The organism is Coprococcus hominis (ex Arizal et al. 2022) (assembly GCF_040094675.1).
Taxonomy (GTDB): Bacteria; Bacillota; Clostridia; order Lachnospirales; family Lachnospiraceae; genus Coprococcus_C; species Coprococcus_C hominis.
Map to the genome: position 1 here is coordinate 1 of NZ_JBBNHG010000041.1, position 57,671 is coordinate 57,671.

51 protein-coding genes, 2 tRNA genes and 2 pseudogenes (1 of these 55 running past the window's edge) are annotated in these 57,671 nt (G+C 45.8%); 3 read left to right on the plus strand and 52 right to left on the minus strand.

The features are described 5' to 3' along the window. Nucleotides 1-101 precede the first annotated feature (101 nt). From AAAT93_RS12890 to AAAT93_RS12995, 22 genes are all read right to left on the minus strand, one after another. Nucleotides 102-190 (minus strand) — tRNA-Ser (locus tag AAAT93_RS12890). 49 nt (nt 191-239) lie between these two features. Continuing rightward, a tRNA-Ser gene (locus AAAT93_RS12895) sits at nt 240-325 on the minus strand. 89 nt (nt 326-414) lie between these two features. Then, nucleotides 415-1,134, minus strand: a complete 720-nt coding sequence (gene ispD, locus AAAT93_RS12900; RefSeq protein WP_021986126.1) for a 2-C-methyl-D-erythritol 4-phosphate cytidylyltransferase — start codon at nt 1,132-1,134, stop codon at nt 415-417. Beyond that, on the minus strand, nt 1,134-2,153 hold the full coding sequence (tsaD, locus tag AAAT93_RS12905; protein WP_117780514.1) for a tRNA (adenosine(37)-N6)-threonylcarbamoyltransferase complex transferase subunit TsaD: 1,020 nt from the start codon (nt 2,151-2,153) through the stop codon (nt 1,134-1,136). The genes ispD and tsaD overlap by 1 nt, the downstream gene beginning before the upstream one ends. Nucleotides 2,154-2,246: 93 nt before the next feature. Next, on the minus strand, nt 2,247-2,855 hold the full coding sequence (locus tag AAAT93_RS12910) for a DUF6715 family protein (protein WP_021986124.1): 609 nt from the start codon (nt 2,853-2,855) through the stop codon (nt 2,247-2,249). Between the two features lie 6 nt (nt 2,856-2,861). Then, nucleotides 2,862-3,773: a ribonuclease Z gene (locus AAAT93_RS12915; protein WP_227573167.1), complete on the minus strand. Its 912-nt coding sequence runs from the start codon at nt 3,771-3,773 to the stop codon at nt 2,862-2,864. A 1-nt stretch (nt 3,774) separates the two neighbouring features. Then, complete coding sequence (rimI, locus tag AAAT93_RS12920) at nt 3,775-4,290, minus strand: ribosomal protein S18-alanine N-acetyltransferase (protein ID WP_227573168.1); 516 nt, start codon at nt 4,288-4,290, stop codon at nt 3,775-3,777. A gap of 3 nt (nt 4,291-4,293) precedes the next feature. Beyond that, nucleotides 4,294-5,010 carry a tRNA (adenosine(37)-N6)-threonylcarbamoyltransferase complex dimerization subunit type 1 TsaB gene (gene tsaB, locus AAAT93_RS12925; RefSeq protein WP_227573169.1) on the minus strand — a complete coding sequence of 239 codons (717 nt, stop codon included), beginning with the start codon at nt 5,008-5,010 and terminating at the stop codon, nt 4,294-4,296. Continuing rightward, the gene (tsaE, locus tag AAAT93_RS12930; RefSeq protein WP_331682247.1) at nt 5,007-5,450 is read right to left on the minus strand and encodes a tRNA (adenosine(37)-N6)-threonylcarbamoyltransferase complex ATPase subunit type 1 TsaE; all 444 of its coding nucleotides are present in this window, start codon (nt 5,448-5,450) and stop codon (nt 5,007-5,009) included. Before tsaE ends, tsaB begins: the two co-directional genes overlap by 4 nt. Next, a complete protein-coding gene (locus AAAT93_RS12935; RefSeq protein WP_117780509.1) occupies nt 5,434-5,973 on the minus strand; it encodes a YcxB family protein in 540 nt (179 codons plus the stop codon). The genes tsaE and AAAT93_RS12935 overlap by 17 nt, the downstream gene beginning before the upstream one ends. 20 nt (nt 5,974-5,993) lie before the next feature. After that, nucleotides 5,994-6,476 carry a deoxycytidylate deaminase gene (locus AAAT93_RS12940; RefSeq protein ID WP_118734952.1) on the minus strand — a complete coding sequence of 161 codons (483 nt, stop codon included), beginning with the start codon at nt 6,474-6,476 and terminating at the stop codon, nt 5,994-5,996. Nucleotides 6,477-6,574: 98 nt separating this feature from the next. Next, nucleotides 6,575-7,786, minus strand: coding sequence for a homoserine dehydrogenase (locus AAAT93_RS12945; protein ID WP_227573170.1), 1,212 nt, complete (start codon nt 7,784-7,786; stop codon nt 6,575-6,577). Next, nucleotides 7,783-8,268 carry a chemotaxis protein CheW gene (locus AAAT93_RS12950; protein WP_182432432.1) on the minus strand — a complete coding sequence of 162 codons (486 nt, stop codon included), beginning with the start codon at nt 8,266-8,268 and terminating at the stop codon, nt 7,783-7,785. Before AAAT93_RS12950 ends, AAAT93_RS12945 begins: the two co-directional genes overlap by 4 nt. Before the next feature lie 29 nt (nt 8,269-8,297). After that, nucleotides 8,298-9,417 (minus strand): peptide chain release factor 2 gene (gene prfB / locus AAAT93_RS12955; RefSeq protein ID WP_117780505.1). Its coding sequence is split into 2 segments (ribosomal slippage): nt 8,298-9,341 and nt 9,343-9,417, totalling 1,119 coding nucleotides; the frame shifts between segments, so codons are not numbered across the junction. A 30-nt stretch (nt 9,418-9,447) separates the two neighbouring features. Then, nucleotides 9,448-12,021, minus strand: a complete 2,574-nt coding sequence (gene secA, locus AAAT93_RS12960; RefSeq protein ID WP_118374617.1) for a preprotein translocase subunit SecA — start codon at nt 12,019-12,021, stop codon at nt 9,448-9,450. Between the two features lie 194 nt (nt 12,022-12,215). Next, nucleotides 12,216-12,743, minus strand: coding sequence for a ribosome hibernation-promoting factor, HPF/YfiA family (gene hpf / locus AAAT93_RS12965; RefSeq protein ID WP_021986112.1), 528 nt, complete (start codon nt 12,741-12,743; stop codon nt 12,216-12,218). A gap of 221 nt (nt 12,744-12,964) precedes the next feature. Beyond that, nucleotides 12,965-14,275: an NlpC/P60 family protein gene (locus tag AAAT93_RS12970; protein WP_021986111.1), complete on the minus strand. Its 1,311-nt coding sequence runs from the start codon at nt 14,273-14,275 to the stop codon at nt 12,965-12,967. Between the two features lie 311 nt (nt 14,276-14,586). Continuing rightward, entirely contained in the window at nt 14,587-15,597 is a 1,011-nt protein-coding gene (locus AAAT93_RS12975; RefSeq protein WP_021986110.1) for an Rpn family recombination-promoting nuclease/putative transposase, read from the minus strand. A 179-nt stretch (nt 15,598-15,776) separates the two neighbouring features. Beyond that, on the minus strand, nt 15,777-16,247 hold the full coding sequence (locus AAAT93_RS12980) for a hypothetical protein (protein WP_147354347.1): 471 nt from the start codon (nt 16,245-16,247) through the stop codon (nt 15,777-15,779). Further along, nucleotides 16,240-16,377: a hypothetical protein gene (locus AAAT93_RS12985; protein ID WP_182439258.1), complete on the minus strand. Its 138-nt coding sequence runs from the start codon at nt 16,375-16,377 to the stop codon at nt 16,240-16,242. Before AAAT93_RS12985 ends, AAAT93_RS12980 begins: the two co-directional genes overlap by 8 nt. An 85-nt stretch (nt 16,378-16,462) precedes the next feature. Further along, nucleotides 16,463-17,638 (minus strand): sugar transporter, encoded by a 1,176-nt coding sequence (locus AAAT93_RS12990; RefSeq protein ID WP_021986107.1) that lies wholly within the window; start codon nt 17,636-17,638, stop codon nt 16,463-16,465. A 160-nt stretch (nt 17,639-17,798) separates the two neighbouring features. Next, on the minus strand, nt 17,799-17,990 hold the full coding sequence (locus AAAT93_RS12995; RefSeq protein ID WP_021986106.1) for a YjfB family protein: 192 nt from the start codon (nt 17,988-17,990) through the stop codon (nt 17,799-17,801). 205 nt (nt 17,991-18,195) lie between these two features. Between AAAT93_RS12995 and AAAT93_RS13000 the strand changes: the two genes are divergently transcribed. Beyond that, nucleotides 18,196-18,909 carry a LytR/AlgR family response regulator transcription factor gene (locus AAAT93_RS13000; RefSeq protein WP_182439259.1) on the plus strand — a complete coding sequence of 238 codons (714 nt, stop codon included), beginning with the start codon at nt 18,196-18,198 and terminating at the stop codon, nt 18,907-18,909. 35 nt (nt 18,910-18,944) lie between these two features. Here the strand turns inward: AAAT93_RS13000 and AAAT93_RS13005 are convergent, their stop codons facing one another. The 3 genes from AAAT93_RS13005 to AAAT93_RS13015 all read right to left on the minus strand — a co-directional run bounded on the left by AAAT93_RS13005 (nt 18,945) and on the right by AAAT93_RS13015 (nt 20,700). After that, nucleotides 18,945-19,787 (minus strand): accessory gene regulator B family protein, encoded by an 843-nt coding sequence (locus AAAT93_RS13005; protein WP_227573171.1) that lies wholly within the window; start codon nt 19,785-19,787, stop codon nt 18,945-18,947. A gap of 100 nt (nt 19,788-19,887) precedes the next feature. After that, nucleotides 19,888-20,034, minus strand: coding sequence for a hypothetical protein (locus AAAT93_RS13010; protein WP_195541660.1), 147 nt, complete (start codon nt 20,032-20,034; stop codon nt 19,888-19,890). Between the two features lie 246 nt (nt 20,035-20,280). Next, nucleotides 20,281-20,700: a hypothetical protein gene (locus tag AAAT93_RS13015; protein ID WP_195541659.1), complete on the minus strand. Its 420-nt coding sequence runs from the start codon at nt 20,698-20,700 to the stop codon at nt 20,281-20,283. Nucleotides 20,701-20,827: 127 nt separating this feature from the next. On the opposite strand from AAAT93_RS13015, the gene AAAT93_RS13020 reads away from it, so the two are divergent. After that, nucleotides 20,828-21,559 (plus strand): sensor histidine kinase, encoded by a 732-nt coding sequence (locus AAAT93_RS13020; protein ID WP_227573172.1) that lies wholly within the window; start codon nt 20,828-20,830, stop codon nt 21,557-21,559. Here AAAT93_RS13020 and AAAT93_RS13025 read toward each other — a convergent pair. The 23 genes from AAAT93_RS13025 to mltG all read right to left on the minus strand — a co-directional run bounded on the left by AAAT93_RS13025 (nt 21,554) and on the right by mltG (nt 54,048). After that, complete coding sequence (locus AAAT93_RS13025; protein ID WP_227573173.1) at nt 21,554-22,231, minus strand: N-acetylmuramoyl-L-alanine amidase; 678 nt, start codon at nt 22,229-22,231, stop codon at nt 21,554-21,556. The genes AAAT93_RS13020 and AAAT93_RS13025 overlap by 6 nt on opposite strands. Before the next feature lie 57 nt (nt 22,232-22,288). Further along, entirely contained in the window at nt 22,289-24,091 is a 1,803-nt protein-coding gene (aspS, locus tag AAAT93_RS13030) for an aspartate--tRNA ligase (RefSeq protein WP_227573174.1), read from the minus strand. Between the two features lie 114 nt (nt 24,092-24,205). Beyond that, entirely contained in the window at nt 24,206-25,468 is a 1,263-nt protein-coding gene (gene hisS, locus AAAT93_RS13035) for a histidine--tRNA ligase (protein ID WP_227573175.1), read from the minus strand. Between the two features lie 36 nt (nt 25,469-25,504). Then, complete coding sequence (gene hemZ / locus AAAT93_RS13040) at nt 25,505-27,115, minus strand: coproporphyrinogen dehydrogenase HemZ (protein WP_227573176.1); 1,611 nt, start codon at nt 27,113-27,115, stop codon at nt 25,505-25,507. A 1-nt stretch (nt 27,116) separates the two neighbouring features. Continuing rightward, complete coding sequence (locus tag AAAT93_RS13045; protein WP_227573177.1) at nt 27,117-27,749, minus strand: MBL fold metallo-hydrolase; 633 nt, start codon at nt 27,747-27,749, stop codon at nt 27,117-27,119. 485 nt (nt 27,750-28,234) lie between these two features. Next, entirely contained in the window at nt 28,235-30,511 is a 2,277-nt protein-coding gene (locus AAAT93_RS13050; protein WP_227573178.1) for a RelA/SpoT family protein, read from the minus strand. A gap of 5 nt (nt 30,512-30,516) precedes the next feature. After that, nucleotides 30,517-31,041 (minus strand): adenine phosphoribosyltransferase, encoded by a 525-nt coding sequence (locus AAAT93_RS13055; RefSeq protein ID WP_227573179.1) that lies wholly within the window; start codon nt 31,039-31,041, stop codon nt 30,517-30,519. 28 nt (nt 31,042-31,069) lie between these two features. Further along, entirely contained in the window at nt 31,070-32,917 is a 1,848-nt protein-coding gene (recJ, locus tag AAAT93_RS13060) for a single-stranded-DNA-specific exonuclease RecJ (protein WP_227573180.1), read from the minus strand. Between the two features lie 63 nt (nt 32,918-32,980). Next, nucleotides 32,981-35,191 (minus strand): protein translocase subunit SecDF, encoded by a 2,211-nt coding sequence (locus tag AAAT93_RS13065; protein ID WP_021986093.1) that lies wholly within the window; start codon nt 35,189-35,191, stop codon nt 32,981-32,983. A gap of 24 nt (nt 35,192-35,215) precedes the next feature. Beyond that, nucleotides 35,216-36,607, minus strand: a complete 1,392-nt coding sequence (gene scfB, locus AAAT93_RS13070) for a thioether cross-link-forming SCIFF peptide maturase (RefSeq protein ID WP_021986092.1) — start codon at nt 36,605-36,607, stop codon at nt 35,216-35,218. A 105-nt stretch (nt 36,608-36,712) separates the two neighbouring features. Further along, the gene (gene scfA / locus AAAT93_RS13075; protein WP_021986091.1) at nt 36,713-36,853 is read right to left on the minus strand and encodes a six-cysteine ranthipeptide SCIFF; all 141 of its coding nucleotides are present in this window, start codon (nt 36,851-36,853) and stop codon (nt 36,713-36,715) included. Nucleotides 36,854-36,962: 109 nt separating this feature from the next. Further along, the gene (locus AAAT93_RS13080; RefSeq protein ID WP_227573181.1) at nt 36,963-37,322 is read right to left on the minus strand and encodes a TIGR04086 family membrane protein; all 360 of its coding nucleotides are present in this window, start codon (nt 37,320-37,322) and stop codon (nt 36,963-36,965) included. Between the two features lie 100 nt (nt 37,323-37,422). Beyond that, nucleotides 37,423-38,625, minus strand: coding sequence for a cation:proton antiporter (locus AAAT93_RS13085; RefSeq protein ID WP_227573182.1), 1,203 nt, complete (start codon nt 38,623-38,625; stop codon nt 37,423-37,425). A 2-nt stretch (nt 38,626-38,627) separates the two neighbouring features. Continuing rightward, on the minus strand, nt 38,628-38,975 hold the full coding sequence (locus AAAT93_RS13090) for a hypothetical protein (RefSeq protein WP_021986088.1): 348 nt from the start codon (nt 38,973-38,975) through the stop codon (nt 38,628-38,630). A 213-nt stretch (nt 38,976-39,188) separates the two neighbouring features. Beyond that, entirely contained in the window at nt 39,189-39,842 is a 654-nt protein-coding gene (locus tag AAAT93_RS13095; RefSeq protein ID WP_021986087.1) for an HAD family hydrolase, read from the minus strand. A 5-nt stretch (nt 39,843-39,847) separates the two neighbouring features. Then, nucleotides 39,848-40,579 (minus strand): PP2C family protein-serine/threonine phosphatase, encoded by a 732-nt coding sequence (locus tag AAAT93_RS13100; RefSeq protein WP_021986086.1) that lies wholly within the window; start codon nt 40,577-40,579, stop codon nt 39,848-39,850. 132 nt (nt 40,580-40,711) lie between these two features. Continuing rightward, entirely contained in the window at nt 40,712-45,532 is a 4,821-nt protein-coding gene (locus tag AAAT93_RS13105; RefSeq protein WP_227573183.1) for an Ig-like domain-containing protein, read from the minus strand. A 7-nt stretch (nt 45,533-45,539) separates the two neighbouring features. Continuing rightward, a complete protein-coding gene (locus AAAT93_RS13110; RefSeq protein ID WP_118374635.1) occupies nt 45,540-46,379 on the minus strand; it encodes a hypothetical protein in 840 nt (279 codons plus the stop codon). Between the two features lie 5 nt (nt 46,380-46,384). Continuing rightward, nucleotides 46,385-48,589: a protein kinase domain-containing protein gene (locus tag AAAT93_RS13115; RefSeq protein WP_196021375.1), complete on the minus strand. Its 2,205-nt coding sequence runs from the start codon at nt 48,587-48,589 to the stop codon at nt 46,385-46,387. A 17-nt stretch (nt 48,590-48,606) separates the two neighbouring features. Continuing rightward, nucleotides 48,607-49,377 carry a PP2C family protein-serine/threonine phosphatase gene (locus AAAT93_RS13120; RefSeq protein ID WP_021986082.1) on the minus strand — a complete coding sequence of 257 codons (771 nt, stop codon included), beginning with the start codon at nt 49,375-49,377 and terminating at the stop codon, nt 48,607-48,609. A gap of 1 nt (nt 49,378) precedes the next feature. Next, entirely contained in the window at nt 49,379-51,037 is a 1,659-nt protein-coding gene (locus AAAT93_RS13125; protein ID WP_304503909.1) for an FHA domain-containing protein, read from the minus strand. A 31-nt stretch (nt 51,038-51,068) separates the two neighbouring features. Further along, nucleotides 51,069-52,883, minus strand: coding sequence for an FHA domain-containing protein (locus AAAT93_RS13130; protein ID WP_118671276.1), 1,815 nt, complete (start codon nt 52,881-52,883; stop codon nt 51,069-51,071). A 28-nt stretch (nt 52,884-52,911) separates the two neighbouring features. After that, complete coding sequence (gene mltG, locus AAAT93_RS13135; protein ID WP_021984929.1) at nt 52,912-54,048, minus strand: endolytic transglycosylase MltG; 1,137 nt, start codon at nt 54,046-54,048, stop codon at nt 52,912-52,914. 127 nt (nt 54,049-54,175) lie between these two features. On the opposite strand from mltG, the gene AAAT93_RS13140 reads away from it, so the two are divergent. Next, nucleotides 54,176-54,694 carry a peptidylprolyl isomerase gene (locus AAAT93_RS13140; protein ID WP_021984928.1) on the plus strand — a complete coding sequence of 173 codons (519 nt, stop codon included), beginning with the start codon at nt 54,176-54,178 and terminating at the stop codon, nt 54,692-54,694. Nucleotides 54,695-54,763: 69 nt separating this feature from the next. Here the strand turns inward: AAAT93_RS13140 and AAAT93_RS13145 are convergent, their stop codons facing one another. The 4 genes and pseudogenes from AAAT93_RS13145 to AAAT93_RS13680 all read right to left on the minus strand — a co-directional run. Beyond that, nucleotides 54,764-55,525 (minus strand): amino acid ABC transporter ATP-binding protein, encoded by a 762-nt coding sequence (locus AAAT93_RS13145; protein ID WP_118545623.1) that lies wholly within the window; start codon nt 55,523-55,525, stop codon nt 54,764-54,766. A 10-nt stretch (nt 55,526-55,535) separates the two neighbouring features. Next, nucleotides 55,536-56,171 (minus strand): amino acid ABC transporter permease, encoded by a 636-nt coding sequence (locus AAAT93_RS13150; RefSeq protein WP_227573261.1) that lies wholly within the window; start codon nt 56,169-56,171, stop codon nt 55,536-55,538. A gap of 129 nt (nt 56,172-56,300) precedes the next feature. After that, nucleotides 56,301-56,819, minus strand: a pseudogene (locus tag AAAT93_RS13675) (transporter substrate-binding domain-containing protein); the annotation flags it as partial. A 201-nt stretch (nt 56,820-57,020) separates the two neighbouring features. Further along, a pseudogene (locus AAAT93_RS13680) lies at nt 57,021-57,671 on the minus strand (amino acid ABC transporter substrate-binding protein); its annotated part runs 90 nt beyond the window's last position; the annotation flags it as partial.

A 57,671-nucleotide genomic window follows, 5' to 3' on the forward strand; every position in this document is an offset into this window, starting at 1 on the left:
GATTTGTATCAAATCCTTGAAAATATCTTAAAGAAATTTTCAGGGTTAACATGTTATTAATTTGTCAAAGGTTCGTTTTGATCTAGGCTAGGTAAATCAAACGGAGAAGGAGGGATTTGAACCCTCGCGCCGCTATTAACGACCTACTCCCTTTCCAGGGGAGCCCCTTCAGCCGCTTGGGTACTTCTCCACAAGCGCCTAAATCGACGGGATACGTTCGACCTGTCGAATGTATCGAACGGAGAGGGTGGGATTCGAACCCACGCGCCCTTGCGGACAAACGGTTTTCAAGACCGCCTCGTTATGACCACTTCGATACCTCTCCATATTTTAATTTTTTTCAATTAAAAATCGCTGTTTGTATCAGCGACTTTGTTATCTTATCAAAAAGTCCTATACTTGTCAACAGATTTTTTAAAATTTTTTCAAAGTTTTTTCGACAAAGATTTCTGCGATTGCCAGATCCTCCGGTGTGGTGATTTTGATGTTTTCATACGCACCTTCTACCACCTTGCAGCGCACCCCTGCATATTGTTCTACAAGCATCGTATCATCCGTTATATTGTGGGTGTCTCCATTTCTTTTTGCCTCGTACATTGTCTCATAAGCCCGACGAAGCAATGGTACCTGAAATGTCTGCGGTGTCTGAATCTGGTATACAAATTTTCGTTCCGGCGTCTCTACCCCATAATGATCTGTATCCACAATCTTGATCGTATCCTTTGCAGGAACGCCGACCGTACAGGCTCCGCATTCTCTTGCACACGCAATTGAAGCCGATATCATTTCTGCTGTCACGAACGGACGCGCACCATCATGGATCAGCACAATATCGTTTTCTCCCTCTGCTCCAATCGCAGATAATCCCTGATAAACGGAATCATAGCGTTCTTTTCCACCGATACAGATATCCCGAACCTTTGCAAACTGATACCGTTCCGCCAGTTCTTTCTGGCAATGTTCTACAAATTCTTCCTTTGTCACAAGCACTATCGAATCTACTTCGGGATGCTCATCAAAAGCCCGCAACGAATAATACAGCACTTCATGCCCTGCGACTTCCAGAAATTGCTTTGCCTTTTCACTTTTCATACGGCTGCCAACGCCTGCCGCAAGTACGATTGCTGTTACCATTATCTGCGTTCCCCAATCTTTAAGTTCGGTATTGCATTCAGATCCAGTCCATCCCGGATGCCCGCCATATAATTATGATAGCCCGCCACACCGATCATCGCTGCATTATCTGTACAAAAGATTGGCGATGGATAGTAAAACTGCAAGCCCTGTTCAGATGCCACACGCTGCATATTCTCCCGAAGGGAGCTGTTCGATGCCACGCCTCCGGCTAACGCCAGCTTCTTACAGCCATATGCTTTTGCCGCGCGCACCGAATTGTCGGTCAGAACATCCACAACCGCTTGTTGAAACGAAGCAGCCACATCTGCCCGGTTGATCTCCTGATGTTTCATCTCACAGCCGTTCAGGTAATTCAGCACTGCGGATTTCAAGCCACTGAAAGAAAAATCATACGGTGCATCTTCCATAAATGCACGTGGGAAATGAATTGCCTCTTTATTGCCCTCTTTGGCAAGCTTGTCAATCTTCGGTCCGCCCGGATATCCAAGTCCGATTGCACGTGCGACCTTGTCAAATGCCTCGCCCGCTGCATCATCTCTTGTCCGTCCTACAATCTCAAACGTCGTATAGTCCTTCACATAGACCAGATGGGAATGTCCACCGGAAGCTACCATGCACATAAATGGAGGTTCCAGATCCGGATGCTCAATATAATTCGCCGCAATGTGTCCCTCGATATGATGCACACCAACCAGCGGTTTCTTCTTTGCATAAGCAACCGCCTTTGCCGCACTCACACCAACCAGAAGTGCACCTACCAGTCCTGGTCCATACGTCACTGCCACGGCATCGATATCGTCCCATGTCACATGTGCTTCCTCAATTGCCGCACGAATCACCTGATTGACTTTCTCCACATGCTTCCGCGATGCAATCTCCGGCACTACGCCGCCATACAGCTTGTGAAGTTCAATCTGTGAATAGATAATATTTGATTTTACTTCTCTTCCATCGACAACAATCGCTGCTGCCGTCTCATCGCAGGATGATTCAATTGAAAGTATCGTTGTACTCATAATGTTTCCTCTTTTTCTTGTTGCATCGCTTTCATGCAACCTTTCTTATTCTATCTGGTTATGCAGTTATCTCACGCATACCACTTTCGTTTCTTACTCTGCCGCCTGCGTCGTCGCAGAACCGCTCGGTAACTGGGATTCTGTCCAGCCATAGATCTTCCACTGGTCATTTTCCTTTACCATCGCATACTGACGGTAAAAATAACCTAGATTGTCGCCGGTGTTGATCGTAATACACACTTCCAGCGACGCCATATCTTTTCCATCTTTTGTGAAATACTGCACCTGACTTGCTTCTGGAAGTTCACACATCTTGTATGTATATCCCTGTTCCTTTACTGCCTCGATGTCCTTCTGCAGATTCGCCAGACTGTCACTCTCCGGATTCGCCACGAGCAGATCCATACAATATAACTGCCGCACCTTTTTATTCATGGCATCCAGTTCATCGTCTGCCAGTTTCTGTCCATAAAACGCCTTAAAATAGCGGTTATGCAGCTTCGCCACATCCCGCGGTGTCTTCGGATATTCCGCCGCCATATCATACTCCATCAATGCTTCCACTTCGGTCTTTTGCGACGTGCTTCGCTGAATCGAAGAACGGTTACTCAGATGATTGAAGTACCACAGCACCAGCACGACAAGTAACACCGCTATGATAATGCCTTTGATTGTCACTTCTTTTTTCTTATTTTTTGCCATACAGCATCAATCCTCTTCAAAATTCAAAACCTTTTCTGTGCGATCCTTCGCGATATATCCCTGTGGAAATATCGACTGTACCATCGCCTCGAATTCCTTCGGACGATTCGTCGCCGGACTGTAATGTGTCAGCCACATTTCATGTACCTGTGCTTCCTTCGCAAGCTCCGCAGCCTCCCGCATCATCATGTGCTTATGCTCCTTTGCCTTTGAAAGCTTCTCCTCCTCGCCATACATGCCCTCGCAGATAAATAAGTCCGCATCTTTCGCGCACTCCGCGATTGCATCTACCGGGCGGGTATCAGTACAATACGTGACTTTCAAACCCTTCCGTGGGCTTCCCATAACCATATCGCTTGTATAGACATTTCCTTCATAATCAACTGTCTCGCCTTTTTGCAGCAGACTCCAATACTGTACCGGAAGTCCTAACGCCCTAGCACGTGCAGCATCGAATTTGCCGGCGCGATCAAGCTCGATATTATACCCATAACAGGTCACACGATGATTCACACGGAATGCCTGAATCCGCAAACCGCAGATCTCAATGACTTCCTCCGGCTGCTCCAGCTCAATGAATTTGATTTCAAACGGAAGCTCCGGTGCAATGATCCGAAGTGAATTGACCACGTGCTCCAGTCCCCTCGGTCCGATCATTGTCAAGGGCTCTGTCCGCTCGGCATTTCCCATCGTCAGAAGCATGCCCGGAAGTCCACTGATATGATCCGCATGGAAATGTGTGATGCAGATCACATCGATCGGCTTGAAGCTCCAGCCCTGCAAACGTATTTGATTTTGTGTACCCTCGCCGCAATCGATCAGGATACTGCTTCCATTGTACCGCACCATCAGTGAGGTCAACGCTCTGTACGGAAGCGGCAGCATACCGCCCGTTCCAAGCAAACATAACTCTAACATTCTATTCTCCGTTTTCTGTAAATGCTATCTCATAGATATCTGCATCCTCGTCTGGATGCTTATAATAATTCTTCCGGCAGGCAAGGAGATGATATCCATTTTTCTCATACAAATGCTTTGCCGCACCATTTCCATGCCGTACTTCCAGCAAACCGCGCACAGCATCTATCCGTGCAAATGCAAGATAAGCATCCATCAGTAGCTGTCCAATCCCATCTTTCCGGCATTCCGGGTTGACCGCAATACGCAGCAATTCCGTCTCGTCACCAAGTACATTTGCAAGCAGATACCCACAAGGTATACCTGCGTCATCCTCTGCAAGCCATAAATGATTGTAGCTTTGCGCAAGGGAATCTGCCACCATCGCTTCTGTCCATGCATCGTCAAATGAGTCTTGTTCCATCTGCGCTACGCGCTGTGCATATGCATTCGACGTTCCCGCCGCCAGCACACACGAGTTCTGATTCTCATCGACTGCTTGTTCTGTAATTTCACAGTTATAATAAACAATCTTCAACTTCTACGCCTGTCCTTCTGCCGCAAGCTTTTCCTCGCGTTCCCGCTCTGCCTGCGATTTGCGCAGATAAATCGGAATCAGATCATCTGCAGGTTCCTGTTTTCCCTGCTTGAAATACTCTGCGCCAAGACTTGCAACCGCTGACGCACGCTGACGGTTCAGGTGTGCCGGTGCGAATGCATATGGTACCTGCATGCATTCTGCAAGTACAGACGCGTAAACCGGACAGCCATCTCCAAGGAAGATCACTTCGCGTCCCATCGCATTTAACTTCTCCGCAAGCGCCCGGATATCCATTGCGGATTGATCCAGAAGTACCTGCATGCCATCCTTCGTAAATTCATAAATGCCTGTATAAACCTGACTTCTTCTCGCATCCATGATCGGGCAGATCAGCTTATCGCTGCCCCACAGATTATACGCAAGCCCGTGACAGGTTGGTACCGAGATAACCGGCTTCTCAAGTGCAAGCCCTAGTCCCTTCACCGTCGCCGCACCGATCCGGAGTCCTGTGAAAGAACCCGGTCCCGCTGCAACTGCAATCGCATCAATCGTATTCAAATCTAACTCTGTCATCTTCACGATCTCATCCAACATCGGAAGCAATGTCTGCGAATGTGTCTTTTTATAATTTACTGAATATTCCGCTACCAGCAGGTCATCCTCGACAAGTGCCACACTTGCCACCATGCCGGAGCTGTCAACACCTAAGATTCTCATCTTGTTATCTCCTCAACTAAAACTGTTCGATAGTCGAACCCTTTTTCGACGTCTTTTTTTATCGTCACTTTCTTATATTGCGGCGGCAATATATCGTAAATCAGTTCCGCCCACTCGATCAGGCAGACACCATCACCGTCAATTGCTTCATAATAGCCGATCTCATCCATCTCATCGTCACTGCCAATCCGGTAGACATCGAAATGATAAAACGGCATACGCCCTTCGTCATATTCCTTTAATATCGTAAATGTCGGGCTGCTGATTGGCTCCTTCACGCCAAGTCCTGCACCAAAGCCCTGTGAGAATACAGTCTTGCCGCATCCAAGATCACCATACAGACAATACACCTCGCCCGGCTTTGCCTGTGCCGCAAGCTCTTTGCCGATTGCAAAGGTTTCTTCTGCGCTGAAACTTTCTCTTTTATATACCTTTTCCACTTTGATACCTCTTCAAACTTCTGCTGACTCTTGGCTTGTATCCTGCTGTGAAATTCACAACTGATGCCAGAATCTTACCCTTATCGTCGCCCAACTGATCGAGCGGAATCACAAATGCATGCATCCGGTTTGTATAAACCGCAAGCATATATTTCGTCATAAGCAGGCGGTACACGCCTTTCCATTCCAGATCCATATGTTCTTCGCCCTGCGACACACCGATTCCATCATCGCCAAATGTATAGACAAGCGGTTGCTTATACGAAGGGCTTGTCTTCAACTGCTTAAATGTCTTGAATGCAAGTGAGAGTGGATTGATCACGGTAAACATCAACGCCACGATAATGAAAATCGCTTTCTGTCTGCCCGATGTCGTGTTCCAGCCGATCACAAGCATCACAATCGCGCCAAAGCTCAGCACCAATCCTAAAATTCCACTCATACTTCGATAGTTTGTATTCATTACATAACTGAACAATGCCGGAAATGTCATATTTACACTTTTTGTCTTTGCTTCTGTCATAATTTCCTCCGGTCAGATCTTTATAATTCAAATTCAATCTTCTTGTGCTTATTCTCGTACTCGGTGTATTTGACACCCGCCATCTCAAACATCTTCTTCGATGCCATCGTGCTGTCCGAATCTGCATATTTATCGGACATATAGATCACTTCTTTGATTCCCGACTGGATGATTGCCTTCGCGCATTCATTGCACGGGAACAAGGTTACATAGCAGCGGGAACCGCGCAACGTACCGCCACCACGGTAATTCAAAATCGCATTTAACTCCGCATGGCAGACAAAGAAATATTTGCTCGCCATTCCTTCGCCTTCCCGGTCCCACGGCATCTCATCGTCGTTGCAACCGGACGGCATACCATTATAGCCTACGGTTAAGATTCGATTATCCTGATCCACGATACACGCGCCTACCTGTGTATTCGGATCTTTGCTGCGGTTCGCAGACATAATCGCAATCCCCATAAAATACTGATCCCATGTAATATAATCACTACGTTTCATAAACCGCACCTCACTTTACGAGCACATAAGAAAACAGCTGCATCACCGCATGGCAATGCAACTGTATTCTAACACATTTATTTTTGTTTGTCACTTTATTATAATGCAGTGCGGATGCGCATGATCATATCAACCTGCTTGCTCTTCTCCTCAAATGCACCCTCGGTCAGTTTGTCTGTCAGGAATGCATATTCCCCGCTCACATCTGCAAGTGTCACATACTCAACCTCACCGAAGACCTTCTCGATCGTCTCCTTGGATGTTGTGTCTGCCACGCGGACGAAGAACCGGCATGCGAAGTTTGCTCTGTCGCCAAGCTCCACCTTATCCTGCTCCCAGATTGTCATGATATTTGTACCCTGATGCTTCACGGCATCAACGACATCGGCTACAACTGCACTTGCAGTTGGAAGCTTACCGGCGCCCTTGCCATAGAACATTGTATCGCCAAGCATATTTCCATTCACGAAAATACCGTTGAATACGCCATTGACATGTCCGAGCGGATGATCGCTGTCGATCATAAACGGTGCAACCATCGAATAAATCTTGCCGTCATCTTCCCATTTGCTTGTACCAAGCAGCTTGATGCTTGCATGCAGCGCCTTTGCATACTCGATGTCTGTCTTTGTAATCTTCGTAATACCCTCTGTATAGATATCCCGATAATCCACCTGCTTGCCTAATGCAAGGGATGTCAGAATTGCAATCTTACGGCAGGCGTCATAGCCTTCCACGTCGGCTTCCGGATTACGCTCTGCATAGCCCTTCTCCTGTGCACGCTTCAGCACTTCCTCGAAAGACTTGCCCTCGTCTGTCATCTTCGACAGAATATAGTTTGTTGTACCATTTAAAATACCAGTAATCTCTGTGATCTCATCTGCAGTCAGAGACTGGTTCAACGGACGAATGATTGGAATACCACCGCCAACGCTTGCCTCAAACAGGAAGTTTACATTGTTTGCCTTTGCGATTGCCAGAAGCTCTGCACCGTGTGCTGCAACCAACTCTTTGTTGGAGGTACAAACACTCTTACCTGCCTCTAATGCCTGCTTCGTGAAATCATACGCCGGCTTAATGCCTCCCATTACTTCTACGATAATCTTCACTTCCGGATCGTTTACAATCACGCTGTAATCATGTACAAGCACCTTCTCGACCGGATCTCCGGGGAAATCTCTCAAGTCAAGAACGTACTTGATATTTACCTCCTGTCCGGCACGCTTATTAATACTTGCGTGATTCTTGTTGATTACCTCTACAACTCCGGAACCTACCGTACCGTAGCCAAGCACTGCAATGTTAATCATTTTCCGCTCATCTCCTTTTCTAATGCGTCTTCAATCTGTCCGAATTCGTGATCGGACATCAATGTGTCAACCGCGATACTGATCACGATTTCCTCCTGATTGGATTCCGGCAGCGTCAGTTTTACAACATCCTCTAAATATCCGGTCTCCTCTGTATGTACAACCATCGGAATCTGTTTAATGTCCTCTTCCTCTACATTTACAATTCCGAGCACGGTGTCCACCTCAATCGCAAGCTTCATACCGTGTGTCTCCGTGATCAAAAGCTGCGTGTCTGCTGCCTCCTCCGGCATTCCAAACAGTCGTTTCAGACTGAACACCGGAATCACTTCATTCCTCAGATGAATAATTCCCTTGATGCATGCAGGTCCCATCGGCACGGGTACCACATGATACACATACTCTATGCCATTGATCTTCGTCAGCTTCATGCTGTATTTCTGATCATTTAAGCGAAACACAATGTACTTCGTCACTGCCATGCACATTCCTCCTTATTTCGTAGGACGGATTATTCCGTCTCTTCCTTCGTGTTAATCCATTTCAAATACGCACTGATAAATCCATCAATGCCGCCATCTAATACCGCCTGTGCGTTGCTGCACTCAAAGCCGGTTCGCGCATCCTTCACCATCGTGTACGGCTGCAGAACATAATTTCGAATCTGACTTCCCCAGCCATTGTCAGTCACTTCTCCACGAATGCCCGCGAGCTTGGCTTTGTTTTCTTCTTCTTTCATCATAAAGAGCTTCGCTGTCAGCATCTTCATCGCGGTATCCTTGTTGCTGTGCTGGGATCGCTCATTCTGACATTGTACCACAATTCCAGTCGGGATATGCGTGATACGGATTGCAGAACTTGTCTTGTTGATATGCTGTCCACCGGCACCGCTTGAACGATACGTATCGATTCGCAGATCTTCTGGATTGATCTCTACATGGATGCTATCATCCAGTTCCGGCATCACATCGACCGCCGCAAAGCTGGTCTGCCGTTTGCCTGCCGCATTAAATGGCGAAATACGAACCAGACGGTGCACACCTTTCTCGGATTTCAGATATCCATACGCATGCAACCCATTTACCTGAAATGTTACGGATTTGATACCCGCTTCCTCACCATCCAGATAGTCGAGAACTTCTACCGAGAAACCTTTCTTCTCCGCAAACCGCGTATACATACGATATAACATCTGTGCCCAATCGCACGCTTCCGTGCCACCAACACCCGCGTGAATCGTCACGATCGCGTTATTCGCATCATATTCTTCTGAAAGTAACGTATCAATACGGAACTCTTCGAATTTCTCTTCAAACGACGCAAGCTCATTTCCAATCTCTTCGACAAGGCTCGCATCATTTTCTTCTTCTGCCATCTCAATCAAAGTCCCAATATCTTCATACTGGTTCGAAAGCGTTTCAAATTCCTCGATCGTATCTTTCAGATTCTTTAATTCCTTCATTACCTGCTGACTATGTTCTACATCATCCCAGAACCCCGGCTGTTCCAGCATCGGCTCTAACTGCCTAATGCGTAACTGTTTGCCAGCGATGTCAAAGTGAATCCCTCACTTCCGCAAGTGGAGTTTTATATTCATTCAGAGTAAAGCGAAACTGATCTAACTCTATCACTTCCGTCACCACCTCTCAAAATTAATCAAATTATAAGTTTCTGCCGCAGCACATCTTGTATTTCTTGCCGCTGCCGCAAGGACATGGATCGTTACGGCCAATCTTTGCGCTCTCGCGGCGGACTGGTCCTTTCTTTACGGAATCATCCTTGTTCGTTCCGGTTACCTTCGCAACCTCTTCACGTTCTACCTTCTGCTCGATCTTCACATGGAGCAGCATACGAACCGTATCCTCACGGATGGATGCTGTCATCTCATTGAACATATCGAAACCAGCAAACTTGTACTCAACAACCGGGTCCTTGCTGCCGTATGCCTGCAGGGTAATACCCTGACGAAGCTGTGTCATGTCGTCCAAATGCGCCATCCATTTCTTATCGATGACCTTCAGCAGTACGACACGCTCGATCTCACGGAAATGCTCTGGCTCTGGGAACTCCGCTTCCTTCGCTTCGTATACCTTAGCCGCTTCTTCCTTGATTCTCTGCTTAAACTTATCCAGCTTGCCGGACTTCTTTTCTTCCTCTGTCAGCTCGATTGGCTCCATCGGAATAATCGGAATCAAAAGCTGGTTCAGCTCGCCAATCTGCCACTCACTTGGAGCAAGATCAGCGGAACACGTCTTATCAATATAACTCTCAACCGTATCCTGAATAAACTTGAAGATAACATCACGCATATTCTCGCCATCCAGTACACGGCGACGCTCTGCGTAGATAACTTCACGCTGGTCATTGTTGACCTGATCGTATTCCATCAGATTCTTACGGATTGCAAAGTTGTTACTCTCAATCTTCATCTGCGCTTTCTCTACGAACTTGGAGATTGTCTTATGCTGGATCTCCTCGCCCTCTGGAATCTTCAATGCATCGTAAACTGCCTTTACCTTCTCGGAACCGAACAGACGCATCAGATCGTCGTCCAGAGACAGATAGAACTTGGATTCACCCGGATCGCCCTGACGTCCGGCACGACCACGCAGCTGGTTATCAATTCGACGGGACTCATGACGCTCTGTACCAATGATCTTCAGACCACCGAGTTCTGCCACGCCCTCGCCAAGCTTGATATCGGTACCACGACCAGCCATGTTGGTTGCGATCGTAACTGCACCACGCTGTCCGGCATCGGCAACGATCTCAGCCTCTAACTCATGGAACTTCGCATTCAATACCTTGTGCTGGATGCCGCGCTTTGTGAGCATACGACTCAGTTCCTCGGATGCATCAATCGTGATTGTACCAACCAGTACCGGCTGTCCCTTATCATGCGCTTCCACAACCGCCTGTACGATTGCATTCAGTTTTTCTTTCTTTGTCTTAAAAATAGAATCGTGATGATCAATACGCTGTACCGGCAGGTTTGTCGGAACAACGACAACGTCCATGCCGTAGATCTCACGGAACTCTTCTTCCTCTGTCAAAGCAGTACCTGTCATACCTGCCTTCTTCTTATATTTGTTGAAGAAGTTCTGGAAAGTAATCGTTGCCAGTGTACGACTCTCTCGTTTTACCTTTACGTTTTCCTTTGCCTCAATCGCCTGATGCAGACCGTCTGAGAAGCGACGTCCCGGCATGATACGTCCGGTAAACTCATCGACGATCAAAACCTCGTCATCCTTAACAACGTAATCTTTATCACGGAACATGAGCGCATGTGCACGCAATGCCATGATCATGTTGTGCTGGATATCAATATTATCTGCATCTGAGAAGTTGTCGATATGGAAGAACTGCTCAACTTCCTTGACACCCTGTGCAGTCAGTACAACCTGCTTGTCCTTCTCATCAACTAAGTAATCTCCATCTTCCTCGATCTCTGTACCCATGATGGCATCGAGCTTACTGATTTCCATCGAAGCAGTACCACGCTTCATACGGCGTGCGAGATAATCGCACATCTTGTACAGATCGGTAGACTTTCCACTCTGACCGGAAATAATCAATGGGGTACGTGCCTCATCAATCAATACGGAATCGACCTCATCGACGATCGCATAATGCAGATCACGCTGTACGAGCTGTTCCTTGTAGATTACCATGTTGTCACGCAGGTAATCGAAACCAAGCTCGTTATTTGTAACATATGTAATGTCGCAGTTATAAGCGGCACGTCTTGCATCGTTTTTATCACTGTTTAAGATCACACCTACCGTCAGTCCGAGGAATTCGTGTACCTGTCCCATCCACTCAGCATCACGCTTTGCCAGATAGTCGTTGACAGTTACGATATGAACACCCTTTCCTTCGAGTGCATTCAAATATGCAGGAAGCGTAGAAACCAATGTCTTACCTTCACCAGTACGCATCTCCGGGATACGTCCCTGATGCAGCAGGATACCACCGATCAGCTGCACGCGGTAATGTTTCATATGAAGAACACGGTCTGCTGCCTCACGGACAACAGCAAATGCTTCTGGAAGCAGATCATCCAGTGTCTCGCCCTTTTCAAGACGTTCCTTGAACTCTGGTGTCTTTGCCTTCAGCTCTTCATCACTTAACGCCTGCATGGTTGAATCCAGCGCTTCAATCTTATCTACAATCGGATATATTTTCTTTAGCTCTTTATCGCTATGTGTTCCAAACACTTTTTCAAATAAGCTCATTTCTTACCTCCCTGAGCGTAACTCATTCTAATACCACAACTTGTAATATAACATTAAATGGTAGGTAACGCAAGAAGTTTCCATGTCAGAAATACTATTCCCATATAGAAAATATCCTATAATAACAAATATCCCGGAGACCTTCGTCTCCGGGATACCGTTTTTTCATAACCCTCTATACATAACTGAAACTGTTAAAATTCTGGCTCGATCAATCCGAATGTATTGCCTCTACGCTTGTAGACTACATTTACCTTGTCTGTCTCTGCGTTACGGAATACGAAGAAATTATGTCCAAGCAGATCCATCTGGATGCATGCATCCTCCGGATACATAGGTTCTAACACAACCTTCTTGCTACGGATAATCTGGACATCCTCATCCTCAAGTCCTTCTACATCGAAGAAATCGTTGTTGATATAACCGGAATTCTGTTCCTTGTCCAAAATACGCTTCTTATGGCGTGTTACCTGACGTTCGATAATCTCCACAACCAAATCGATGGATACATACATATTATCGCTCGCCTGTTCTGCACGAATCGTATGTCCCTTCATCGGGATCGTAACCTCAATCTTCTGACGGTCCTTATCTACCGAAAGTGTAACCTGTGCTGCTGTGTCTTCACCGAAGAACTTCTCGATTCTCTCAAGCTTCTCGTAAATCGCCTGCTTCAGTGCGTCTGTAACCTCAATGTTCTTTCCACTTATGATGTAATTCATATGCCCCAGCTCCTTTACGTCGAACTATAGAAAATAAAAAATGTGCGTGAAGCACATGTACTTTCTATGTTTAGTATTATAGCACACCCAACCCCTGTTTGGGAAGTGATTTTTCGTCAAAATATACAAAAATTCACATTTTTTTGATAACGGAAAAGGGCACCCTCGATTCTTACCGAAAATGCCCTTTCAAACACATTATAGAAAGTATTACTAATTTCCTAATTTACAATTCTGCAAGCCTTAAATGGTGTACTGTAATTTACATTTGAGATCTTGATTCCTGTACGGCTGCTGCTTGCATGTACGATCTGTCCATTTCCAATATAGATACCTACGTGCTCGCAGGAACCTGTACCGTGATCGTAGAATACCAGATCACCAGGTGCCAATGCTGCAAGGCTGACTGCTGTACCTGCATTACTCTGTGGTGTACATGTACGAGGAAGTGAATATCCAAAGTTCTTATATACACTCTGTACGAATCCGGAACAATCCGCTCCGTTTGTCAAGCTTGTACCGCCCCATACATATGGGTTTCCAACGAACTGACATGCAAAGTTTGCAATCTGCTGTCCAAGATCTGAGGTTGGAGCTTCTGTCACTGGTGCTTCTGTTGTAGGAGCCTCTGTCGTAGGAGCTTCCGTTGTTGGTGCTTCCGTTGTCGTTGTATCCTGTGCCGGTGCACTTACTGCCTTTGCTGTTGGCATATTATAAGAAATAGTTATGTACTCATTCTTTACATATCCTGTCACAGTGTCAAGCTGGATCTTTGTCCATGCATCTCCTGTCTCTACGATCGGATAAGATTCTCCCTGTGCCAGAAGTGTGATGCTCTCGCTGTCTGTGCTTGCTGCACTACGAAGCTTCAATGCCGCTGTATTTACAACTGCAACCTTCGAGAGATTTGCGCTTGCATAGCTTGCTGCATCCCCTTCAAATGCTAACAAATCATTTCTGATATATCCATCTACATTTCCTGATGTGATATGGGACCATGTATCACCTTTTTCTACGATGTTTACAAGTCCGCCTGCATCAATCGTTCCAACCTTTGCTGCATTCACATCACCAGACTGACGAATATTTACGGAACCAGATGCTGTGACGATTGCCTTTCCTGTGAAATCCATAACCGGTGATGCTGCCGCCTCAGATGCTTCCTGTACAGGTGCTTCTGTCGTTGGCTCTTCCGTTGCCGGTGCCTCCGTTGTTTCCTCGGAAGGAACTTCTGCGATTTCTCCTGTTACCTTTGCAATCTCCTGAATCTCGCCTGTTGCTACTGCGTCGGTTGCTGTTGCCTCTGCAACAACTGCAGCCGGTGCTGTTGCATCCTCCGGAGTGGCGTCTGCTGTAAATACGTCTCCTCCATTTTCTTCAATATAGTGATCTACGATCGATGTAATACTGACGTTAGCATCGGTATATACAAACTCATCTGCCAACGCGGTATATGTGTATGTACCCATGGACGAAGCGAAAATGCAACCTGCCGCCGCTACCGCCAACCACTTTACGGATGGTCTTTTCATGTTCTTACCTCCAATTTGTTACAAATATGTTACAACTTATTACATTGCCCATTATAGCAACCTGTAATATTATTGTCAACCAGTTTTTGGATGTTTTTTCAAAAGTTCACAAATTCTTCGCATTTTCGCTACGTTTTTGAGTATTTTTCGATTTCATTTTCTGTAAACCTATTCTTTTTAATGGTTCACATAAAATTGTTACATTTTGTAACATTTCGAAATATTTGATACACGATATTGATGTTTTGACTTTAGAAATACAATATATAGAAAACGGCGCAGGATATCCTGCGCCATTTCTTATATACTTGTCACCAATATTGTTCTACGAGCTTCTGTGCTTCCTCCTCGGTTTTGTCATAGGATTCTATCAATTCCTGAACCGCCTGTTCCTTTGTGGGGCACAGCTTCTTTAGCAGTTTAAACATTGCTTTAACACTTTCTTCCAGTTCTTCCTCAGCCTTCTTCGTCTTTGCCCGCTCTTCCTGTATGTTCATTGGCTCCATATTCTCAAACCAGTTTCCCATGCTCTCGCCTCCGATCATTTTTCTCAAACAATCTGTCGCCTCAGAAACCGATACCTGCATCTTCATAAATAACGCCCACAGCGAATTTACAATGATCTGCACGATATTCTCCGATGCCCGCTCCATGATCTCGCGGATCTCATCCTGATTGGATCTGAGAAAATCTGTAAAATCCTGCGGTGTCTGGATGCGGTTTATCATCATCAAAAGCGACATTTCATCCTCATGAATCAGCAGCTCTTCGTTTGTATACTGGTGAACATTCACAAGCCGGTATGTAAAATCCGGTATATATGATGCAAAGATCTCATTCATAAACACCCGTTCTTTTACGTGCATAGCTGCTGTCCATTTTCCCGTGCCCTCATAATACACAATCGGGAACACCGGCGGATACCGGAACCCCTTCGTCTTAGAAATCCCCGGATGCGCTTTCTCCATCGTCTTTGCATAATCATCCCAGATACATACCGTGTAGCGAAGTAACTGCATACACACATTATAATCGACATCACTTTTATGTTCAATAAGGGAAACCATATAAAGCGGCATATCTTTCCGCATTTCTGGCAAATGGATCTTCTTCACGGTGTCCGTCTCAAATTCGATTCCCAAGTATGCCTGATACTTGTCCGTCACATCCTCGATATCCTCCGGCTGAACATTCTTTAAGATATCCAGATCTGCATAGTCGCGCAGAAACTGTGCACAAAGTACATGATTGCTGAATACCTGCCGGTTGTTGACATCCTTGACCTGTCCAATACGGATGTTTAATTTCTTTTCTTCTCCCATACGCTCCTCCTTTTTTGCAAGCAAAAAACTCCTGTTTTTCTCATTCATTCTGTTTTTACCAAACTATAAATAACGGGGAATTTCATAGATGAAATGAATATATAAAAGAGTATTTCCGACTGTTACCGAACTACGCCAGAACAACGATTCTCGACAACACATCCACCATAGCATAAGTTTTATAGAAATGTAAAGCGTAAGTTTGGAACATTTAGAAAAAGTGAGGAAATATGCGGGGTTGAGGGCAAAAAATATTTTGTTGATACTACCGGTAATAAAAAAACGGAATAGTCCTCGTTCGGTTCCCGTTTACGCGACATCAGCGACTCCTCCTGCAAGGTTCCATCAGGCTGTACAACATATCGGCAGTAATCCTCAAAGGTACTTTCATCCTGCATGCCATTGCACAAGTAAAGCGACGATTCGCCGTCCACCTGAAACAACGAATATACATTTCCTCCAGCAACCTGTGTCTCCCAATGATCTGCATAATAGATCTGCTTCGCAGCACCATTTTCGACCGTGAATATATTCAATGCATCATATTCCACATACTCTTCGGAATACGGTGATTTTTCTACAAATAGCAATTCCGGTACACCATCTCCGGTTACATCTGACACGATCATCTTCCTCCACCAGCTATCCAATTGCTGCCTGTATCTTTCTCTTTCCAGATGCAATCAGACTCTCGGCTGTCTGTTCGGTGCAGCCAACCGACTGTGCCTGCGCAATATCCCCCATAAGAGCGACCGCCTTACTGAGCTGCTTTACTACCATATATTCACATAAAATAAGCGATTGTATCCACTTGTGATACAACCGCTTACATGATATCTCATTTCAGAAAAAAGAGCAATCAATGTTACTTATTCTCCACCAGATTCTTCGACATACATGTCAGGAAGAATAACACAGAGACTGCCGCAAATGCAGCTCCTACAAAACCAATATGCGAGATTTGTCCCTTGTCACACACAATTCCACCAAGGAAGCTGCCTGCGCCGATACCGAAATTAAAGATACCGGAAAAAATCGACATTGCAACCGACGAGGACTGTTCATCCGTACAGCGGATCGTCTCTGACTGGAATGATACATTAAATACAAGTACTGTAATGCCCCATAAAGCACAAAGCGCCATTATAAATCCCGGCTGTCCTGCTGCAGGAAGCAGCAATAACAGTTCAACTGCCAACGAAATCATCACCGTACGTAAAAATCCATGCCGGTATTTGTCATAGAATTTCGAGAACAGAAAACTGCCGAGCAATCCTGCTGCACCAAACACAAACAATGTAATGGTGACTGTACTATTTCCCATGTGTGCGACCTGCTGCAGGAACGGATCGATATAACTATAGCTCGTATAATAGCCCACTACAAACAAAAATGTCTGAATATAGATGCAGACAAGTGCACGATTCTTAAATAGTTCTGGCAGCTGCTTCACACGGAACGGCTCGCCACACTCCATCTTCGGGAACAGGAATGCCATATATGTCAAAACAACGAATGTGATGATTGCCACGATCAAAAAGGCGATTCTCCATCCTGCATAATGTCCAATCATTTTTCCAAGCGGAAGTCCTGCAATCGTCGCAACCGAAGTACCTGTCACGACCATGCTGAGTGCTTTGGACTGATGTTCTTCCGATGCCATACGCACTGCAATCGGAGACGCAATCGACCAGAAAATCGCATGTGCACAGGCTACACCGATTCGGGACGCCATCAGCATGCCGTAGCTGTTTGACAACACGGTCAACACCTGACAGATTCCGAACAATGCAACTGTTCCCATAAATAACTTCTTATAATCAATCTTGCTCACGAGCAGCATGAGCGGCAGGGAAAGCAACATAACGATCCACGAATATACCGTGATCAACATGCCCGCCTTCGCCTCAGAAATTGAAAAGCTCTTTGCAATATCAGTCAGCAGACCGATTGGCATAAACTCGGATGTGTTAAAAATAAATGCTGAGACAGTCATTCCGATCAATGGAAGCCTCTCTTTGGACGTCATCTTCGTCTTCATCTTATACCTCTTATCTTAAATAAAATTCAACAAAACTAAGATGCATTGTACGCGATAGCTATATGAAAAACAAGACGTGGAATTATCATATTTTACATTTATTTGACGTTGATTCAAAAGAAAAAGTCCTGCACGCAAAATGCAGGACTTATCATATCATTTATAAACGGATATCAATGTTTGCACCGATGTTTGGATTCACAGACTGTTCCATCATCTGTGTAATCATCGCACCATTTGTCTCCACCGCATCCAGTGATTTTTTAAGCATCGCCATATCAATGGCATTCATACTTCCGGTATCACTGACTGCCAGCGTCAGATTTGAATTTCCGATTGCTGCTATATTCATATATATACCCTCCAATTTTGTCCAACCCAGACGTTCCAATATTGTTTATATCATAACGCTTTTTCTATAAAAAAGCAAACGCTTCTGTCATATTTTGTATGTTTTTAGCATGTTCTTTACCGAGTTTTCCATCAGCATCGAAAAAAGATTGACATTCAAATCACGCCGTATTTATAATGTACAGTCGTGTGAAAGGAGCTCCTTTATGGATGTTTTAATAGTAGAAGATGATCAGGAACAGTTAGATGGCATCGAATCCATCCTGCTCGAAAAATACGATCATATGAATTGCATAAAGGCAACCAATTACCAGCAGGCAACCCAATTGATGCACGCAAATAAAATCCAACTATTCCTATTGGATATCTCTCTTGGAGATGATGCTTCCGAGCAGGATGGCATCGCACTTGGAACACAGATTCGTTCCATGCAACGGTATGCAAAAACACCAATCCTGTATCTGACTGCATATTCCATGGATGCGCCACGTGCAATACATGCAACGAATTGTTATGATTTTCTGGTAAAGCCCTATAAGAAAGAAGATTTGTTATATACCATCGACAAGCTGATCCACAATCGTTTTCTGGACGTTACGCCCATAGAACTACGCGATGTCAATGGTATTTATTTTCGCGTTCTTCCAGAAAAGATCCTGTATATCGAAGCGGCTGGCAAGAACCTGACGATCTATGAGGAAAGCAATGTGATCAACACAAGCGGTATCCGTCTGAAAGAACTGATTGCACAGCTTCCGCCGAATTTCATCCAAAGTCATCGAAGCTTTATTGTAAACAGTGATTATGTGAACTCTTACGATCCGACCAACGCGCTTCTCTATCTGGGGAATCACAATATCTCGACCCCCGTCGGACGTAAATATAAAGATTATGTCAAAAAGATAATTAGCAGGGACTGAAAATATTTTACCAAAGCACTTTCAGTCCCTGCTAGTTATTTCCCACGTCTGAAATCAAGCACCGCCTGATAACGGATATCCTGAACTAACCGTTCCTTCTGTTCGTCTGTCATAAGATTCATCACTGCATCTTTTTCCTGATCCGTAAAGCCCTTAAATGCGCTGGTTCGTTCTTTTCGCGTCATAGAGCGAAACTCCGTCGGATAATGGAGCAAGCCATTCATTCGTGCTTCATAATTCCGCGTACATTCCATAAATAGCTTTTCCGCCTCCTCCGACATCGACGGCGACGCATCCATATCCTTATAATTCAAATAGTTTTCTCTCATCACTACAACTCCTACCTCCACAATCTGTAAAATCAAAATCCATGCAATAAATGTGGAACAAGCAGGGTAGATCACCGAACAGATACTCAATACGCCTAGTCCGATCAAGCCTTTTTGTTGAATCTTCTTTTTTCGTTCTCCCTTGTAAACCGGTCGATTTGGCGATGGTAATGGTGCGATCGTCGCCATCAGATACATCGTAAACAGCAACAATCCCGCTACGACCGGATATGGAAATATGACATGTACACCGCCCGCCACTGCGATCACGTACACACTGACCGAAGCAACTGTACACCCGATGTTTGTTTTCATATGGATACCGCCCAGAAACCGGCGAACCAGATTGACCGTCACAAAGCAAAACAAAAATTCCCGGAAAAATCCAGATACTGAAAAGATAACAAATAGAACAAGATCTTTTTGCAAATCTCCCACAATTGATTCCACTGCATAGCATACTTTTGCACACTGCACATCTGCCACATCATAGTCACGTCCCACGAGATACCGTGTCACATGCTCCCCTATCCTATGATTGATACTCATAATTCATCCCCTGTCTTATGTTCTCCATGTGCTTTTTAACAAATGGGATATCCGCCAAAAGTCCGCACAACGGATACCCCCAAGTGTTTTGGTTGATGTACTAGTTCTCAGATTCTGATTCCATCTCGACTCTCATACAATCAGGAAGCTCCGGCTCTCCCCACAAGTTCTTGCATCCTGTAAGAGTCAGGATTACATCTGTCAAATCCTCCAACTGTGCAGCAACTGCTTTCTTCATATCCTTCATCACACATCTCCTCCTTCTGAAAGAATATTCTTCGAAATTCATCCCCAAATGAATTCCTATATTATTCTTAACATGATTAAAATAAATGCGCAATAGATTTGGAACGAACGACATTTCGTGGGGAATAGACAACATCCTTCTACACAATTATATACTTTTCAACCAGATAAACTTTATTACAAACAGCAATTGACATATTATTTAAATAATACCTATAATGTAATATAGAATAAAGGGGATATTTTACTATATGAAAACTTTTGCAATTTCAAGCAGCACATATATTATTGAGGCAGCAACCGAATTACTTTTGATCAGTTCCTTAATTGGAAAGAAGAAAAAAGACTTACTTTCACCATTTTTACCTCTTATTTTTATATGTGGAATAATAAATAATGCTCTATTCATTTTTATTCCAAACGTACTTGGTTGGTTTCTAGCTTTTCCTATATCATTAATTACATATAGCATAATTTTGCGCATCAGAGTATCTGCATGCATTTTCCCATTTCTCCTAAGTTTTGCTACATGTGGACTAATTGAAGCCATTACTGTGATTATTTTTCCATTTGCAATATTTACATTATCAGATGTTTCAACCCAGTTAGTTGGTAATTGCGTTATTTTTATAATATCAATATTTATTTCCCTCTTACCTCTTAACAAACTATACCTTTTTGCAAATAAGGGAAAATTAATATTTAAACTTATTCTTTCTTATGTATCATTATTATACATAGTAACCGTAGCTCTTACAAAAATTGATTCTATCGATGCCATTGCAGTCTTACCAATGACTGTAACCTTCATGGTAATTCTGCTACTTGCTGACATCATGGTATTAAACCAGCAACGCACAATTACAATTCAGCAACAGGATATCAAAGATTACCAGACCTATGAACCGATGGCACACGATCTGATCTCTGACATCTTAGGTAAACAGCATGATTTCAACAATCAGATGAATGCGATCCGCATGCTGCCATATACTTACAAAGACTATGATTCGTTAAGTGACGCGATCGCGAATTATTCAACATTTCTGGAAGAGGAGTTCAATGAATCTGAGCTTTTGAAGATCAATCTTCCGGTTGTTGCTGGATTTGTATTTAGTAAGATCAAAGAAGCGGAGCAAAAGGGCAGGCTGATCTCGGTCAAGATCAAGAACCGTTCCCTGATCACGCCGGTTCCAGAGTACGATCTGATCCGCATCTTGGGTATTCTAATTGACAATGCGATTGAAGCGACAGAACCCGGACATACATTCTCGCTGATTCTTGACAGCAAAAACGAACACATCCGAATTCAGACAAAGAACGAAGGAGGGGAGATTTCTTCAGAGCTGCGCAAGAAAATGTTTGTCCGTGGCTATTCTACCAAAACGTCCGCAGAAGTACGCACCTCCCGCGGACAAGGTCTGCCGAATCTGAAAGAATTGGTCGATCATTACAACGGTAAAATCTATCTGGATAACGAGACATTCCATGAACATACATGGATCTGTTTCACCGTCGAATTATAATTTGCAGATGGCGCGTGCAATCGCTGCCGCAACCGCCTGCTGATATTGTGGATTCTGCAAGTTCTCGCATTCTGTCGGATTGCTCAGGAATCCACACTCTACGATTACGCCCGGGCATTGACTGTTTTTCAGGATATACAGATCATTGCCCGTCTTAATCTCCCGTTCCTTCGGTGGCTGCAAATCGACGATCAACTGCGCCTGTATCGCTTCCGCCAGTTTCTTCGACATTTCCGATGAACCATAATAAAATACCTGCGGTCCGCTAATCTCTGCCTCTGGGTAGCTGTTCTGGTGGATACTGATCATATAGTCCGCGCCGGACGCATTGATCAGGCTCACCCGGTTATGCATATCAGATACTTTCTTGTTCGTCGCACCATTCGTTGCCAGACACACATCCCCCTCGCGTGTCAGGATTACCTTCACCCCCCGCGCCCGTAACTGTGCTTTCAGACATAGGGCAATCTGCAAATTCACATCTTTTTCTTTTACATTATCCACACCTATTTTTCCCGGATCATTGCCGCCATGTCCGACATCAATCACAACCGTCAAATCCCGTTTCATCCCCGCTTTGTTACAATACATCACACAATTCAGGATCAATAGCACCAAAAATACGGTAAATCCAAACAACAATCTGACTTTTTTCCGATCAAAAAACCGCATATGCAAAACTCCGGTCTCCCTTAGTCTATACATATGCGGTAATCTTCTTATTATGCTTTATTCTTCTGTCTCAGCTTCCGGCTTCGCGATTGCAATCCCAAGCTCTTCGAGCTGCTTTGCATCAACGGTATTCGGTGCCTCACTCATCAGGCAAGAAGCATCCTTTACCTTCGGGAATGCGATAACATCACGAATAGAATCTTCCTGTGCCATCAGCATAACGAGACGGTCAAGTCCGTATGCAAGTCCTGCATGTGGTGGTACTCCATATTTGAACGCATTTAACAGGAAACCAAACTGGTCGTATGCACGCTCCATTGTGAATCCAAGTGCCTTGAACATCATTTCCTGAATGTCATCCTGGTGGATACGCACGGAACCACCACCGATTTCTGTACCATTTAATACGATATCGTATGCCTTTGCACGTACTCTGCCCGGATCAGACTCGATATACTGCAGATCCTCTTCCATCGGCATCGTAAATGGATGGTGCATTGCCTGATATCTGCCAAGCTCCTCGCTCCACTCAAGCAGTGGGAACTCTGTGATCCATACGAAACGGTATTCATCCTTCTTCAGAAGGCCAAGCTGATTTGCGATTTCCAGACGAAGTGCGCCAAGTACATCATAGACAAGCTTGCTCTTATCTGCTGCAAAGAGCAGTAAATCGCCCGGCTTACCATTCATCTTCTCAACAAGTGCCTGCATCTCCTCGTCCTTCATGAACTTTGCAAACGAAGACTTCATTGTTCCATCTTCATGGATTGCAATATAGGCAAGTCCCTTTGCGCCATAACCCTTGGCAAAGTCAACGAGTGCATCAATCTTCTTTCTTGGCATTGCACCCTGACCCTCAGCATTGATACCGCGCACACTTCCGCCGGCTTCAATCGCATTCTTGAATACGACAAATTCACAATCCTTCACAACGTCTGTCACATCACAAAGCTCCATACCAAAACGGAGATCCGGCTTATCGGAACCGAAACGCTCCATCGCCTCTTTGTATGTCATACGCTGAATCGGAAGCTGTACATCGACACCAATGACTTCCTTAAACAGCTTTGCAAGCAGACGCTCATTGACATCGATGACATCATCGACATCTACGAAAGAAAGCTCCATATCGATCTGTGTAAATTCCGGCTGTCTGTCGGCACGCAGATCCTCATCACGATAGCAGCGTGCGATCTGGAAATAACGGTCGTAGCCGGAGCACATCAGAAGCTGCTTGTAAATCTGTGGTGACTGTGGCAATGCATAGAACTCACCCGGATGTATGCGGCTTGGTACAAGGTAATCACGCGCGCCTTCCGGAGTGGACTTACAAAGTGTCGGTGTCTCGATCTCGATAAAGCCTTCGTCTGCCATGAAGGAACGAACCAGTGTTGTCACCTTGCTGCGCATCATGATATTCTTCTGTAAGTCCGGACGACGAAGATCCAGATAACGGTATTTCAGGCGAAGATCTTCCTTCGTCTTGCTGTTCTCCTCGATTGGGAATGGTGGTGTATCTGCTTCTGCAAGGATACGGATATCCTTCGCGATGACTTCGATATCACCGGTTGCAAGATTCTCATTGACTGCGCCGCCACGCTTTGCAACCTCACCGGTAATTGCAACGACAAACTCGGAACGAAGCTTCTCCGCCTTTGCGAAGCTCTCCTCACCACAGTTTGCTTCTTCGAAGATTACCTGCAGAATCCCGCTTCGATCACGCAGATCGACGAAGATAATTCCGCCTTTGTTCCGGCTCTTCTGCACCCATCCCATCACGGTGACGGTATTCCCAATCATCGTATTATTTACTTCTGTACATCTGTGACTTCTGTGAAGTCCCTGCATTGACTCTGCCATTTTCATAGCCTCCTGTGTCTAAGTTAATTTATAAATACCCGCTCCCGTCTCTGTCGTTCTGAGTTCGCGATTATCTACATCAGCTACGGAGCGTTTTCATATCATAAATAATGGTTACCCCTCAAAGGAATCCGCATAGAACTCTTCGAACTGTGTATAGCCCTCTGTAATCATCTGATCCTTCTGGAACTTCTTGTTCTTCTTCATGATTGCGATATTCACGATCTGCCCCTCGGCTCTTGCCTGTTTTGCCTGCTCTAAGATCTTAAGCAGCTTGTCGCTTGGCATCTTTTTATCGATTAGGTATGCGGTCTTGTTCTTGCTTCCCGGTATCTCAAAATCGCGCTCGAGAAGCAGCATGATGATTCGCTCAAAACCGATGGAGAATCCACATGCCGGTGTTGGCTGACCGGTGAATTTGCCGATCATCTCATCGTAACGTCCGCCGCCGCCGACCGATCCGCCATACTCATCCATCGAAATCTCGAAGATTGGACCTGTATAGTAAGACATACCGCGTACCAGAGTCGGATCAAATGCCATCTTGAAGTCCGCACTCTTCGTGCTCTCCACACTGTCGATGATCGTCTTTAAGTTCTCAGCAACCTCTTCCGGTAAGAACGCGCCAAGAGTCTCCTTCAGATACTGTACGCCGCTAATGTCGGCTGTCACCTTCTCGAACAGTTCGAGATATTTTGTCACAGCATCCTCGGCATAGCCTTCCTTCAGAAGCTCTTCCCTGACGCCATTCAAACCGATCTTATCCATCTTATCGAGGATAATAAATACGGTATCATAATCAGCTTCCGCAAATCCGCTGTAAGCTGCCATCGCCTTTAAGATACGACGGTCATTGATACGGATCGTAAAGTTCTTGAAATCCAGCTTGCCAAGCAGTGTCGTCGTCGCTAAGATCAGCTCGATTTCTGCCAAGATTGTCGGCTCACCTAAGATATCAATATCGCATTGCATGAACTGTCTGTAACGTCCTCGCTGCGGGCGGTCGGCTCTCCATACATTTCCCATCTGCAACGCCTTAAACGGGCTCGGCAGTTCATTCGCATTGTTCGAATAATATCTACAAAGCGGTACCGTCAGATCGTAACGGAGTCCGCCGTCAACTAAGTCAAGCTCTTCCTTTGCCTCGTCGATCTTCAGCTTCTCACCACGTTTCAAGATCTTGAAGATAAGCTTCTCATTCTCGCCGCCCTGCTTGCTGTTCAGGTTCTCGATATGCTCGACACAAGGTGTCTCCATCGAATTAAATCCAAATGTCTTATAGGTATCCTTGATCAATGCGATACAGTAATCACGGATTGCCATCTCCTTTGGTAATATATCTTTCATGCCGGTTACCGGCTTCTTCTTCATTGCCATCTTTTTCCTCCCGCTTGTATTCATTCTCGTTCGATTTTAAAACGCTTTGCGCTTTCGGTCAAGCATTTCATCAAAACGGCTGATATAATCATCGACAGATTTGCAGTTTTCTACCCGCTCCACACGATTTTCTGCATGATAGACAAGCTTCGTCGACGCGCCCGCGCCCGCCGCAATGATATCTGTCATCTCTTCCATAATCAAAATATTATATAAGCATTCGCAGCCCGGCTTCGCATATCCGACATTCTCCAGATTGCCGCCGATATTTTTCTGCCGGTACAGATAATACGGTTCCATGCCAAGTGCCTGCGCCGTCTCCTGTGCCGCCGTATGCATCGCATCCATGTCATGATGGATTGTGGATTTGTAATCATCCATCTGCTGGTTCAGATTCGCTGCACGCTTGATTGCCAGGGAATGTACCGTCAGGCTCTCCGGTGCCAATGCCCGGATTTCTTCTAACGTATGTTTCATCGCGTGTAAGTCTTCTCCCGGAAGTCCCGCAATCAGATCCATGTTGATGTTATCAAAGCCCGCCTGCCTTGCCATCGCAAATGCTTCCTTCACCTGAGCCGCATTGTGCGCACGCCCGATTGTCCGTAGTGTCTCGTCATTCATCGTCTGTGGATTGATGCTGATCCGCGTCACGCCATATTCCTTCATCACCGCAAGCTTCTCCGGGGTGATGCTGTCCGGGCGTCCTGCCTCCACGGTAAACTCCACAAGCCCATCGGCAACCTCCGGTTCCTGCAGCCGGAATACGGTCTGAATCTGCTTCAATAGCACCGCAAGCAACTCATGCGAGATCGACGTCGGCGTTCCGCCGCCAATGTAGATTGCCACTAACCGTTTGTGCTTATACTGTTCTGCCACATAGGCTAACTCCTTACACAGCGTGTCAATATAGGTCTTTGCTTTCTCCGCATAAATCCCAATCGGATACGATGTGAAGGAACAATACAGACACCGGCTTGGGCAAAACGGAATCCCGACATACAGACAATAGTCGTTGTCAAGATCAATTCCCTTCACCAGACGATGCTCGTTTTCTGCCACCGTCGTTGCAAGCTCTGCTTTCTGCACGCTTGTGTCGTAGATATCGCGGTAATATTGTACGATTCTATCGTGTATTTCCTGCTGTTTTTCATGTGTCCGATCTACATGCTCCTCGGCATCATGTCCGTTCATGCCAGCTTCATCTGTCTGTTCCGCCAGATGCTCCAGAAGCTTCGTCATCGCGATCTTCGTCGGACGTACTCCCGTCAGGTCGCCCCACGGAAGTCTCCGGTCTGCAAACTGTCCAAGCAGCCGGTAAGACGCCATTTTCAACACATTTCGGAATTCTGGCTTATTCCGGTAATCAGCAAGAATCTTCGCCCGCAGTCCACAGGTGGATATCAACAGCTTATCCTTATACGCCGGAAGCTCTGGCACCTCCTGCAGATCATCCGGCTTGTCGCACTCATGTCCATGCTTGCACACAGTGAGAATCGTAAAAGCTTCCTCATATCGGATCAGGAGCCGCAGATCAAAATCGTCGGACAAGCCCGTGTCCTCGACGATCTTCACGCCCGGATAAAACGCCATGATCATCGCCCGCAGGTCGTTGTTATATAATTGGTTATTCTGGTCTAGCAGTATCATCTTAGAAATACGGATTGCCCGTCTTTTCCTTTCCAATCATTGTCTGTGCATCATGTCCCGGAAGCACGAGTGTCTCATCTGGAAGCACAAATAATTTCTCACGAATGGCATCTTCCAGAGCCTTCGCATCGCCCGTCGGGAAGTCCGTTCTTCCGACACTGTAGCAAAACAGCGTATCGCCGGTAAAAACTACATTCTCCTCTGGGAAATAATAGCACATGCCGCCCTTCGTATGTCCCGGTACTAACAGGCACTTACATTTCCGTCCAAGTACCTCGATCTCGGCGTCATCTTCCAAATAGATATCCGCCTGCGCCGTAAATGCTGCGCCAAATGGCGATGACAGATTCAGAGCCGGACTCTCCATGACTTCCTTCTCCTTAGCTGCCGCATACACCTTAATATCCGGGTACTCCTTCTTCACGCCAGCCAGCGCCCCGATATGGTCGAAATGTCCATGCGTCAAGAGCACCGTCGTTGGTGTCACACCTTTATCCTTCCAATCGCGAATCAACACATCTGCGCGATCCGCCGGATCTATAATAAGCGCTTCCTTCGTCTCTGTATCAACTACCGTATAACAATTCGTCGCACAGATACCAAGCACTTTCTTTGTAATCTCAATCTTTCCCATATATCTCCTTTCAAGGTAACGATTGCGGTAACCCGTAATTTGTGAATATCTGCCATGTTAATCTTTACTGTATAAGATGTATTGAAACTAAGAAGTACTAGATGTTCTGTTACATGTATCGATATCGTACGCAACCGCCGCCAATTCGCCATCCATGGCTCAGTGGCGGCTTGTTTGAACATCGTGTTCAAACATTGCTGAATATTCTCAGAACATCAAGAACTTCTAAGTTCCAAACATATTTATACAGTAAAGATTAACATGGCATATATATTCACAAATTACTGCATCTACCACAATCTGTAGATTGAGTTGGACACAATCTACCAATTCATATGCAGACCGTTGAAGCACGCTGGCACTTAATGAGCGACTGCTCTTTGTCGCGAATTTAGTACCACTGCGTGCTGAACCGAGCGAGAGCGCGTCTGCATGGAATTGCGCAGTTGTGTTCAACTCTTCCACCAATACGTTAATTCATACAATCAACCCGTAGTCCGCTCGATATCGATGATTCCCTCTACGTTCCGGATCTTCGCGATCAGCTTGTTGAGCTGCTCCTTCGAGCGAATCTCAAACTTCACGGAAACCGTCGCCTTGCCCTGCTTATTGACACGGACATTCATACCTGTCAGGTTGATGTTCTCCTCATTGAAGATCTTCGACAGCGAGAACACCAAACCCTTACTATCGTTCGCGTAAATGTTAATCTCCGTCATATACATCTTCTGATTCTGCAGCAGATCTTCAGACCATTCCGCCTCAATCAGACGTTTCCGGTCAAATTCATCCATGCAGAGGACATTTACGCAATCGGTACGATGAATGGATACTCCACGTCCACGCGTGATGTAACCGACGATCTCATCACCCGGTACTGGAGCACAGCAGCGTGAAAAACGCACTGCAACATCGTCCATACCTTTGACCACAATACCACCCTTGGCATGCTTGTGACTTTCGCCTCTGCCCGGTGTGTTGATCTTGTCAACAATCTGTTCCTCTGTGATCTTCTTTGCTTCTTCTTTTTTGTATTCTTCCTGCAGACGGTTGACAACCTGTCCTTCTTTCAGGCCGCCATGTCCGATTGATGCAAGCACGGCATCCCATGTCAGGAAGTTGTATTTCTTCATTACCTTTTCCTGCAGTTCCGGCAGCAAAAGGTTCGATAACACGATACCCTTTGTCTTACAGTATGCCGCCATCGCATCTTTACCACGCTGGATATTATCTGTCTTGTTCTCCTGCCGGAACCACTGGTTAATCTTCGTCTTTGCCTGTGAACTCTTTACCACAGACAGCCAGTCCATACTTGGACCTTTGGAGTTCTGCGATGTGATAATCTCAACACGATCACCATTATGAAGCTCTGTCTCGATCGGCACCTGCCGTCCATTGACACGCGCACCAATCAGCTTGTTTCCGACCGCCGTATGAATGCTGTATGCAAAATCAATTGGTGTAGAACCAGCCGGAAGATTCTTGACATCGCCCGCTGGTGTAAATACATACACCTGATCTGAAAACAGATCCAAATCTGTCTTGATGGCGTTCATGAATTCCTTGTTATCTGTCGTATCGGTCTGCCATTCCAGAATCTGTCTGAGCCAGCTTAACTTCTGCTCTTCGTTATCGTTCTTGCCACTGCCGCCTTCTTTGTATTTCCAATGTGCAGCAATACCATATTCCGCGGTACGGTGCATCTCGTAGGTTCGAATCTGAATCTCGAACGGACGACCACCCGGTCCAATCAATGTCGTGTGGAGAGACTGGTACATGTTCTCTTTCGGCATTGCGATATAATCTTTGAAACGTCCCGGAATTGGCTTGTATTTCTCATGAATAATTCCGAGTGCCGCATAACAATCCCGTACCGTATCGACCTTGATACGAATTGCATGAATATCGTAAATCTGGTCGAGCGTCTTATTCTGCGTGATCATTTTCTTATAGATGGAGAACAGATGCTTGACACGTCCGTCTACCTCTGCCTCGATGCCAGCTTCCTTCATATACTGCTTAACCTGTTCTACCATCTGTACGATGAAATCCTCGCTCGCATTCAGTCGTGTGGTGATCTCTTCCTTTAAGTTCTTGTATACCTCTGGATAGAGATACTGCATGGAGAGGTCATCGAGTTCGACCTTGATCTTGGAAATACCAAGACGGTGTGCGAGTGGTGCGTAAATATCCATCGTCTCACGCGACTTTTCGATCTGCTTTGCCGGTGACTGGTACTGCATTGTACGCAGATTGTGCAGACGGTCGGCAAGCTTGATCAGGATGACACGGATATCCTTCGCCATCGCAAGGAACATCTTACGCAGGTTCTCTGCCTGAACCTCGATCTTATCCTGTGACAGATCGAGCTGTGTCAGCTTCGTAACGCCATCGACAAGCAGTGCTACCTCTTCGGAGAATTCCTTTGCAATCTCCTCCCGCGTCATGACCGTATCCTCTACAACATCATGCAGGATTCCTGCTACGATCGTCTCTTTATCAAGTTCCAGTTCTGCCAGAATGATTGCCACGCAAAGCGGGTGAATAATATATGGTTCCCCGGACTTTCGCTTCTGACCTTCGTGCGCTTTGCTTGCAATCTTATACGCCTTCTCGATCTCCGACAGATCCGTCGTCGGACGATACGCGCGAATGGTAGCAATCAATTTTTTATACAATTCCTCCGGCGGCGTAAAATCCTCCGGTTTACTGATTTCTTTTTTCAGTGTATCATGTGGTATCTTATAGGTTGTATCCGCCATAAAAATCACTCACCTTCGTACTGTACAACAGATGCTACATCGTAGCCCTCCAGCAATTTTCTTCCTCCAAGATTGGTCAGCTCGATCAAGAAGATCATCTTTACTACCTCACCACCCAGCTCTTCGACGAGCTTGGCTGCTGCCTGAATCGTACCGCCTGTCGCTATCAGATCATCGACCAGTACAACCTTGTCGCCCGGCTTGATCGCATCCTTATGGATCTCGATCGTTGCAGAACCGTACTCCAGATCGTAGCTCATCTCGACTGTCTCACGTGGCAGCTTTCCTTTCTTACGAACCGGGATAAATCCCTTCTTGTTCATATAGGCAAGTGGTGCGCCAAAGATAAATCCTCTCGACTCTGTACCTGCGATCAGATCATAGTCCACTCCATCTAACAGCTTGTTCAGCTCATCAATTGCCAGTGCATACCCTTCCGGGCTTTCCAGTACACTTGTCACATCTCGGAATATAATCCCCTTACTTGGGAAATCCGGAATACTGATGATATAATCCTTTACACTCTTCATTTGCGCTCCTCCTACCTTCACGTATGCTCTATTTTGATGTTTCATAATATACGCTTTTCCGGATTGATACCGGCTCCATCTGAATCGAAACAGTTCCATTGAATTCGTTCTTCTTCATATGATACAGAATATCAATCAGTGCATGGTTTTGTAAACCCTTCAATATTTTATCACATTCTTTGTCTCCAAACCACACTTTTATGTTATCCAATAGCTCTTTTCCACGAAATACCATGCCGTTTATGCGCGTGCCATTGCCATCGACAAACGTGCAACGTGCGTATTGCCCTTCATTTCCAACCATTTTGATCGATCGAATACCCATTTTCACGATACCGAACAATGGTCTTACATTGGCAGTTCCGTATGGTTCCAGCTTTGCAAGCTCCTCATAGAGGGGCAATGTCAGCTGCTTGATGGCACAGGATTCATCCACATACAGCTTCTCGACGAGATCCGCGTCTGTCAGATTGCAATCCCGGTTTAACGCTTCGCGTAACGGTTCGAGTGCTTCGCGCGTAATCGTAAAGCCCGCCGCCATCGGGTGTCCGCCAACCTTCACAAACAACTCTTTATGTTCACAGAGCTTATCAAACATATTATACGTCTCAATCGAACGCCCGGAGCCTTTCAGTCCATGTCCATTTTCCGCATCGGTAAAAACAAGCGTCGGACGGTAAAATGCTTCCTTCAGCTTGCTCGCGATCAGTCCCGCGATGCTCTCATGAATCCCCGGCATATACAGGACGATAACCTTATCATCCCCGATTTTCTTTTCTTTCACACCATCTTCGGTCGGAATCATGCGAATATCCTTTCGCACCCAGTCCGTTGCCGTCCGCACACCGCGGTCGGTCATCTCCTTCCGCAGTTCGTTGAGCTTCGCCATATCCTGTGCCAGGCTTTCCGCCCGCGCCGGATCATCGGTCAGCAGCAGCTCCACGCCCTCTTTCGCACTTTCCAGTCGTCCGGTCGAGTTCAGACTCGGACCAATCCGGAAGCTCAAATGATGCACCTCGATTGGCTTTCCATCAAGACCTAACGCTTTCTTCAACGCATTGATTCCAAGATTCGTACTGTTCGTAAGTCTCCGCAGTCCACGCTTGACAAAGATCCGGTTCTCATCTGTGAGCGGCATGATATCACACACCGTACCAAGCGCTAAGATATCCATATAGGCATCTTCGTCTTCCCACGGAAGCTCCGTCACCCGGTATAAATGCCGGATGAATTTGTACGCCACACCAGCGCCGCATAAGTCCTTGTAGGGATATGCGCAATCCGGGCGGTGCGGATCGATCACGGCATCCGCGTTCACATACAGATAATTTTTTTCTCCGTTTTCCGTCACCTCGCACGGCACCTCATGATGATCCGTAACGATCACCGTCATTCCAAGTTCTTTCGCCCGGGTGACTGCGGTCTCCGCCGCAATTCCATTGTCACAGGTGATAATCGTATCCACGCCATCGGCGTATGCCGCTTCCACCAGCCGTACATTCATCCCATACCCATCCATGATCCGGTGTGGGATATCATAAGAGACATCTGCCCCTGCCTTTTGCAGCCCTTGATACAGAATATAATTCGATGTGATGCCATCTACATCGTAATCGGAGATAATACGGATTTTCTTTCCTGCCCGAATCTTTTCTTTCATAATCTGGCAGCCCTTGTCCATGTCCTTCATTAACGCTGGATCATGAGTGTATGCAAGATCATCACTCAGATAACACGCAACCGCATCTGGCTCCGTGATCTCCCGGTTCACGATGATATGCGCCAATATCGGGCTGATCGAGAACCGCTCTGCCAGTGCGCGGATATCTGCGGCTGGCTGTTTCACCCGCCATTCTTCTTTTTTGTACTCCGACATATCTGTGTTCCTCTCTTCTTCACTTAAAAATGGGGCTGCCGAAACAGCCCCACCTTATTTTACTTATGCATTTTTCTTGGAGAATTTCTTCTTCATTGTATACCAGAGTGGTCCGGTGATACATACAGATGAATAAGCACCACACACGATACCAAGCATCAATGTGAATGTAAATTCTTTCAGAGAAGTTACGCCCATCACGAACAATACAAATACCATGATAAAGGTTGTCAGGGATGTATAAATTGTTCTTGTAAATGTCTGTCCGATACTCTTGTTGACAAGCTCTTCCAGACTTTCTTTACTATCCTGTGTCCGCATATTCTCACGAATACGGTCGAAGATAATGATTGTCGCGTTGATCGAGTAACCTACGATTGTCAGCATACACGCAATAAATGTATTACCAACGGACAGTGTTCCGATGGAGTATGCCGCAAATACAACCAATACATCATGTACAAGAGCAAGCACCGCACTGACACCAAACTTCACGTCAGAGAACCGGAACGCAATGTACAGAAGCATCAATACAGAAGATACTGCAATCGCTACGATCGCATCTTTCTTCATCTCACCACTGATGGTAGAACTGATACTCTGGTTGTCCACTTCTGTTGCCTTAAACTGTGATTTCAACAGGTCGTCAATCTTTGCACTCTGCTCTTCTGTAAGCTCGGATGTCTTGAAGATAACCTGATTGTTTCCTTCTACTGTCTGAATCTGAATCGTTCCAGCATCAATACCCGCTGTTTCTGCTATCACTGGTGCAACCTCAGACTCTGCACGCTCCAGTGTATATACATCGTCCTCTGCAAAAGTAGCAGTTGTTGATGTACCACCGGTAAACTCCAGACTGTAATTTAATGACTTGCCAATTCTTGAATGGTTTACACCGAGGAACGCAAGTCCTGCAATGATCACGATCAAAGAAGCAACACCACAAATCTTGAAGTTCTTTACATATCCGTGAATCTTTGGCTCCTTTGCCTTACCATACATCTTTGGATTCTGTACGCCAAGCTCTAAGAACGAATTCAAAAGCATCTTTGTCACAAACAATGCGGTAAACATAGAAAGGACAATACCAAGCATCAATGTAACCGCGAATCCCTTGATACTACCAGAGCCAAGGATCATCAAAACAACGGTTGCAATCAAAGTTGTAATATTACCATCCAAAATCGCGGAAAGCGCTTTGGAGAAACCTGCCTTCACTGCCGCACGCACACCGCTGCCTGCAGAGATCTCCTCACGGATACGTGTGAAAATGATGACATTCGCATCCACTGCCATACCGATTGACAGGATAATACCTGCAATACCAGGAAGTGTCAGTGTGATGTGTCGGATGCTCAGAATCAAAAGCATCAATACAACATAACCTGTCAGTGCTAAGCTGGCAATAAATCCTGGGAAACGATACAGTACAATCATCAAGATACATACCAAGCCAAAACCGATCGCACCGGCGATCAAGCTTGTTGATACTGCTTTCTGACCAAGCTTTGCACCAACGATATTATACTGAATCTGCTTCAACTCCAGAGGCAGCGCACCAATCTTAATTGTTGATGCAAGGCTTTCTGCCTCATCATAGCTGGAAATCTTATTGATAACTGCATTACCATCTGTGATTGCACTCTGTACAGTTGGAGCACTTGCAACGGCTCCATCATAGATGATATAGATTGGCTTTCCAATATTGGCTGCAGTTGCAGTTGCAAACTTCTGCGCACCTTCATCTGTAAACTGAAGCTGTACAACATAATCCTTCACTGTACCACTGTCGTCCACACCTGCCTGTGCGTTCTTGATATCAGAACCTGTCAGAACTGCTTCGTATGCATCGTTCGTACCATTGTTCTGATTCTGCTGCCAGATTGTATAGTTCTCGGAATCAAGGAACAGAAGCTGTCCCGGCTGACCGAGTTCATCCAATACGTCATGCGCATCTACCTTCTCTGTGTTCAGAGGAATCTCAACCGTGATACGGTCATTTCCTTCCTGATACACTTCACCTTCTGAACTGTACGCATCGACTCTTCGCTGCAGCTTATCCACAGTTGCTTTAATCTCGTCGCTTGTCGGCTTCTCATCCTGAATCTCATAGGTTACGGACAAACCGCCCTGCAGATCCAGTCCCAACGGAACATTCGCAGTTTTACCGGATTCATTCTGTCCTACACCAGCGATTGCCATATAGATACCGCCAGCCAGAAGCAGGAAGAAAATAATCAGATTGATGACTGCTTTTCTTTTTGTTTTCTTCATCTTTTTGTCTCTCCTTCATTTATTTTACTCTGCCGCTTCGTCTTCTTCGTCATCCGCCAGAGCTGCTTTCATCATAATGGCACATTCGACACGTTTCCGCTGCAATTCACAACCCACATCGTATGCGTCTAATATATTGCCATGGAACTGATACGAATTCGCTGCACAGCCGCCACTGCAATAAAATCTTGCGAAGCAATCCTTGCATTTGTCCTTGGCATAGACATTGCAAAGCTTGAATTCTTCCACGATATCGTTTCGTTCTACACCATGGAATACATCACCCAGTTTGAACTCATCGTGTCCAACAAACTGATGACACGGATACAGATCTCCAGTTGGTGTCACTGCCAGATACTCCGTACCGGAACCACATCCAGACAGACGCTTGTACACACACGGACCACCATTTAAGTCGAGCTTGTAATGGAAGAATGTCACTGGTTTTCCTTCCTTCTGCCGGCGGATCAGATCAACTGCCAGCTTGTCATACTGCTCGAAAATCGTTGGTAAATCTTCCTCGCGGATCGCATAATCATTCTCATCTGGTGTGACAACCGGCTCAATGGAAATCTCCTTGAATCCAAGCTCGGTCATCAATTCAAAATCCTTCGTAAAGTCCAGATTGTTTCTCGTAAATGTACCGCGCACATAATAGCTCTTATCGCCGCGCTTCTCCACGAACTTCTGGAACTTCGGCACAATAATGTCATAGCTTCCCTTTCCATTTCTGGTTGGCCGCATCATGTCATTAATCTCTTTTCTGCCGTCGAGACTCAATACAACGTTTGAAATCTCTCTGTTGCAGAAATCAATGACTTCATCATTTAACAGCATACCATTTGTCGTCAGGGTGAAACGGAAGTTCTTATTTGCCGCCTTCTCCTTGCTTCGTCCATATGCTACGATTTCCTTCACCACATCAAAGTTCATCAACGGCTCACCGCCGAAGAAATCAACTTCAAGGTTTACACGGTTTCCGGAATTCTCTATCAAAAAGTCAATCGCCTGCTTGCCAACTTCCAGACTCATAAGTTCCCGTTTCTGACCATGATATTCTCCCTCATCTGCGAAACAATACTTGCAGGCAAGGTTACAATCATGTGCAATATGTAAGCAAAGCGCCTTGACTACGGTCTTTCTCTTCTTAAAATCGATAATGACATCCTTGAACACATCTTCCGTGAATAACAGTTCCTTTTCTTCTAACTCGGAAATGTCGGAATACGCATCCTTGATATCTTCCTTACTATAGGTATCTCCATACTTCTCTAAAATTGCCTGTTCAATCTCTTCGAATTTCTTATCCTTGTACATCGCAATCATATCATATACAAGGTCATCCACTACATGTACGGAGCCGCTGCACACATCAAGCACGATATTATACCCATTGTTCTTGTACTGGTGTACCACTTTCTTAGTCACTCCTATTTCTCTTATTCATTAAGGAAAGGGGACATCGCAGGATATCCCCTTTTCTTGTGCGAAGTGTATGTATTACACTTTCTTTATCTGTAATTAGTTGTTCTCGCAGCTCTGGTTACCAACTGTACAGCTTGTCTTACATGCTGACTGGCAAGATGTCTGGCATTCGCCGCAACCACCCTTAACTACAGTGCTCTTCATTGTCTTTTCTGTCAAAGTTTTGATTCTCTTCATCTTTATCGCCTCCTACTAGCATTATTAATGGATATTTTATCACATGTCCTGTCATTTGTCATCATTATTTTTTTACATTCTACTTGTAAATACGCATTTCTGCCATGTTTTATGACAGAAATGCACCGATTGCCCCTCCACCGAGGCAGATCAATGTATTAAGCAACCCGGATTGTATGATTCCCTGTGCATTTCCACGCACGATCAAAGATAACACAAGCAGGAGCACCGCATAGAACAATCCGAGCAACGCGCCCCACAACAACCGCTTTACTTCCATGCATTTACCGATGAAGAATCCGCCGATGGCACTCGACAGCAGATAGATAAACACAACACCCAGTTCTACAACATTCTCACTCAATCCCAGCTTATACAATGCAAATGCCAGAATTAAAAGCAAAAGCCCGGTCACAATGTACGCTGCAACCAGTGCCTTTAAAACACAAAACGCAACCCGTTTTTCCATATAGACTCCCATTCGTCCGGTGTGGCAGACCGCCATACCCACTTGCTTTGGTTATATATATGAAAAATGAGTTGCGTTTATTACTTTCTATTTCACTTATTTACGCTTTCGCACTGGCTTTTTTCTTTGGTTCCTCCACGAGTTCCCCCGCCTTCTTCAAGGCAAGCTTCGTGATGACCGGTCCGATCAGCTCATAGATTACGACACCACACAACACGATTGTCTGGATCTGTGCGGCATACTGCGGCAGAGATTTTCCGGCAGAGGTTGCAAGTCCGATGGCAACACCCTCCTGTGGCACCAGAGTCAGGCCCAGCCATTTCTGGACAACCTTCGGTGCCTTCGAGATCTTCGCCCCGAACGCTGCCCCCAGCGCTTTACCAATGATACGACCTACGACATAGACCGCTCCAACAACTCCGACAGATACAATGACCGTGACATCCAGCGATGCTCCGGACAAGATGAAGAACATCATGTAAATCGGTGGCGTGATCCGGTCCAGCGGCTCATAGATCTTGTCGCTCTGCTTTGAAATATTCGCAAAGATCGTACTAAGCATCATGCATGCAAGCAATGACGAAAATCCTACCATATCAGAAACGCCCACGCACAGGCAGATCATCATGATTGTGATTGCAAGCCGGTTTCCACGTCCGGTATAAACTTTTACAAGCAGCGTCATGATCACGCCAAGCACCGCGCCGAATAACAAACCGCCGAATATCTCGACACAAGGGGCAATCAGAAGCTTGCTTACCGGTGCACTTCCGCTTGAGCTGATCACATTGGCTACTGCCATCGAAAGTCCATATGCAATCAATGCCACCGCATCATCAAGTGCCACGACCGGAAGCAGGGTGCTTGTCACAGGGCCTTTTGTTTTATACTGCTTCACGATCATCATCGTAGATGCTGCCGCCGTCGCAGATGCAATCGCGCCAAGCGCCAGTGCAAAGCTGACATTATATCCGAGCATAAGCAGAATTGTATCTACAACAAGTACTGCTCCCACACCTTCTGTAATTCCTATCACGAGCGGGGCTTTCCCTACTTTCTTCAAAAAGGTTGTTTTAAACTCCGCACCAATCGAAAAAGCAATGCATCCGAGCGCCAGCTCTGTCACCAAATCCATATGATCAATCAGTTCTTCACTCAGAAGCTTCAGACAGTTTGGACCGATTAAAAGTCCAATCACCAGGTATCCGGTTACGTTCGGGAGTCGCATCTGTTTGACAATCTTACCCGCAATCAATGCTGCCAGCAGCATGATTCCCAAATACGTTAATATATTCAAATCCATGATTACGCACCCAAGCCTTCCACAAATGATACCGGAAGTGCAAACATAATTCCGGTGTTCGGCTTGTCCAGTCCGATCACATCGTTGATTGTCTTGCGTGCCTTCTTCATTTCTTCATCATCTACGACAAAGAACATCATCTTTACCACTTCATGATCGTCATCATCCGCAAGGATGGAACGAAGCATTCCAAAGATCGGAAGGTCATCCATCTTCTCGACAACACTCGCCATACCGGTACCATCAACGATCGTACCTCCATGAATCCCTTCTTCTACCAGTTCCTTGCAGATCTCGCTTACCAGATCCTCATGTTTCAAAATAACAACCAGCAAATTCATGTTACTCATCTCTCTATCCTCCATATTATTCTCGTATCGAACAAGATATATTTTATTCCAAAGATGTATGTAGATATGATTCTACACAGACACGCTCTCGCTCGGTTCAGCACGCAATGGTACTAAACTCACTACGTTCGTTAAGTGCCAGCGTGCTTCAACGGTCTGTTTTAGAATCATATCTACATACATCTTCCATCTACATAGTGGTCTTGTTCGACACTATATTAACTCCTTCAGACGGTCGATGCGTCCGAATTCATATACTTTCTTAGCGTATTGTTTCGTGGTGTCGTTCGGCTCGATCAGATCGATCACCATAACCGGATACATGCCGGCACGCCCCGCCGATACGATTCCGTTGATGGAATCCTCCACGGCGATTGCCTCCTCCGGTCTTACATCCAGCATCTCACACGCTTTCAGGTAAATATCCGGTGCAGGCTTACCATGTGCAACCGTATCTCCGAACACCAGCTCATCAAAATACCGGTCAATATGATGCGCCTTCAGATATCCCGTGGCACGTTCACGCACCGTAGAAGTTGCAAGTCCAACCTTAACACCTTTTTCTTTCAGATATTTTAATGTATCTGCGACGCCCGGCTTTAGTTCCACGCCGTGTGCCCGGATATGCGCGTCCAGCTTGTTCACGACCGCTTCCCGAAAATCAAAATAATCAATTCCCATACCGACGACATCTTCAAAGCTCTTCTTGTTTGTGTACTTCGTGCCACCCGCGATACGCTCGCAGGCAACGACCATCACATCATCCGGGATTCCCAGCTTCTTGCCTTCCTCTAACTGAAATCTCCTGTATAATTTTTCCGTGTCCGTAATGACACCATCCATATCAAATACAACTGCCCGAAACATCTTCTTTATTCCTCCACGCGGACAACGATTGCAGAATAATTATCCGTCTTTGTCATGTCTGCCCGCTTCAGCACGTATTTTCCCATTGCATCTAACCAAGCCTGTGCAGAGGACGCTTCCTTGTATGTGGCAAGCATCTCTTCCTCATAGACATACTCCCAGAAACCATCCGTCATCAACACAAACGCCTGTGTCTCTCCGCGCTCCACAACCGCACTTATATCATACGTTTTCGTCCCCCACTGTGCGCCCATCGCACGCAGCAGCTTGTTCCGATCCTCGTGCGTACGGATCTCGGATTCCCTGATCTCTCCGGTATCGCATAGAATCTGTACTAAGCTATGGTCACGCGTTCTCTGATATTTTGTTCCATTCTCGTAAATCCGATACAACCGGCTGTCCCCGATATGCGCCCACTGTATCAGGTCCGGTGTGATTACAAGCACAACTGCCGTTGTCTTCATGGAGTTGCACAGATCCCGCCGCACCTGTTCTTCCAGTAATTCTTTTTGTGCCTGTTCCAATGCATCCTTGAAAAATCCGGCATAGTAGCCCTGTTTTTCAAATCCCTTTGCTATGCTTTCTGCGACCAGCTCCGATGCTATTTCCCCGCAGGCATGCCCGCCAAGTCCATCACACAAGATCAGGCAGAGCTGTTCTTCGTATGTTGCTTTCCGTATGTAATCCTCGTTGTGATCTCTTCCCCCTTGCTTTGTCAGCATCGCAACGTCTACCATGCGCCAACCTCCTACCAATTTTCCCTGTTACCGTTTTCGCTTTTCTGATTATAATATGCCCAGCGGTAGTTTGCAAGCAAAACAGGAGCATGTTTCCATGCTCCTGCCTGTGTAACCTGGTTTTATCTCCGGTTAATTATTCTTTTTCTTCTTTGCTGCCAGAATAATTGCAATTCCACCGCCAAGCACTGCAAGAACGCCAACACCAATCAATACATACAGAAGTACATGACTCTTCTCTCCATATGTAAAGCTGATCGTCTGTTCTGCTTCATTTCCGGCATCATCATGTGCCTTCATTGTAAGCTTATAGTCGCCCTTTTCCGTAACTGTAATCGCTGCAGCATTGTCCTTGATCTCAACTGGAGAACCATTGAGCGTTACCTCATCCAGAGTATCCTCATCCAACTGAAGGGATACGTTGATGTCGTACTGCTCGTTCTTGATCTCTCCATCTTCTACACCCGTTACAATAAAGGTTGGTGCCTTTGTATCCAGATTGAAGTTTACTGTTTTCTCAGTTGCATTTCCAAGTTCATCTTCGGCTGTAATCTTCATCTCATATGCGCCGTCCTCGACTTCGGATGTTCCGTCATACTCGCTACCATTCAAGTACATATGTGCATCGCAGACAGTCAGGTCATAGATAATGTCGTTCAGATCGTAATCCCATGCAAAGGATGTCAGAGTTCCTTCATATGCGCTCATGACCTTTGGATCAATCACTGGTTTTGTCTTATCAATCGTGAAGGAAACCTCCTGTGTATCCTCATTACCTGCGGCATCCTTACAGTTTATCTGAATCTTATAAATACCATCCTCTGTAAATGTGTTTCGGATCAGCGTCGTTGCTGCTGTCGGATTATATCCGGTAATCTGCAGATCCTCTGTTTTTTCCTTATAAGATGTTGGATCAAGATATGTTCTTGTTGCCTGAATCGTTACAGACTTTGTCAGATAGAAGTCCTCCTCGATCTGTGCCTGGAACTCTACCTGCTTTGTTGTCTTGTCGTTATTTGACACGCCACTCAGCGTAATGATTGGCTTGCCTGTATCAATTCTTACCGTATAGCTGGTTGCCTCTGCGGTATGTCCAGCACGGTCTTTACCGGTAAATGTTACCTGATACTCACCTGTCTCACTAAGTGTCTCTGTCATCGTTGTCACACGTGCAGTTGGCTTGAAGTCGATGGTCTTGTAAGCGGCTTCTGCCACACTGTCGTTTGCTTTTCTTGTGATCGTGATCGTACCAGATGCATCCCACCAGAATGCCTCTGTCATACTAAATGTCAGGGTTGTTCCTGCGTTCAGTGTCGAACCGGAAGCAGTTCCTGTAATCTGCAGTTCTGGTGCTGTCTTATCAACACGGAACTGTACATTTCTTTCTGCACTTCGGTTTCCTGCCTTGTCCACAGAATATACCTTTACCTGATAATCAGCCTCATCTGTATAGCCAAATACCCGGTTATCTGTCTTCAATACATCCGCGGTTACCGGAAGCTGATCCGGTACTGTCTTAATCAGCTGGTAATTGAAATCATGTACGTCTTCGTTTGCGTCGCTTACAGAGAAAGCAACCGTTGCATCGGAAGTCAGATCAACAACGCCCATATTCTCAGAGTAAACCATACCTCCATTGATCACTGCAGCAATATTCGGTGCCTCTGTATCCTTGATAAATACAACCTGCTTTTCAGCAGCATTGTTGCCTGCATCATCCTGTGCATTGATCTTGATTACACGTGCACCAATACCGGTTGAAACATAGCTTGCCCGGTACTTGTTAGATGTACCGATTCGCTGCCATGTTACATTTACCACGTTGTTATTATCTGTTACTCTTACGCCGGAAGCTGAGATATTCTCATCCTCATAAGTAAGCTCTACCGTTACATTAGAACGATAGAAGTAATCGCAAACAGTTCCATCGAAGTTCTTTCCTGGCTGCTTGCCAGCAGTTGTACCCCCGGAAATCTTTGCTGTAACAACCGGGATTGTGTTATCCACGCGGAACTTCATCGTCTTGGAATCAATGTTTCCTGCCTTGTCTGACACATTGACTGTCACGGTGTAGTCACCATCTGCGGCTTTCTTGCCGATCAGGTTATTCAATGTGAAGCTGTTTTCCTGGCTGACATTTACCAGTTCCTTTGCTCCACTCAGATTTGTTGTCACATCGGTGTCTGGTCCCTTCACTGTGATCGTCGCCTGATTGATTGTCAGGTTATCCGATACCGTTGTCTTGATCAGTACCTCGCCATCCAATGGCTGTGTAATGTTTGTTTTTCCATTGACTGTCAATTCAGCCTTAGGATTTGTCTTATCGACCTTGATCTTATACAGATTGTTTGGAAGCTGGTTCTCACTTGCATCCTGTGCATTAAACACAAGAGATGTACCTGTAATTCCTGCTGACTCTGGAATCGCAATCGTTCCGTTCACAGAAGTCTGCGTTCCATTCAATGTGATTTCCTTGTCTGTTACATTTGCCTTGCTTCCTGCCAGAGAATAACCGGCATTTGCAAGTGGCGATTCCACGCCATTATCACCAGAAGTAATCGTATAATTGATTGTATATTCCTTATACCATGTGCTGTCGTTTGCCTCATTGATCGATACGGTTGGATTCGTACGGTCATATAAAATTGTACCAAGTGTTTTAGATGCATCCTGTGGGTAACGAATCTTCTGTGCATTTCCATCTATCACATTCAGATACATACTATCCAGCTGTGCATTTATATCCGTCTTAGCAGGCAATTCAAATTTCACCGTTGTGCTGTAACGATGACTGTCTGGATTTTTGTCATTATCAGAGTCAGCAACATCCTTTACCTGGTCATTCGTACCACCTGCAATCAGTTCAAATTTCTTCACAACGTAAGCAGAGCTTGCAGTCACTTGCAGCTGATATTTTTTATTGGTATTCTTTCCTGCCAAAACATCGCTTGTTACATCGTTTCCAGCTGCATCTATAATCACACAGTTATCTACGCGCAGGGTATCATCAATCTTTGTAACTCCACGAAGTGTCAAAGTCGTTGATGGATTGCCCGCGTTATCTATTGCTGAAACTGCGACCGAATATGGAAGAGTCACATTTAGCTCACCCGATGGAATATTGAATACATACTTATTACCCGATTCAAATGTGAAGTCTCCTTTGTCTGAGCTTACTTTCGCAACACCGCTCAAATCATCGGTTACTTCTACCATATATCTATACTCTGTATCCAGTTCTGTAACAATCGCTGTTTCTAAACTGCCATCGGCTACATCTTCCCATGTACTGCTTCCATTCTTTTTCTTCTGGATAACCGGATTTTTTACTTCTGGAGCAGTTGCATCGTACATGATATCTTTTATAGATTTATTATCTAACAGTATTGTATTTGTGTCTTTTTCATATACAGCAATCTTCAATCCAGAAAAGTTTGTAGATGCAATATTTGCATCTGTTGGGATCTGAATCTTCGCTGTAACAGAATATACACGTTTCACACTCTCTGCATTTGTAACTGGAGCTACATCTGCAAAAGAAACATCATCTCCACTTTTTACCTCTACCTTGCCTACATTTTTGGTAGATTCCAGTGTAATTTCAATCGTCTTTGGCTCACGGATGATTGCATCACTTATAAGAAGATCTCCATCCTCACCTAAGAATTTAACACTCTTAATCTCTGTAGAGTCCGTAACCTGATGAAGTTTTACCGGATATGTGAATGTTTCTGACTTATTTCCCTTATTATCTTCGGCTGTCACTGTAATTGTGTTATCGCCTTCTGCTAAATCTGTTTTCTGAATTGCGATCTCATAATTACCCGTTGTCGCATTCTTGCTGGCTGAAAATGGCTTTGAAGTATCGCCATTCAAATATGCAGTAACATTTTTTACTCCAGATGCATCTTGATTTTCTGCTGCTACATCCTCTACCTTTACAGTGAAACGATAATAATCTTTGTTTCCATAATATACACCATTGTCATCTGTGTGTCCTGCATCAAATGCAGCGTATGCATTCCCATCTTCTGACTGCTCTTCTGTAACCTTTGCAATCGTCGGTGCCTGTGTATCGTTACTCATATGAGCAGTGCCTGCTTCTATATATTCCAGAACCTGTGATGATGCATTATCAATCAATGCTGCGTATGCGTAAACTTGCTTTCCGTTATTCTCTGCATCTGCTGAAATTGTAAACTCTCCAGAATTCCTAGTATAACTTGTTGCATTTACTAATTCCTCTGGCGTTGCAGGATTGTCTGTTTTTACATAATATTTTAATCTTGTGTTAGGTGGTATATCAATGGGATCCACCCATACTCCTATATATGCTTCATTTACATATCGATCCGCTGTCAGCTTATCTGTGTGCGCGTTATCACCATACAGTCCCGCAATACCTGTAAATACCGTATCCAAACATACAACATTCACTACACATTGCAATTTCCAAGAATCCGTATCTTTCGCTCTTGCATAGATTCCAATCTTTCCATTTTCTTTCACTGCATTCGCCTGTAAATCTGTCTCACCATTGTTTCCCAACGGAAACAACGAAGAAGTAACTTCTAAATCAACAGACTTATCTGCTCCATAAAAAGCAGCTCCAAGCAAAGCCAAATCTGTAGCATTGCTTTTAAGTTCTGGCAATTTTAATTTCGTTACACTCTGTACACCCTCTAACAGATATACTGTTTTTTTTGAGGTTCCCGTCACAATAGCGCCTGTATCATCTTTGTTGATTCCCATCTCAACATCCACGGTAACACCTACGGACGAATCTGTGACAACCTTTACACCAGTTCCACTTCCCCCTTCTGCTTTCGCGCCATTCTTATCACCGACATGGTTTGCAAATGGTACAATCAGCAGAGCAAAGACAACCCATAATGCTATGAGCTTCTTTACCGGGTGTTTTGAATTGTTTGATTTTGTTTCTTTTCTTTTCATCCTTTTTTCACCTACCCGACTCTATACTTTCATCTGAATGAACAACTACTATATTGTAAATTACTTTTACCTTCTTCGCTAATGTTCCGGTTGTCAGCACGCTTGTACCTTCCTCGTCATCATCTGCACGTAAAACATCAGTTGCATCACTGTCGTCATCGTCGGCACGCAATACATCGGTTGCATCACTGTCATCATCGTCCATCCGCAGAACGTCGGTTGCATCCTCATCGTCTGCATCGTCTCCCCGAAGTACATCGGTTGCTCCGTCATCTCCTTCGTCATTCCGAAGTACATCCGTTGCCCCGTCATCGCCTTCGTCATTTCGAAGTACATCCGTTGCTCCGTCATCTCCTTCGTCGTTTCGAAGTACATCCGTTGCTCCGTCATCTCCTGCCGATGTATCCCGAAGCACATCTGTTGCCTCATCATCCGCACCTGAACCGAGTACTTCTGTCTCGCCATCATCCGGTGTATCATAATCATTGATGCCCGGACGAAGGATGTCGGTCTCTTCAAACTTCTTTTCTTTCTCCTTTGATTTCTCCAACAGTTCGGTGGAATCGTTACCATTAGCCTTACGATCCTCCCGCGTAGAAACCGCTTCTTTCGCAGTGATCTTTCCACTTCCCATGTTGTAGTATTTTTCCTGTTCTTTCTTCGCTACGCTGCCCGGACTCGCTGTACCATCCTGCATTTCTTTCATTGCCTTTTTCGCAGCACTTCCGGTCAATTCTCCAATTACCTTCGGTATCTTCAATACAATGAATAACACGATCGCCGCAATCAGAAGGAGAATCGCCAGTACCAGGCCGCCATAGAAACATATCTCATATACGTTTTGCATGCTGATCACTCTCCCATCTCTGCTGACTGCGAATCATCGGAATTTGCATCCGGTGCCTGCGTCGCTTCTTCTTCGCTGATATCATAGCTACCGTCCTTCAACATCTGCAACGTATCTTTTCGTTTGTACCATGTTTTGTTGCTGTCGATGCCAAGCACGTTACCACCATCATCAAATACCTGAATCAGCTTCTTTGTCAGATCTGGAATCTTCGTCGTCCAAAGCTTCGGATCCTGCTCCTGTGCCTCACACAGACGATACAGATAATCCAGATGCTCTGCATATACGTTGTCGCTCCACTCGTTCTTTGTACCGAATACCTTTTCTGCGGCTTCGTATATCTTGAGTGCATCATCTGTCTTGCCCTGTGCGTCATAACAACGTGCTTCCGTCATCATCTTATTGTAATAAGACTGGTTATACGCGTTGACAGAGGAACCACCCAGCGAAATGCCCGGATCGCTGTCTACCTTCATCTTCAGGATTCCAATATAGTCTTCACAATAACTGATTGCCATCGAATAATATCCATTGGCAACTGTTTCATTATCTGCATTTTCCTTGGCAAGTTGCTCATAGATCATGATCAGGTTATCGTCGTAACGATAATTCATATCCATAACTGCTTCTTCGTCCAGATCATTGCCTGTGTACTCGTCCAGATCTGCAACCGCCTGTTCCATCACCGTACTTGCCTGTTCTGCGATGCTTGTCTCCGCATCCTTGCTGACGTTTGTACTGTAAATCTCGCCGATAATACGATAGTTTACGAACTTGGTTGCTTCCTGGTTCGTAAAGTTGTTCTCGTTGTAGGTTGCGAAATCATTTACCGCCTGCATCAGCTCTGATGCATCCGACGTACTGTCAGATCGCAGCTCAGAAATGGATTTGTAAAAGCCTGCAAGCTTTCCATATTCCTCGTCCTTCTCGTCAATCATGCCGAAATATTTGGCTGCCTGACTGTAAGAACGCTCTTCCTCAAAATAAGTAAGTGCCAGCTTGTAAAGCACTGCGCTGTTTTTCTCAACACCACCATGTTTACTGCTGATTCGATTGGAAACCAACGTCAACGCATCATCCAGATTCAGCGTAGATTCCGTTCCGGCCTCCTCCGCCTTGTTCGTAGCATCAATGTATGCCTGTATGTACTGCTCGTAAGCTTTTTCCTCCGAGCCATCCAGTTCGATTGCTTTCTTGAATTCCGCCGTTCCTGCTTCATAATTCTCTTCCCGGCAGTAGTTCATACCATTTTCGATATACTGGTTATAATTGTTCAGCTTAATCCGCTGCATCCCGGAATATCCGATTCCAGCTGTGATACCGGATACAACTGCCAATGCCACGGTTGCTGCAAAAAGCCCAAGCTTCTTCTTGTTCTTCTTCCGGTAGCTGTCGTCAAGCTCATCGTAATGTTCCAATGCATACATCAGCTCCGTACAGTTCTGATAACGGTCGTTCGGATCTGCCTGTGTACATTTTAAGATGATCTTCTCCAATCCAGAGGACAACATCGGATTCCACTCGCGGATCGGCTTGATCTCATACGGTGGCTCACATGGGTTCTTTCCTGTTACGATATGGTACAGAGTTGCGCCCAGATTATAGATATCTGTTCTTGCATCTGTATTGTAGATACCACGTCCCTTGGAATCACCGAACTGCTCCGGTGCCGCATAGCCTCGCGTACCAAGTGCGGTTGTATCTGCATTGTTCTCTATCTCGTACTCTTTTGCTGTACCGAAGTCGATCAGCTTTACGCCGCCCTCCGGCTTGATCATGACATTCGAAGGTTTCATATCCCGGTAGATAACCGGTGGATTCATGTTGTGCAGGTAATTCAATGCACTTGCAAGCTGCAAGCCCCACTCTACCACCAACTCCTGTGGCTGCGCGCCTTCCTTCTTCAATCGATCCTGAATCGTATCACCCTCGATATAATCCATAACAACGTAGATTGTTCCATCCTGATTGATGATATCTACGATTCGCGGCAACACCGGATGATCTACGTTCTTCAGAATATTCGCTTCTCGTTCCAATCCCTTAAGCAACGTCTTTGCGGATTTCTTTCCATCATTCTTGATCTCCTTGACCGCCCACTGCTTATTCAAACGCTTATCACGGGCAAGGTACACGATGGACATACCACCTCGACCAACTTCTGCCAAAATTTCATATTTTCCGTCTAGTACGGTTCCTTCCTTCGTCATGGCAAACCCTCTCTAAATCAAATCGTGCGAACCATTGCTACTGTGATATTATCACGTTCCCCACGGTTCTTTACTAACTCTGTCAGATATATTGCTCCATATTTCATCTTTTCCTCGTCCGTCGCCTCACCCGGTCCGATCTTCTCGATGATTTCCTCCGGTGTGATCACATGACGGAATCCGTCTGAGCAGAGCATATAAACTGCATTTCTTGTTGCAGTTCCCTTTGTAAATTCCGGCTCAACAACCGGCGATGCGCCGACACACTGCAACAGTACGCTTCGTCTCGGATCGATTTTTGCCTGTTCCGGTGTCATACGTCCCGCTGCCAGTTCTCTTGCGATAAATGTCTGGTCGTTTGTCAGCTGCTTCGCTGTCTTTGTAAGCTCATACACGCGGCTGTCGCCCACATGCACAATATAATACTGATCCTTGTACAACAGGATTGCAGATACCGTCGTACCAAGCTGCAAATGATTTTCCTCTCCATATGCGCCCAGCCGGCGATTCTGAATCTGGATAATATCATCCCACTGTGATACAAGATTCTGCTCTGTGAATGTTCCATTTTGGATTTCATCCACCAGCGTGTCATCAAACCATGTACAAAATGCTTCGATTACCTCTTTGCTGGCAACCTCGCCTTTTGCGAGTCCTCCCATGCCATCACACACGATTGCAAATGCAACATTTCCCTCTTTTGTGTTCACAACCTTGATTGCAAGAGAGTCCTGATTCGTTTCTTTTCTTGTACCTACATCGGTGTGATATGTTGCAATGTACTCCATATTACTCTCCTTTTCTCAGAAGGAATGTGAATTCCTCATCTCCCAATCGAACTTCTGTCTTATGCTTCAGAAGCACTTCCTTACCCGGCTGCAACTCTACCCCGTTTACATAGGTATGGTTTGTAGAATTGTTATCCTTAATATAGTTCACGCCATCGCGCTGGATTACAATACAATGCTCCCGGCTGATTGCGCTGTTGTTCTCTATTGCATAATCGGCTTTCGTCTTTGACTTACCGATGATAAATTCTGGTTTTGTAATATTGATGATCTCACCAGTTGATTTACGCACAAAGTGTGGAATCGGGCGTGCACCGCCAAGCTGTCCCATCAGGTTGCCGTTCTGCATCTGTGGCGCCTGTGGTCTTGGCATCTGTCCCATCATAGGCTGCCCCATCATTGGTTGTCCCATCGGAGGGCGCTGTCCACCCATCGGTGGTACTGGCTGCCCCATCATCGGCTGTCCGCCCATCGCTGGACGCTGTCCCATTGGTGGCATCTGTGGCTTTGGTATTTCCGGTTTCGGCATCTCTGGCTTTGGTGCCTCTGGTGCTGGTGCCTGTGGCTTTGGCATTTCCGGTTTCGGCATCTCTGGCTTTGGTGCCTCCGGTGCTGGTGCCTGTGGCTTTGGCATTTCCGGCTTCGGCATCTCTGGCTTTGGTGCCTCCGGTGCTGGTGCCTGTGGTTTTGGCATTTCCGGCTTCGGCATCTGCCCCATCGGTGGTACTGGCTGCCCCATTGGCTGTCCGCCCATCGGTGGTACCGGCTGTCCCATTGGCTGTCCGCCCATCGGTGGTACCGGCTGTCCCATTGGCTGTCCGCCCATCGGTGGTACCGGCTGCCCCATTGGCTGTCTGCCCATCGGTGGTACCGGCTGTCCCATCATTGGCTGTCCGCCCATCGGTGGTACTGGCTGTCCCATCATTGGCTGTCCACCCATCGGTGGCACCGGCTGTCCCATTGGCTGTCCCATCGCTGGCATACCCTGTGGACGCATGTTGTTCATCACGCCGACACGATTTACTTTTACATTCTGGTTCTGTACTTCCGGAGCTGGGGTTGTATCTGCTTCCTTCTTAAGTCCCTCGTCTCTTGTATAGAAGAGACCAAGTTTCTCCATCTCCGCATCTACAAGTCCCTTTAATTTCATATTGGAATAATGATCCGTATTGATCAAGGTCAGGATTCTTGCTACATAATCATCCTTGTCTGCTTCATCAAAGCGCATATGTGACACAATATTTCGGAAGAAATCCGGGATATCAGACTGTCCCAACGGATCCTGCTTTACAGGAACCATAATGCACTTTACTGCCTTGCTCTCAGGATCTACATAGATATAATTCAGATCGCGTACCAGATAACAGATCTGCACACCTGCTGCACCAATCTCAAATGCACACAACAGTCCCTTCAGGATTGCAAGTACATCTGCCTTCTTCAATGTCTGACGCAGCATCACTTCCAGAGAAGTGTCATGATGCACATAAGAGACAATACTTCTCTTTCCATCCTCGTCCTTGTACTGGAACGGAATAATATTTCCGAGCTGTGCAACCTTGTCTGACACTCTGTCGTCATAGACATCTGCTACTCCAAGCTGATACTCCACCAATGTCATTCCGTTTTGTTTTGTTACATTCAACTCTAACCCCTTCATTTGCTACCTCCTCATGATATAATCATCCTAATTAGCGAATCTTAAATGTAAACTCTTCATCTGCAAGTCTTACGAGAGAATCATGTGTCAGAATTTCTTCTACCCCATCCTCTACACGCTTTCCATTCACATATGTATGATTCGTAGACTTGTTATCTTTGATATAACATACCCCATCTTTTTGAATGATAAATGCATGCTGACGGCTGATCGCTCCATTTCCGCCAACGGTATAGTCCACGCCTCTGGTTGCCTTTCCGATCTTGAAGATCGCCTTGTTCAGCATGATACGCTCTTCTGTACTTACACGGATCAGATATGGCAATGCTTTCGGCGAATTGGTTGCTGCAGTCGCTGCACTCACAGCACCAACGGCATCTTTTACAAGCTCTGTTACAGATTTATTCAAAATAGATGTACTCTTTGGCTTCTTGTCCTTTTCATCGTCCTTTTTCTTCTCAATGTTCATGTCATCGTAGATATCCTCGATCACAGGCACCTTGATGTTTTCTGTCTGTCCGCTTGTCGGTTCTTCGTTTTGTACGGTTGTTTCCGGTTCAGCAGACTCTGCTGTCTCAGCTGCTGCTTCTGCCTCAGCTGCCTCCATCTCAGCCTCTGTCTGCTGGATGATTGCCGCACGGTTTACCTTTACCACATTCCGCTTAACCACAGGTGGCTTGTCTAAGAAATGATCCAGATCTTCCAATGTCTGGATATTCTTGGTTGGCTGTGCTGTCGGCTTTGCAGATGGAACTTCTCCAACCAGCTCCTTGATCCGATCCTTGATCAGGTTGATATCGGATTCCTTCTTGTTTGTCTTTAACTGCAGCTTCTCGCCACCATTTGTTGCCCCCTCTGGCTTCACCTGTGACAGGATCTGCTCTGCAGCTGGGGAAACCTCTGGTTTTTCTGCTACTGGTTCCGGCTTTGGTGCTTCCTGCTTTTCCATCACTGGCTTTGGTGCCGGTGCTTCCTCGACAGGTGCTGGTGTCTCCTCGACAGCCTCTGTCGGTTCTGCCACCTTCTCCTCTACCGGTGTTTCTTCTTCCTTTACCTGCATGCCAGCTGGAAGGATACTTTCCAGTTCTTCCTCTTCCTTTACAGGTTCCTCTGCTTCTTCCTCTTCGTCTTCTTCATCGTCGCCGATCTCCGGAAGTGGTGTATCATCCTCTTCCTGCAGGCTATTCATGATGTCGCTGATATTTTCTGCCGGTGCTTCTTCCTCTGCACTTACAACTTCTACACCGTCTGCATCAATGGCTCCAGCCTCCTCGAAGCTGATTCCTTCCTCTTCCATCAACGCCTCTGCAAGTCCGATCAAGCCACGCAGATTGAAGTTATCTCCATTGATATACGTGAGGAGCTTACCAACATAATTCAGATCCTCTTCCACATCGTATTTCATGTTCGCAAGCAGCTGGCGTACAAAGCTCTTGAATTCTACAGAAAGTGCGCCCTTGCTTTCGATTGGCAGGCACAGGAACTGTACTGTCTTCTTCTCAGCATCCACGTAGATAAATCCACGATTCAGCAATACATACGAAAGTGGAATCGCCTGCTCCTTCAAGGAAATCATCTCCTGTGCGACATTCCGCAGGATGAGCAGTACGCTCTCGCAATCATGCTCCTGCGCAATGTACTCCTCCAGAGATGTCTTGCCCGTAATCTGGTAGGTCAGATAATCATAATCGTCATCTTCTTCATAGATAATCTCTATCAGTTCTTCCGGCGCATTGTCCTGACAGTAATCCAAAACATCCTCATCTAACTCACAATCCTCGCCCATTGTGTATGACAGATATTTTTCTTCGCCGATGTTTCGCGCCCTAAAATTAAAAGTTCTCATAACGTCCCTCCTAATACATTATTTATTCCTATTGTGATTCTTCGGTTGTCGATTCCTCGGTGGATGCTTCTCCATCCGGTGTCACGCCGTTTGGTCCACCAATAATCTGTGTATCTATGTGATCTTCATAGTTTTCTGTAAAGATATGTGTACCTGCATCTTCGTCGCCAACATGGTAATACAGGTAATTATGCTCTTCCGGATACAATACTGCCTGGATACATGCCAGTCCCGGATTACAGATCGGACCTACCGGAAGTCCGGCATTCTTATAGGTGTTGTATGGAGAATCCAGTTCCAGATCCTCGTACAGAACCTGACTCTTGTCATACATTCCATCGGTCAATGGATATAAGACAGTCGGACACATCTGCAAAGGCATTTCTGCTTTCAGACGGTTGTTGATAACACCTGCAATCGTCGCACGTTCTGAATCCACCTTTGCCTCACGTTCTACAATGGAAGCTCTCGTCACAAGTTCAAATGCACTGTATCCAAGCTCTGCCGCACGATCCTGCAGTTCCTGTGTATAGTAGTTGTCGAACGTTCTCAACATATAATCGACTAATGATTCCGCTGTCGTCGACTCATAAATATCGTAAGTTGCCGGGAACAGGAAGCCCTGTACCTTATAATTGACATTGGCACCTGCCGGTATGTCTGCCAGATATGCAAAATCAGATTTCGTAACCGATTTGCATGCATTTAAAAATTCAGTTGCAGAACAGATTCCCTGATCTTCGCACCGCGCTGCTATCATCTCTACCGTAAAGCCCTCTGGCACAACCAGATAATCGACTGGCTGATCTTCCTCGAATGTCGGGCTCATGGCTGCCATCATCTGCAAGGTTGTCATACCAGTATTCAAGGTGTATGTACCACCATGCAGCTTGCCACGGTACTCAGAGTCCTGCAGACGCTTTGTAAATGCACGCGGATAATTGATCAATCCATTGTCCTTCAGGATCTGCGCGATTTCCTTGACAGATGCGCCTTCCGGAATCGTAACAGTTACATCTTCGCCCTGTGTCGACTCCGTTCCCTTGTATTCGTCCATATAATCATCGTAATAGGTTCGTATATGTTTATAGGTCATATTGGCAAGTGTGACAATCGCCACCAACAATATGATTCCCTTCACGACTCGAATCACCGTTTTTCTCACTTTTCGTACCTCTTCTTTGCATTTTAGTTTACATAACTTTTTAAAAAATTACACACTTGATGTAATTTTACAATAATGGTATTATACTATCATCTTTTAGATAAAAATACAAGAAAGGATGATAAATTTGAGTAATCCAATTGTTACAATGACAATGGAATCCGGCGATGTTATGACGTTCGAACTGTATCCGGATATCGCACCAAACACAGTAAAGAATTTTATCTCTCTGATTAAGAAAGGGTTTTACGATGGATTGATCTTCCATCGTGTCATCAATGGTTTTATGATCCAGGGTGGCTGCCCGGACGGAAATGGTACAGGAGGTCCTGGATATTCAATCCGCGGCGAGTTCGCACAGAATGGTTTTGCGAATGATCTGAAGCACGAACCGGGTGTTCTTTCTATGGCACGTACCATGATGCCGAACTCCGCCGGTTCGCAGTTTTTCATCATGCACAAGAATAGTCCGCATCTCGACGGAAGCTATGCTGCTTTCGGCAAGATCGTGGATGGTCTGGATATTGTGAATAAGATTGCGGATGTTCCAACCGACTACATGGACCGACCGCTTGAAGACCAGCGTATCAAGACCGTTACCGTCGACACGAAGGGTGTCGAGTATGACGAGCCGGAGAAGATGTAATCTTCTTAAACGGACGCACAGCGTACAAAATAGAAATCCCCTGCAGACACACTCTGCAGGGGATTTTTTCTACATTTCTTGCATTTTCTTGAGGAATGCCTTGGCACGGTCAGTCTTCGGGTTGTCGATGACATCCTCCGGCTTTCCTTCCTCAACGATCACGCCGCCATCCATGAAGATCACGCGGTCGGATACGCTCCGGGCGAAACCAATCTCATGGGTTACGATTACCATTGTCATCTTCTCTGCGGCAAGCTCCTTCAACACCTTTAAGATCTCGGCGGTCAACTCCGGATCGAGTGCCGATGTCGGCTCATCGAAGAAGAGCATCTTCGGTTTTAACGCAAGCGCACGGGCAATCGCCACACGCTGCTGCTGTCCGCCAGATAACTGATATGGATAATAGTCGCCCTTATCTTCTAAGTTCATCTTGCGAAGCAGTTCCTTCGCCTCGGCATACACCTCATCCTTGTCACGCTTCTGCACGTGGATCGGTGCATCTGCGATATTCTTCAGCACGGAATAATGTGGGAACAGATTAAAGTTCTGGAATACCAGTCCGTAATAGCTCTGGATCTCCTTTAAGTCTGCCTTGTCTGCATAGACCGGAACGCCGCTGTCGGAATTGACCGCTTCCTTTCCGCAGTACACCATGCTTCCGCCGTCAATCTTCTCCAGCATTGTCATGCAGCGCAGGAAGGTCGATTTTCCCGAACCGGATGGTCCAAGAATTGAGATAACCTCGCTCTCAGCCACCGACATACTGATATCCTTCAACACTTCGAGATCATCGAAGCTTTTCTTTATATTTTTTACTTCCAGTAAGTTCATCGTAGCCCTCCTATCTATAATAATTCATGCGTTTTTCGATCTTCTCCATCACAAACGCAACGACAAAGTTAAAGATGTAGTAGAACACACCGGCGATAAACAGCGGCATAATCGTTGTCTGTGCGGCTGCCACCTGCTTGGCAAGTGTAAACATCTCCGTATAAGAAATTGCAAATGCAAGCGACGTATCCTTAACCAGTGTGATAACCTCGTTTGTGACAGAAGGCAGGATGTTCTTCGCCATCTGTGGGAACACGATCTTGAAGAACGTCTGGATCTTGCTGTATCCTAAGATCTTCGCTGCCTCATGCTGTCCCTGTGGCACTGCCTGAATACCGGAGCGGTAGATCTCTGCGAAATATGCTGCATAGTTTAAGGCAAATCCAATGATAACCGCCTGGAAACGATAGCTTGTCGTAAGCGTCGCGCCAAACAGATAATATGGTCCGTAAAATACAACCAAAAGCTGTAACATCAACGGCGTACCACGTGCGATGGAAATGTAGAACTTCACCAGCCAGCGAATCGGTGCAATCTTACACATTCTGCCTGCTGCAACCAGAAGTCCAAGCGGCAGGGAGAACAAAAGTGTCAGGAAGAAGATTACCAGGGATGCGAGCAGACCTTCTGCAAGCTGCTTTGTGATCGAGCAGAACTTATCCCAGAAGCTTGTGTTCTTCTTGCCTGTGGATGTGGTATCTGTCGCAGTTGCCGCAGCGGCATTTCCATCCTGTACCTGATCGTCCGGCGACAGGCAGATGGACTCCTCCAGTCCCCATTTCTCTGCGATCTCCTCAAATGTACCATCAGCAAGCATGTCAAGCAATGTCGCCTGTACTTTATCACGAAGCTCTGTATTCCCCTTTTTAAATCCGATTCCGTATTCCTCGGAAGACAGACGATCCTCGAGCATCATGAATTTATCCCCGCGGGATTCGATCTCGTAGTTTGCAACACCGATATCCATGCAGATCGCATTGACCGCGCCCGACTCCAGATTCATAAATGCACTGTTGTAATCGCCTACCTGCTGCAGTTCCTTGAATGTCTCTGCAAGCGCTTTATTCTCCTCGCTTGCATCCTCACCGGTGAGTGCCGCAAGTGCAGAGCTGTCTGCCTGCACGGCAACGACCTTCCCGGAAAGATCGGTAAGCTGTGTGATACCGGAATCCTTACGCACAACGACTACCTGCGAATTATCGACATACGGCGTCGTCCATGTATAGGCGTCTTCTCTTCCATTCATTGTAAATCCGTTCCAGATACAGCTGATCGAACCGGAATTTAATTCCATATCCTTCGAGTTCCACTCAATCGGCTGTTTCTTCAAGATCCAGCCGTTCCGGTCACATACCTCCTGTGCCAGATCCAGATCGAAGCCGACGTATTCGCCGTCATCATTTTTATATCCATATGGTGGGAACTCCGCATCGAAGCCGACAACAAATGTATTGTCATCTGCGGTTGTCTCTTCCTGCACCTCATCGTCTGCAGTCAGACAGATGGATTCCTCCAGTCCCCATTTCTCTGCAATCTCGTCAAATGTACCATCGGCAAGCATGTCAAGCAGCGTTGCCTGCACTTTATCACGGAGCTCTGTATTTCCCTTTTTAAATCCGATTCCATATTCCTCGGAAGACAGACGATCCTCGAGCATCATGAATTTATCCCCGCGGGATTCGATCTCGTAGTTTGCGACACCGATATCCATGCAGATTGCATTGACCGCGCCCGACTCCAGATTCATGAATGCACTGTTGTAATCGCTTACCTGTTGCAGATCCTTGAAGGTCTCACACAGTGCTTTATTCTCCTCGCTTGCATCCTCGCCTGTGAGTGCCGCAAGCGCAGAGCTGTCTGCCTGCACGGCAACGACCTTCCCAGAAAGATCGTTAAGCTGTGTGATGCCGGAATCCTTACGCACGACAACCACCTGTGAATTATCGACATATGGCTTTGTCCAAGTATAGTCATCCTCTCTGCCATTCATCGTGAATCCGTTCCAGATACAGCTGATCGAACCGGAATTTAATTCCATATCCTTCGAGTTCCACTCGATCGGCTGCTTCTTCAGTGTCCAACCGTTCCGGTCGCATACCTCCTGTGCCAGATCCAGATCGAAGCCGACATATTCGCCGTTATCGTC

What these genes read in the sequence shown, in the direction of transcription:
- ispD (WP_021986126.1), bottom strand. Translation starts at nt 1,134, where the DNA reads ATGGTAACAGCAATCGTACTTGCGGCAGGCGTTGGCAGCCGTATGAAA.
- tsaD (WP_117780514.1), bottom strand. Translation starts at nt 2,153, where the DNA reads ATGAGTACAACGATACTTTCAATTGAATCATCCTGCGATGAGACGGCA.
- AAAT93_RS12910 (WP_021986124.1), bottom strand. Translation starts at nt 2,855, where the DNA reads ATGGCAAAAAATAAGAAAAAAGAAGTGACAATCAAAGGCATTATCATA.
- AAAT93_RS12915 (WP_227573167.1), bottom strand. Translation starts at nt 3,773, where the DNA reads ATGTTAGAGTTATGTTTGCTTGGAACGGGCGGTATGCTGCCGCTTCCG.
- tsaB (WP_227573169.1), bottom strand. Translation starts at nt 5,010, where the DNA reads ATGAGAATCTTAGGTGTTGACAGCTCCGGCATGGTGGCAAGTGTGGCA.
- AAAT93_RS12935 (WP_117780509.1), bottom strand. Translation starts at nt 5,973, where the DNA reads ATGACAGAAGCAAAGACAAAAAGTGTAAATATGACATTTCCGGCATTG.
- AAAT93_RS12940 (WP_118734952.1), bottom strand. Translation starts at nt 6,476, where the DNA reads ATGAAACGTAGTGATTATATTACATGGGATCAGTATTTTATGGGGATT.
- AAAT93_RS12945 (WP_227573170.1), bottom strand. Translation starts at nt 7,786, where the DNA reads ATGATTAACATTGCAGTGCTTGGCTACGGTACGGTAGGTTCCGGAGTT.
- AAAT93_RS12950 (WP_182432432.1), bottom strand. Translation starts at nt 8,268, where the DNA reads ATGGCAGTGACGAAGTACATTGTGTTTCGCTTAAATGATCAGAAATAC.
- secA (WP_118374617.1), bottom strand. Translation starts at nt 12,021, where the DNA reads ATGAGCTTATTTGAAAAAGTGTTTGGAACACATAGCGATAAAGAGCTA.
- hpf (WP_021986112.1), bottom strand. Translation starts at nt 12,743, where the DNA reads ATGAATTACATCATAAGTGGAAAGAACATTGAGGTTACAGACGCACTG.
- AAAT93_RS12970 (WP_021986111.1), bottom strand. Translation starts at nt 14,275, where the DNA reads ATGAAAAGACCATCCGTAAAGTGGTTGGCGGTAGCGGCGGCAGGTTGC.
- AAAT93_RS12975 (WP_021986110.1), bottom strand. Translation starts at nt 15,597, where the DNA reads ATGGGAGAAGAAAAGAAATTAAACATCCGTATTGGACAGGTCAAGGAT.
- AAAT93_RS12985 (WP_182439258.1), bottom strand. Translation starts at nt 16,377, where the DNA reads ATGGTAGTAAAGCAGCTCAGTAAGGCGGTCGCTCTTATGGGGGATATT.
- AAAT93_RS12990 (WP_021986107.1), bottom strand. Translation starts at nt 17,638, where the DNA reads ATGAAGACGAAGATGACGTCCAAAGAGAGGCTTCCATTGATCGGAATG.
- AAAT93_RS12995 (WP_021986106.1), bottom strand. Translation starts at nt 17,990, where the DNA reads ATGAATATAGCAGCAATCGGAAATTCAAATCTGACGCTGGCAGTCAGT.
- AAAT93_RS13000 (WP_182439259.1), top strand. Translation starts at nt 18,196, where the DNA reads ATGGATGTTTTAATAGTAGAAGATGATCAGGAACAGTTAGATGGCATC.
- AAAT93_RS13005 (WP_227573171.1), bottom strand. Translation starts at nt 19,787, where the DNA reads ATGAGTATCAATCATAGGATAGGGGAGCATGTGACACGGTATCTCGTG.
- AAAT93_RS13010 (WP_195541660.1), bottom strand. Translation starts at nt 20,034, where the DNA reads ATGAAGGATATGAAGAAAGCAGTTGCTGCACAGTTGGAGGATTTGACA.
- AAAT93_RS13020 (WP_227573172.1), top strand. Translation starts at nt 20,828, where the DNA reads ATGACTGTAACCTTCATGGTAATTCTGCTACTTGCTGACATCATGGTA.
- AAAT93_RS13025 (WP_227573173.1), bottom strand. Translation starts at nt 22,231, where the DNA reads ATGCGGTTTTTTGATCGGAAAAAAGTCAGATTGTTGTTTGGATTTACC.
- aspS (WP_227573174.1), bottom strand. Translation starts at nt 24,091, where the DNA reads ATGGCAGAGTCAATGCAGGGACTTCACAGAAGTCACAGATGTACAGAA.
- hisS (WP_227573175.1), bottom strand. Translation starts at nt 25,468, where the DNA reads ATGGCAATGAAGAAGAAGCCGGTAACCGGCATGAAAGATATATTACCA.
- hemZ (WP_227573176.1), bottom strand. Translation starts at nt 27,115, where the DNA reads ATGATACTGCTAGACCAGAATAACCAATTATATAACAACGACCTGCGG.
- AAAT93_RS13045 (WP_227573177.1), bottom strand. Translation starts at nt 27,749, where the DNA reads ATGGGAAAGATTGAGATTACAAAGAAAGTGCTTGGTATCTGTGCGACG.
- AAAT93_RS13050 (WP_227573178.1), bottom strand. Translation starts at nt 30,511, where the DNA reads ATGGCGGATACAACCTATAAGATACCACATGATACACTGAAAAAAGAA.
- AAAT93_RS13055 (WP_227573179.1), bottom strand. Translation starts at nt 31,041, where the DNA reads ATGAAGAGTGTAAAGGATTATATCATCAGTATTCCGGATTTCCCAAGT.
- recJ (WP_227573180.1), bottom strand. Translation starts at nt 32,917, where the DNA reads ATGTCGGAGTACAAAAAAGAAGAATGGCGGGTGAAACAGCCAGCCGCA.
- AAAT93_RS13065 (WP_021986093.1), bottom strand. Translation starts at nt 35,191, where the DNA reads ATGAAGAAAACAAAAAGAAAAGCAGTCATCAATCTGATTATTTTCTTC.
- scfA (WP_021986091.1), bottom strand. Translation starts at nt 36,853, where the DNA reads ATGAAGAGAATCAAAACTTTGACAGAAAAGACAATGAAGAGCACTGTA.
- AAAT93_RS13080 (WP_227573181.1), bottom strand. Translation starts at nt 37,322, where the DNA reads ATGGAAAAACGGGTTGCGTTTTGTGTTTTAAAGGCACTGGTTGCAGCG.
- AAAT93_RS13085 (WP_227573182.1), bottom strand. Translation starts at nt 38,625, where the DNA reads ATGGATTTGAATATATTAACGTATTTGGGAATCATGCTGCTGGCAGCA.
- AAAT93_RS13090 (WP_021986088.1), bottom strand. Translation starts at nt 38,975, where the DNA reads ATGAGTAACATGAATTTGCTGGTTGTTATTTTGAAACATGAGGATCTG.
- AAAT93_RS13095 (WP_021986087.1), bottom strand. Translation starts at nt 39,842, where the DNA reads ATGTTTCGGGCAGTTGTATTTGATATGGATGGTGTCATTACGGACACG.
- AAAT93_RS13100 (WP_021986086.1), bottom strand. Translation starts at nt 40,579, where the DNA reads ATGGTAGACGTTGCGATGCTGACAAAGCAAGGGGGAAGAGATCACAAC.
- AAAT93_RS13105 (WP_227573183.1), bottom strand. Translation starts at nt 45,532, where the DNA reads ATGAAAAGAAAAGAAACAAAATCAAACAATTCAAAACACCCGGTAAAG.
- AAAT93_RS13110 (WP_118374635.1), bottom strand. Translation starts at nt 46,379, where the DNA reads ATGCAAAACGTATATGAGATATGTTTCTATGGCGGCCTGGTACTGGCG.
- AAAT93_RS13115 (WP_196021375.1), bottom strand. Translation starts at nt 48,589, where the DNA reads ATGACGAAGGAAGGAACCGTACTAGACGGAAAATATGAAATTTTGGCA.
- AAAT93_RS13120 (WP_021986082.1), bottom strand. Translation starts at nt 49,377, where the DNA reads ATGGAGTACATTGCAACATATCACACCGATGTAGGTACAAGAAAAGAA.
- AAAT93_RS13125 (WP_304503909.1), bottom strand. Translation starts at nt 51,037, where the DNA reads ATGAAGGGGTTAGAGTTGAATGTAACAAAACAAAACGGAATGACATTG.
- AAAT93_RS13130 (WP_118671276.1), bottom strand. Translation starts at nt 52,883, where the DNA reads ATGAGAACTTTTAATTTTAGGGCGCGAAACATCGGCGAAGAAAAATAT.
- AAAT93_RS13145 (WP_118545623.1), bottom strand. Translation starts at nt 55,525, where the DNA reads ATGAACTTACTGGAAGTAAAAAATATAAAGAAAAGCTTCGATGATCTC.